Raw genomic sequence first — 57,671 nt, forward strand, 5'->3', positions numbered from 1 at the left:
AAACCGGCGACCGGCAGCAGGGCCTGGCCCGCTTGCGCGACGTGGTGACCGAAGGCAAAAGCGAGTTTCTGAACCGCGCCGTGGGCCGCCTCGCCGACCTGGAGTTCGAAAACAAAAACTACGCCGAGGCCGCCAAATACTACGAGCGCCTGCGCGGCGCCAGCACCAACCGCCGCGAGGTGGCCAACGCCACCCTGGGCCAGATGCGCAGCCTCTACGAAGTGGGCGACTACGCCGGCACCCGCCGCGTGGCCGAAGAGCTACGTGCCCAGGCCGGCGCCACCGCCAACGCGACCAACGCCGCGTTGCTGTACCTGGGCAAGGCCAGCTACCGCGCCGAGAACTACGACCAGGCCGCGACCGAGCTGGCTGCCGCCGTCACGGCCGCGCCCAACGACGTGAACGGGGCCGAAGCCCAGTATTTCCTGGCCCAGACGCTGTTTAAGCAAAAGAAAAACGAGGAGGCCATTGCCGCCGCCCTCAAGGTGAATGCCAACTACAGCAGCTACGCGCTGTGGCAGGGCCGGGCCTTCTTGCTGGTGGCCGATGTGTACGCGGCCGAAGGCGACAACTTCCAGGCCCGCGGCACGCTGAATTCGCTCATTGACAACAATTTCCCGGTGGCCGAAGTGGTGGAGGCGGCCAAGCAGCGCCTCAAAACCCTGGGTGCCGACCAGCCCGAAGAACCCGCCGAGCCCAAAACCACCCCGAAGGCACCTGCCAAGGCTCCGGCCAAAACGCCCGCGCCCACTGGCAAGCCGGCCCCCACGCCGGCCCCCACCAAGGGCAAAGCCGCCGTGCCCCGCACCAACCTGCGCGGCACCACCACCGCCCCGGCCGATACGGCCACCCAGCGCTAACATCGGCGCATTTACTCACTGAATAATTGATTGCTGATGAAGCGTTTGTCAACTAATAATACGTCGTCGAAAGCGCGCCGGGGCGCGGGGCTTGCCTTGGCCGCCGTGCTGGTGGGGGCCGCCGCGCCCGCCGCCATGGCCCAGCCCACCAAGGGCAAAACCACCGGCAAGATTGAAGAGGCCGAGATTGAAATCGTGAAGGAGCGGGTGAACCAGCTGCCCGAAGCAACCCGCAACTTCTCCAAAATCGCGCTACCGGCGCCGCCCCAGACCGAGCGCAAAGTCACCTACACCTTCCCCGACTTTCGCCTGCCAGCCGACCGCCTGAATCCTTCGGTGAAGGTGCTGACCATTCGGGCCGAGGAGCCCACGCCGCTCACCGGCAACCTGGTGAAAGTGGGCATCGGCAACTACGGCACGTTCTACGGCCGGGGCTATTTCCACAGCACCCGCAACACCGACCACGCCTACGGCCTCGACGTGAAGCACGTCAACTCCCTGAACGGCCCCGTGGACGGGAAAAACTCCAGCGTGGCCGAAACCAGTGCCCACCTCATGGGCGAGCTGTACCGCGGCACCGCGGCCTTCGGGGCCAACCTGGACCTGGGCCGGGAGCGCTACAACTTCTATGGCTACGAAAAGGCCGCCAACGGCACGCCCGTGGCCACGCCCGAAGCCGGCGACATCAAGCAGGTGTTCAACCGCTTTGCCGTGAAGGGGTACGCCCACAACCGCGACCCCGAGCAGGTGCTGCAGTACGACGCCAGCCTGGGCTACCGCTACTGGAGCGACATCTTTGCCGCCAACGAAAACGACGTGCGCCTGAACGCCAAGCTGGGCTACGCCCTGGGCGAGTCGAGCCGCATCACGCTGAACGGCGAAGCTTCCTTTATTGCCGAGAAAGACCTGGCCCCGGCCAAGCCGAACGTGGCCGCCGAACAGGTGACCCGCACGCGCACGTTCGTGCAGGCGACGCCGGCCTACGAGTTTATGCGCAACAACATTGCCTTTTCGGTAGGCGCCACACTGGGCTATTCCTCCGACTCGGCCACCAACGTGAGCAAGGCGGTGATTTACCCCGCCGTGCGCCTGGGCTACACCATCGAGCCCGAGAAATTTATGGTGTATGCGGGCCTGGGCGGCTCATTGCAGCGCGTGACCCGCTACGACCTGACCACCGAAAACCCTTGGCTGAACCGCGGCCTGAACGTAGCTGATACGCACCGCGGGCCTACTATCTACGCCGGTTTCACCTCCACGCCGGCCCGCGGGCTTGAGTTCAACGCCCGCGCCACCTACGCCCGCGACCGCAACCTCTATTTCTACCTCAACAACCCCATCGACCCCAGCCGCTTCGACCTCGTGTACGACCAGAACGCCACCGGCGTGCTCAACCTGCACGGCGAGCTGCTGTACAACGCCGCCGAAAAATTCCGCCTCGGCACCCGGATGGATTTCAACAAATACGCCCTCAAAAACCTGCCCCAGCCGTTTCACCGGCCCGAGTACCAGGCCTCCGTTTTTGGCACCTACAACGTGTTCGAGAAGCTGATGGTGGGCGTGGAAGGGTACTTTTTCTCGGCCAGCTACGGCATCAGCTACCGCCCGGCCTCCGTGGCGGGCGCCGCCCGCGTGCCCGATTTTTACCGGGCCACCGACCCCATCATCGACCTAAACCTGCGCGCCGATTACCGCATTACGCCAAAAATATCCATCTTTGTAATGGGTAATAACCTCGCAAACCGCCAATACCAGCGCTTTTACGGCTATCCGGTGAAGGGCATTAACGTCATTGGCGGCGCGAGCTACACTTTCTGAGGTGACAGAAACAGGTCCGCGGTTACGAAGCAAATTGCAGCTAACGCAATGAGCCGTAGCCCGATGACTCGCAGCTGTTAACTCATAACTTTTAATTGATACAATGCATTTAGCCGACCACATCCGTCCTTTGCTCCGCGACCACGACTGCGTGATTATTCCGGATTTTGGAGGATTGGTGGCTGATGCTTCGCCGGCTCGCGTGCAGCCCGGCCGCCAGGCCCTGGGCCCGCCCACCAAGCTGGTGGCCTTCAACCAAGCCCTGACCCGCAACGACGGCTTGCTCGTCGACGCCCTGAGCCAGCACCTGGGCCTGCCCATCGCGCAAGCCCGCGAAGCCGTGCGCGCCGCCGTGGCCGGCCTCAAGCAGGAACTCGACGAAACCAACCGCACCGAACTGCCCGGCATCGGGATTTTCCGTCGGGCCGCCGGCCGCGGCCTGGCTTTCGAATACACTGGTTCCGACAACCTGCTGGCCTCCGCTTATGGGCTGCCCGAGCTGGTTGCGCGCCCCGTGCGGGCCAACGACGCCCGCAGCAAGCGCCCGCAGCCGGCTTTGCGCGGCGCCTCTACGCGGCGCACCCGCGTGGCGCGTCTGCTGCCGGGCGGCATCATTGCCTTGGCGGCGGGGCTGCTTTTTTTGGCCAACTACCAGTTTCTGGTAAACCGCAACATGGTTTCGGCTAAGTGGCAAAGTCAACTGCCCAAGCTGGAATGGGCGCAGCAGCGCACTTCGGGTGCCGCCTCCCTGTCCGAACCCCAGCAGGCCACGTTGGGCCAGCGCACCTTTACCAGCGCCGAAACGGCTGCCGACGGCCTGACGCCGCTCACCGCGCCTGAAGCATCGGCGTCCGTTGCTCCTGTGGCTCAACCCATCCCCACACTGGAGAACCCAACCGCCAAGACAGTAGAGCCGGCAGCTACGGTTGCCGAAACAACGCCGGTGACTGAGCCCAAAGCTTTGGCCAAAACGGTAGAAACCCCGGTTGCGGCTGCCAAGCCCGCCGTTGCTCCGGCACCGGTTGCGCCCGCGCCGCCCAAGGCCAAAGCAACCGCGGCCACCAACTCGGTGACAATTAAAAACCGCACGGGGCGTTACTACGTCATTGCCGGCGCCTACGGCAGCTTGGCCAACGCCGAAAAGGGCCGCAAAATTCTGGCCCGCAACGGTCATAATGCCCGCATCATCCTGCCGCCTTTTGGCAGCCGGCTGTTCCGCCTCACGGCCGGCGACTACGCCGACCTGGCCTCGGCCCAGCGCGAAGCCCAGCGTCTGCGCGTGAGCACGCACTGCGACTACAATACGTTGAAATTTTAATCCTTTTCATGTCCGCATTCTTCCTGCAGGTGGTTCCCACCGCTGCCGATACTGTTACTACCGCTGCGCCCATTGCCAGCACCAGCGTCCCGGTTATCGACCTGCTGCTGCGCGGCGGTTGGATTATGATTCCGCTGGTGGCGCTTTCCATCCTCTCGGTTTACATCATCATCGAGCGCTACTTCACCATTCGCCGCGCCGCCGGCGACCCCGATACCTTCATGAACGGCATCCGCTCGCTCATGGTAAAAGGCGACCTAGCCGGTGCCAAGCTGCTGTGCGCGCAAACCGCTTCGCCGCTGGCCCGCATGGTCGAAAAAGGCCTGCGCCGCATCGGCCTGCCGCTCAAGGAAATTGAAACCAGCGTGGAAAACGTAGGCAAGATTGAAATTGCGCGCCTCGAAAAGAACATCAGCATCCTGGGCATCATTGCCGGTATTGCGCCCATGATTGGCTTCGTGGGCACCATCATTGGGGTTATCAAAATTTTCTATTCCATTGCCGCCACCAAGGAGTTCGGCATTCCGCAGGTGGCCGACGGCCTGTACGTGAAGCTGGTGACCTCGGCCACGGGCCTCATTGTGGGCATCATCGCCCACGTGGGCTACCACTGGCTGAGCATTTTGGTTGAGCGCATGGTGTTCCGGATGGAAAATTCGGCCATTGAGTTCATGGACATCCTCCAGGACAATTAATTGATTTGCTGGTTGTTTAATGTGCTGAGGTGCTGCGGTGGTCGCAGCCTTCAGCACATTTGCACATCAAGCCCTTTGCACATCAGCGCATGAACCTTTCCCGCCGCCACCGCCTTACCTCGCACGTCGAAACCGGGGCCATGAACGACATCATGTTTTTCCTGATGCTGTTCTTTCTGATTGCCTCCACGCTGGTAAACCCCAACGTCATCAAGCTGCTCCTGCCCAATGCCAAGTCGAGCAAGCAGGTGATGAAGCAGCCCATCACCATTTCGGTGGATGCGGCCGGCGTGTACTACGTGAACAAAAAGCCGGTGAACCCCACCGCAGTGGAATCGGAACTGGTGGCCCTGGTGGGCTCGGCGCCCACCCAGGAGCAGCCCACGGTGGTGCTGCGCGTGGATAATTCGTTGAATGTTCAGAAGCTGGTTGACATTCTGGAGATTGGCAACCGGCTCAAGCTGAAAATGGTGATGGCCACCCAGGCCCAGCAGGCGGCCGGCAAATAAGCCGTCATCCGAACGATTAGCGTATCATTCCCATGGCTATCGACTATCAAGAACCGCACCGGCGCGAAGGCCTCATTGGCACCCTGGTTGTGCACGGGGTGCTGCTGCTGTTGTTTATTTTCATGGTGTTCCAGGGCCCCAACCCGCCGCTGCAGCCGCTGGGGGGCGGCGATGGCGTCGAGTTGAACTACGGCCTCGACCCCGCCGGTTCTGGCGACGTGCAAAGCATGGCCACGGCCAACAACTCGCCGAACCGCGAGGACAGCCGCCCGCCCGTGGCCAGTCCCGACCCGCAGCCGCGCCCTGCCGCTGCGGCCACGCCCGACCCCACGCCACCCTCGCAGGAAAAAATCATCACCAGTGAGGCCGAGGAAAGCCCCGTTTCGGAAGCGCCCGTGGAAACGCCCGCACCGCCCAAGGAAGAAGTGAAAGTGGCGCCCAAGCCCAAGCGGCAGGTGGCCGTGACGTTCTCGCCCAAAGGCAACGCTACCGGGGGCGGCAACGGCGTGAACGGCAGCAGCAACACGCCTACCGGCAACAACAACGGCGACCGTCCCGGTACCGTGGGCGACCAAGGCGACCCCAATGGTTCCCTCGACGCCAAGGCCCTGTACGGCGCCCCGGGTCGTGGGGGCAGCGGCAGCAGCCCCGGCAGCGGCGGTCTGGAAATGAGCGGCTGGCGTTTTGAGAGCACGCCGCAGGTAGAGGCTGTGGATGACAATTCCGGCCAAATTCGCTTTAAAATCAAGATTTCTGACGACGGTGAGGTACTTGCTGTTACCAAAGTTTCCGGCAACGTTTCGGCGGCGCAGGAAAAGCTGTGCCGGGACAAGCTTCTGGATGCCAACTTTGTGAAAACCAATGCCGCCGCCGGCGGGGCAACGGGATTTTATACGTTTAAAATCACGGTGCGCTAATCACCAATTTTTCGTCTCCAAGCCCCACAGCCTGTTTGCAAGCTGTGGGGCTTTTTGATGAGTCCTGGCTACGGGCGTTTACTTTGTGCCTCCATTGGCTTCCTAAGGCTTCTCCATTCCCGTGACGTATTCTGAAACGCTGAACTACCTCTACGAGCAGTTGCCCATGTTTCAGCGGGTAGGGGCTGCCGGCATCAAAAAAGGGCTGGGCAACACGCTGGTGTTGGCCGAGGCTCTGGGCAATCCGGAGCGCCGGTTTCGGAGCGTGCACGTGGCCGGTACCAACGGCAAGGGGAGTAGCTCGCACCTGCTGGCGGCGGTGTTGCAGGCGGCTGGCTACAAGGTGGGCTTGTACACTTCACCGCACCTGCGCGAATTCACGGAGCGCATTCGGGTAAACGGCCAGGAGCTGGAACCGGAATATTTGGTGGAGTGGGTGGCCAAGTGGCGGCCGCTGTTTGAGCAGGTGCAGCCTTCTTTTTTTGAGATGTGCGTGGCGCTGGCCTTTGCCTATTTTGCCGAGCAGCGCGTCGACATTGCCATCATCGAAGTAGGCCTGGGCGGGCGGCTGGATTCCACCAACATCATCACCCCGCTGGTTTCGCTCATCACCAACATCAGTTTCGACCACCAAGCCTTGCTGGGCAATACGCTGCCGGAGATTGCGGCCGAAAAAGCGGGCATTATTAAGCAGGGCGTGCCCGTCGTTGTCAGCCAAACGCAGCCCGAGGTAGCGGCGGTGTTTGAACGGGAGGCCGCGGCCAAACTCGCGCACCTGGTAGTGGCCGACCAGATTTACCAGGCCACCTTCGCCGGTGAACCCGCGCCGGAAACCGGCCTGCGCCCCCTCCACGTGACCCAGCACGGCCGGCCTTACCTGCCCAACGCCGAATTGGGCCTGCCCGGCGACTACCAACAATACAACGTGCCCGGCGTGCTGGCCACCCTCGACGAGTTGCGGGCCCTGGGCTTTCGCATCACGGAGGCGGCCGTGCGCACCGGCCTGCGCCAAGTGACGCAGCTCACCGGCCTGCGGGGCCGCTGGAGCATCATCGGCCAACGGCCGCTGGTGGTGTGCGACACGGGCCACAACCCGGCCGGCCTGCGCATGGTGATGGCCCAGCTGCAGCGCGTGCCGCACCGGACGCTGCACCTCGTCATTGGCACCGTAAACGACAAGGACGTGGCCGGCATGCTGGCCCTGCTTCCGCCGAAGGCCACCTATTACTTTTGTGCCGCCAGCATTCCGCGCGCGCTGCTGGCCGCCGAGCTGCGGCAACAAGCCGCGGCGCTGGGCCTGCAGGGCGAAACGTACGAGTCGGTGCGGGAGGCCGTGGGCGCGGCGCGCCGGGCTGCCGAGCCTGACGACGTGGTGTTCATCGGCGGAAGCACCTTTGTGGTGGCGGAAGTGGAAGAGCTGTACGCCGCCTGATTTTATTGTTTACCCGTTAATTCCTACAATTTGCCTCGCGTTAAACTGCAGCGTTTCAACGACAACGCCACCCGTCCGGACATCATTGAGCCGGGCAAGCCGGAATACGAGCAGCTGGGCGGGCGGTGGCGCACCGATTTCTTCCGGGCCCCGCACCCGCTCACGCTCGAAGTGGGCTGTGGCAAGGGCGAATACACGGTGGGCCTGGCGCAGCGCTACCCCGAGCGCAATTTTCTGGGGCTCGACATCAAAGGGGAGCGCATCTGGCGGGGCAGCACCCGCGCCACCGAAATGGGCCTGACCAACGTAGGTTTCGTGCGAATGCGAGCGGAGGCACTGGCGGCCCAGTTTGGCGCCGGCGAGCTGGCCGAAATCTGGATTACGTTTCCGGACCCGCGCCCGCGCGACCGCGACATCAAGCGCCGTCTTACCTCGCCGCGCTTTCTCGACCTCTATCAGCAGCTGTTGGCGCCCAACGGCCTGCTGCACCTCAAAACCGACAACGAGGGCCTGTTTGAGTACACGCTGGAAACCCTGGCGGCCCGGCCGGGTGCGCGCGTGGAGCGTTTCACCCGCGACTTGTATGCCGAGGCCGGTGCGGAATTTATCGAGGCCCAGGCCATTCAAACGAACTTCGAGGGCAAGTACCGGGCCGTGGGCGTGCCCATTAAGTACGTGCAGTTCCGGCTGAGCTAGTCCTGCTCCAAGGCCTCGAACACGGCTTCCAGCTGGTCAAAATCGCGCAGGCCCGGCTTCACTTCGTCGCCGGACGGGAAGCTAAGGCCGGCCAGCGAAAGCTGAGTGGCCAGCTCGTGGGCGAGGGCGGGGTTCAGGCCCGGGCCTAGCCACAAGGGGCGCTGCTGCGCGATTGCGTGCAGGGCAGCGGTGTCTATGGCTGTTGTTTCAGCCCTCAACTCCATAACCCAGCCAACGGGAACCGACGAGAATTCGGGGGCGTGCTGCGTTGACTCAGCCGCCAACTCCACGTACACGGGTGGGGCGATTTCGGCCAGCTCAGCTTCGGGGCGCGGGCGGCGGAGCAGCACGGCGTCGAGGGCGCACTCGGCGGCCACGGCGTTGATTTCGGCCGCGCTGAGCTGGTCAAACTCCCCAATCAGCTCCACGCCGGCCACCCAGCCGGCCAGCTCTTTCACGGTGCGGGTGTCGAGGGCGTCGGGCAGGGCGGGGTCGAGCACGAAGGTGAGCTTGTCGGCGCCCATGCCGGCGCAGTAGCGGGCATCGGAGAGGTTGTTGATGCCGCGAATGAGGAGGGGAACGAGGTGGGGCAAGGGAAACAGCGAAGTGGGTTCGGAACCAGATGGGCGGCCGAAGCGGGTGAGGGGAAGCCAAACGAGCAGCCAGTCGCAAAAGTAGGGGCGGGCCGGCGCTCTGGCGCGCCCGGGGAGTGCCGGGCGGCTGTATCTTCGCCACCATGAACTCAACTCGCCGCGCCCCGCTGCTGGCCCCGTCCTTTCTGGCCGCCGACTTGGCCAACCTGCAAGCCGAAACCGAGCGGCTGGCCTCCAGCGCCGCCGACTGGCTGCACTTCGACGTGATGGACGGCCGCTTCGTGCCCAACATCTCCTTTGGCCTGCCGGTGCTGCAAGCCGTGGCCCGCTACGCAAAGCAGCCCATTGACGTGCATTTGATGATAGAAGAGCCCCAGCACTACCTGGCGGCGTTTCGCGACGCCGGCGCGGCCGGCATTACCGTGCATTACGAGGCCTGCCCGCACCTGCACCGCGTGGTGCAGCAAATCAAGCAGCTGGGCTGCCGCGCCGGCGTGGCCCTGAACCCCCACACGCCGGTGGCCCTGTTGGAAGACATCGCCGCCGACCTGGACGTGGTGCTGGTGATGTCGGTAAATCCCGGCTTTGGTGGCCAGGCCTTCATTCCAAATACCCTGAAAAAAGTGGCCATGCTGAAGGAATTGCTGGTAGACTGCGGTTCGGAAGCCCTCATTGAAGTGGATGGCGGCGTAAGCATCGCCAACGCCGGCCCGCTGGTAGAAGCCGGCGCCGACGTACTGGTGGCCGGCAACTTTGTGTTCAGCGCCCACGAAGGCCCGGTGGCGGCCCTGGCCAACCTGCGCGAGCATTTGAATGGCCTGGTGCTGTCGGACGAGGCCGAAGGCGGGCGTCGCCAACAATAGCGCGTCTTCCCGTGCGTTTCAACTCCAATGCTCCCCATTTCTACTCCCGCCGTTCGTTCATGAGGGAATTTCGACGCGCCTTGTGGGCCCAGGCTTCGGCTTGTGTGGTGATGGTGGTACTGGTGGCTGGCCCCACGGCGCAGGCGCAAACGCCCGCGGCCTTGCCCGCCCAAACCTCCGCTACCACCGCCGTGACGCTGACCGGCACCTTGCGCGACGCCAGCGGCCAGCCGCTGGAGCTGGCAGCGGTGGGAGTGGAGGGCCTGCCGGGCGGTGCCAACACTACCCCGGAGGGCAATTTCACGTTGACCGTGCGCGTACGCGAGGGGGGGCAGAACACTTTTTTGGTGGTGCGGCGCCTGGGCTATCTGCCCCTGCGCATCCCCCTGCGCCTGCCGGCCGACGCCGCCAAGCCCTTCGCGCTGACCATGCGGCTCGACACCAAAGCGCTGAGCGCCGTGAAGGTGACCGCGCGCTCGGAGCAGGCCGACACCCGGGAGCAGGTCAGCATCACGCACATCGACCCGCGCCAGGCCAAGGACATTCCCTCGGCATTCGGCGATTTCAACGCCATTCTGAAAACCCTGCCGGGCGTTGTTTCCAACAGTGAGTTGAGCAGCACTTACAGCGTGCGCGGTGGCAACTACGACGAAAATTTGGTGTACGTCAACGGCTTCGAGATTTACCGGCCGTTTCTGGTGACCTCGGCCCAGCAGGAGGGCCTGAGCTTCATCAACCCCGACCTGGTGAAACAGGTGGAGTTCAGCAGCGGCGGCTGGCAGCCCAAGTACGGCGACAAGCTGGCCTCGGTGCTGAGCGTGGAGTACAAAACGCCGGAGAAGTTTGCCGCCTCGCTCACCGCCAGCCTGGTGGGCGGCGCGGCCCACGCCGAGGCCCGCTCCGCCAACGGCCGCGTGAGCTACCTGGCCGGGGTGCGGTACAAAAACGCGCAGTACGTGCTGCGGTCGCTCAAGCAGTCGCAGGGCGGCTACAACCCCACGTTCTACGACGCGCAGGCGCTGGTTACCATCGGCCTAGGCAAGAAGGATGACATGCAGCGCACCTCGCTGGGACTGCTGGGAGTGGTGGCGCACAACGACTACCGTTTCTCGCCCGAAACCGGGGAGGCCACGTTCTCTACCGGCCCCAACCAGCTCACGCGCGTGTTCATCGCCTACGATGGCCGCGAGCGCATGCAGTTCGACACCTACCAAAGCGGGCTCAACCTGAAGCACGATTTTTCCTCGCGCCTGCAGATGGAACTGCTGGGCTCGGCGCTGGTTTCGCGCGAGTCCGAGCTGCGCGACGTGGAAGCCGCCTACACGTTTGCCGCCATCAACCGCGACCCAAAGTCGCTGGAGTTCAACCAAGCCGTGCGGCAGCGCGACATTGGCTCGCAGTTCAAGCACTCGCGCAATTTTCTCGACGCGCAAATTTTTACCGCCGAAACGCGGGGGCGCTGGACTGCGGCGCCCAATCACACGGTGCGCTGGGGCGCCAAAATCGGCCGCGAAAAAATCAGCGACACCCTGGACGAGTACACCTTCGCCGACTCGGCCGACTACGTGCCCGACGCGCGCCGCCTGCGCCTGCGCTCCGACCTGAGCCTGCTCAGCACCCGCTCGCAGGGCTTCGTGCAGGACACCTGGACCCTCGACACGCTGCGCACGCTCACCTACGGGGCCCGCGTGCACTACTGGACCACCAACGGCCAGCTGGTGGTAAGCCCGCGGGTGCAGTACTCGCAAATCAGCCGCTTGCACCCCAACCGCTCGTTCAAAGCCGCCGTGGGCGTGTACTACCAGCCGCCGTTCTACCGCGAGCTGCGCGACCAGACCACCATTGCCCAGGGCGTGCAGCAAGCCTACCTCAACCCCGAGCTGCGGGCCCAGAAATCCTACCACTTCATCGTGGGCAAGGAAATTTCCTTCCAGCAGTTTGGACGGCCGTTTAAGTTCACCGGGGAGGCCTACTACAAGTACCTCACCGACGTGGTGCCCTACGACATCGACAACGTGCGGCTGCGCTACTTCGCCAAAAACAACGCCCGCGCCTACGCCGCCGGCTTCGACGCTCGCCTGAGCGGAGAGTTTGTGCGGGGCGCCGAGTCGTGGTTTAGCCTCGGCGTGCTCACCACCCGCGAAAACGTGGCCGGCGACTCGGCCAACGTGGTGGATGCCGACGGCAAGAAAGTGGGCCGGGAGGCCAAGGGATTCATCCGCCGCCCTCAGGACCAGCGCCTGAATCTGGGCGTCTTTTTCCAGGACCATTTGCCCAACAACCCCTCGGTGCGCGGCTACGTGAACCTGGTGCTGGGCACGGGCCTGCCGTTCAGCCCGCCCAACCAGCCCGATTTGCGCGGCACCGATGCCCTCACCACCATTTATCGCCGCGTCGATTTGGGCTTCTCCAAAGTCGTAAGCCTGAAAAACACTAACGCCGCCAAAGCGCATTTCTACGAATTCGAAAGCCTCTGGCTCGGGCTGGAAATCCTCAACGTGTTTGCGGCCAATAACGTGGCGGGCTACAACTACCTGCAAGACGTGAATGGTGTGACCTATTCGGTGCCGAGCTACCTCTCGCAGCGCTTAGTGAACCTGCGCGTCGTGGCGCGTTTTTAGCATCCGGCCCGCTTGGGAGCAACCCATTGTTCACTTGGCAACTTTTGAGGCTTGGTAGTACGGAGTTGGCAGGTATAGATGGTTAAAGCTTGCCAGTTTGGCAAATGTGCTTACCTTTGCGGCCACAATGAACGCCACCAACGCCCCTTCCTTTATTTCTTCGTTCGCCGCCGCTGCGGCTGGCGCAGCGGTTGGGGCACACGGCCATCACCACCATCTGTGGGGGGCCGGGCTGTGCGCCGGGTGCTAGCCTAGCACCGGCCGCCCGTGCCTCCGCCACCGCGCACCGGGGCGAGCAAGCGCCGGGCTTTTTCTTCATTTTTCGGGAGGTTCTGCATCCAAACCGGTTGTGCCGGAGTAAGAACCACGACGTGCCCTTGCCGGCACCGCCCGCCCCCTTCCTTCATGCTACGTTTAGCCATTCAAAAGTCCGGTCGCCTGAGCGAGGATTCCCTTGCGCTCATCCGCGAATGCGGCATCAGCTTCATCAGCAGCTCGTATAAACTCAAGACCGAAGCCACCAATTTCCCGCTCGAAATCCTGTTCCTGCGCGACGACGACATACCCGGCTACGTGCAGGACGGCGTGGCCGACCTCGGCATTGTGGGGCAGAATGTGTTGGTCGAAGCCGGTTTCCCCGACCTCGAGGTCGAAGCCCTGGGCTTTAGCAAGTGCCGCCTGAGCCTGGCCGTGCCCCGCGCCGACGCCTACGCCTCGGTGGCCGCCCTGCAGGGCAAGAACATTGCTACTTCGTACCCCAACATTCTGGGCCGCTACCTGGCCGGGCAGGGGGTGCAGGCCAATCTGCACACCATCAGCGGCTCGGTGGAAATCGCGCCCAGCATCGGCCTGGCCGAGGCCATCTGCGACATTGTGAGCAGCGGCTCCACCTTGCTCGGCAACGGCCTGCGTGAGGTCGAAACCGTGTTTCGGTCCGAGGCGGTGCTCATCGCGCAGCCCAACCTCAGCCCGGAGCAAACGGACCTGCTGGAGCAATTGCGCTTCCGCATGCAGGCCGTGCGCCGCGCCAAGCGCAGCAAGTACATCCTGTTGAATGCGCCCCTGAGCGCCCTGGACGAAGTGCGGCGCCTGCTGCCGGGCATCAAGTCGCCCACCGTGACGCCGCTGGCCGAGCCCGGGTGGGTGTCGGTGCAGTCGGTGGTGCAGGAAGACGAGTTCTGGCACATCACCAGCCAGTTGAAGGCCGTGGGGGCCGAAGGCATCCTGGTGCTGCCCATCGAAAAAATGATTGCTTAGCCGCCATGCAAGTCCATTCCTATCCCGACCCCGGCACCTGGGCCGCCCTGCTGCAGCGCCCGGCCGCTGCCGAAGCCCCGCAGGTGGCCGCGCGGGTGCGCGCCATTTTTGCACGCGTGCAAGCCGAAGGCGACGCCGCGCTGCTAGCCCTGGCAAGCGAGCTTGACAGCGCCGCGCTGAGCAGTCTGCTGGTGGCGCCGGCCGAGTTTTCGGCCGCAGCGGCCGCGGTGCCAACCGAGTTGCAGGCCGCCATTCGCCAAGCGAAAGCCAACATCGAAGCCTTTCATGCCGCCCAGCGTGAGCCCGAGCTGCGCGTAGAAACCATGCCCGGGGTGAGCTGCGCGCGGCGCGCGGTGCCCGTGCAGCGGGTAGGCCTGTACGTGCCGGGCGGCTCGGCGCCGCTGTTCAGTACCTTGCTGATGCTGGGCGTGCCGGCCCGGCTGGCGGGTTGCACCGAAATTGTGGTGTGCACGCCGCCTCAGCCCGACGGCTCCGTCAGCCCGGTTATTTTGTACGTGGCGCAGCTGCTCGGCATCAGTACCGTGGTGAAAGCAGGTGGTGCGCAGGCCGTGGCCGCCATGGCCCTTGGCTCCGCTGCCGTGCCCGCGGTGGACAAGATTTTCGGGCCGGGCAACCGCTACGTAACGGCGGCCAAGCAGCTGGCCGCCGCCGAGCACGGCGTGGCCATCGACATGCCGGCCGGCCCCTCGGAGGTGTTGGTGATTGCCGATGGGCATGCCAACCCGGTGTTCGTGGCGGCCGATTTGTTGTCGCAGGCTGAGCACGGGCCCGATTCACAAGTGGTGCTGCTGAGCAGCCGCGCCGAAGTCATCGTGCGCGTGCAGGCCGAAGTAGAGCGCCAGCTGGCCACCTTGCCCCGGCGCGACGTAGCGGCCCAGGCCCTGGCCAACAGCCGCGCCGTGCTGCTGCCCGACGACCAGGCCATGCTGGCATTCTCTAATCAATACGCGCCCGAGCACCTCATCCTGGCCACCGAGAACGCCGACACGCTGGCCAACCAGGTCACCAATGCCGGTTCGGTGTTTTTGGGTCACCTCACGCCCGAGGCGGTGGGCGATTATGCCTCCGGCACCAACCACACGCTGCCCACCAGCGGCTATGCCCGCCAGTACAGCGGCGTGTCGCTCGATTCTTTCGTCAAAAAAATTACGTTTCAGCGGCTTTCGGCCGAGGGATTGCAGGCGCTGGGTCCGGTGGTGGAAACCATGGCCGAAGCTGAAGGACTGGCCGCCCACGCCCGCGCCGTTTCGCTGCGCCTGGCTGCCCTCGCTACGAATGCCTCCACCGAAGCAGCGCCCGTGGCCACCAACCCCTATGCCGGCTTGATTCGGCCCAATGTGGAGCGCATGCAGCCGTATTCCTCGGCCCGCGACGAATTCGAGGGCATGGCGCCCGTGATGCTGGACGCCAACGAAAACAGCTTGGGCTCGGTGGGTCCCGACGAGTTCAACCGCTACCCCGACCCGCACCAGCGCGCCATCAAGGCCGATTTAGCTCGTTTGAAGGGCGTGAAGCCGGACAATATCTTCCTGGGCAATGGCTCCGACGAAGCTATCGACCTGCTGGTGCGCCTCACCTGCACGCCGGGCCAAGACGCCATTGTGGTGTGCCCGCCCACCTACGGCATGTACGAAGTGGCGGCCAACCTCAACGACGTGCGCGTGGAGCGCCTGCCCCTGACGCCCGACTTCCAGCTGCCAGAATCGGCGTTTGATACGCTGGCTCGATCAACGGCAAAAATGGTCTTCCTGTGTTCGCCGAACAATCCTACCGGCAACCTGCTGCACCAAGACGCCCTGGAGCGCATCCTGCGGACATTCCCCGGTCTGGTCATTGTCGATGAGGCCTACGCAGATTTTGCGGCGGCGCCGAGCTGGACCACGCTTTTGGCCGAATTCCCCCGGCTGGTGGTGCTGCAGACTTTCTCCAAAGCGTGGGGCCTCGCCGGCCTGCGGTTGGGCGTAGCCTATGCCGCGCCCGAGCTGATAGCCTACCTCAACAAAATCAAGCCGCCCTACAACATTTCGGCCGCTACCCAGCAGCACGCGCTGGCCGCGCTAGCCGCCGCGCCCCGGTTGGAAGCCATGCAGGCCGAATTGCTGAAGGAGCGAGCCTACCTGGCCGAAGAGCTGCCGCGCTTGTCGATGGTAGAGCACGTTTTTCCATCAGACGCCAACTTCCTCCTGGTTCGCTTCACTTCCGACGCCACGGCTATTTACGACCAGCTGCGCGCCCGCGGCATTGTGGTGCGCAACCGCACCACCCAGCCCGGCTGCGCCAATTGCCTGCGCCTCACCGTAGGAACCGCCAGCGAAAATGCTCGGCTCCTGCAAGCCCTTGCCGAAATAGAGGCTGGCCAACCGGCCACCATGCCCGTGCATTAGCCTTTTCGTAGCCGAGTTTACCTCCCATACTGATATTCTTACCCCAGTGAAAAAGGCCCTGTTCATTGACCGCGACGGCACCATTCTGATTGAGCCGCAACCCAGCCAGCAGGTCGACAGCCTCGAAAAATTTGCCTTCCTTCCCGGCTGCATCAGCGCCCTGGCGCGCATTGCGCGCGAACTGCCCGAGTACGAGCTTGTGCTCGTGACCAACCAGGACGGCCTCGGCACCGACAGCTTTCCGGAAGAAACGTTCTGGCCGCCGCACCGGCTGATGCAGGAAATTCTGGCCGGCGAGGGCATCCATTTTGCGGCCGAGCACGTCGACCGCAGCTTTCCGCACCAGGGCCTGTCCACCCGCAAGCCCGGCACTGCCATGCTGACGGCCTACCTCGACCCCGCAAATGGCTACGACCTGGCCAATTCATTCGTCATCGGCGACCGCCTCACGGATGTGGAGCTCGCGGCAAACCTCGGGAGCCAGGCCATTCTGTTGTCCAATACGCCGGATGCACGGGCTGCGCTCACCACCACCAGTTGGGAAGCCATATACCATTTCCTGCGGTACCCCGCGCGCATTGCCGTCATTGAGCGGAATACCAACGAAACCCAGATTTCAGTGAAGCTTAATTTGGACGGCAGCGGCCAGACCAGCATCAAAACCGGCCTCGGCTTTTTCGACCATATGCTGGAGCAGCTTGGCCGACACAGCGGCGTTGATATGGCCATTAGTGTAAAGGGGGATTTGCACATCGATGAACACCATACCGTGGAGGACACTGCCCTGGCGTTGGGCACTGCTTTTTCGCAGGCCCTGGGCGACAAGCGCGGCCTTGCCCGTTACGGTTTTCTGCTGCCCATGGACGAAGCCCTGGCCCAGGCCGCCATCGACTTCTCGGGTCGTCCGTGGCTGGTGTGGGAAGCCGAATTTCGGCGGGAGCGGGTAGGGGACTTACCCACCGAACTGTTCTTTCACTTCTTTAAGTCATTTACTGATAACGCACGTGCCACTCTCAACATCTCCTGCCAAGGCGACAATGAACACCATAAGATTGAAGCCATCTTCAAGGCTGTTGCCAAGGCCATCAAGATGGCTTTGCAACGCGACGAATCCGTGAGCATTCCCAGCACCAAAGGCATTTTGTAAAAATTACACAAATGTGGCTAATGTAATTATTTGTACAAATGGCGCTAATGTATAGTTATGGAAATTGCGGTAGTTGATTACAAAGGCGGCAACGTGCAATCGGTGCTATTTGCACTGGAGCGACTAGGAGCCGTGCCCACGCTCACCTCCGACCCCGAGGTGCTGCGCAAAGCCGATAAGGTGCTTTTTCCGGGCGAAGGGGAGGCTGCTTCGGCCATGGCGGCCCTGCGGGAAGCCGGTCTCGACCAAGTGTTGCCCAGCTTGCGACAACCCTTTTTGGGCATTTGTCTGGGTATGCAGCTGTTGGGGCAGCACAGCGAAGAAAACGACGCCACGCTGTTGGGCCTGTTGCCGTTCAACGTGCGGCGGTTCGTGCCCGATGCGCAGCACAAAGTGCCACACATGGGCTGGAACAACCTGCAGGCACTGCAAAGCCCGCTTTTTGCCGGGCTCACCGAGCAGGACCACGTGTACTTCGTGCACAGCTACTACGCGCCGGTGGGCGAGTACACCATTGCGCAGGCCGTCCACCCCGCGCCGTTCAGCGCGGCCGTGCAGCACGCTAATTTCTACGGGGTGCAGTTCCACACCGAGAAAAGCGGCACCATTGGCACCCGCATTTTGTCTAATTTTTTGGAGCTCTAGCTCCGTTGCCTTCTTCGCACTGCCTTGGAAATTATCCCCGCCATTGATTTGCTGAACGGCCGCTGCGTTCGCCTCAGCGCTGGTGACTTTGCGCACCAGACCACCTACGACGCCGACCCGGTGACCATGGCCCAGCGTTTTGCCGATGCCGGCCTGCGCCGCCTGCATTTGGTAGACCTCGATGGTGCCCGCGCGGGCCACCCCGTTAACCTGGTCGTACTGGAAGCCATTGCCCGCGCCACCAGTCTCGACATTGACGCCGGCGGGGGCATTCAGACCACTGAGGCTTTAACGCAGGTGCTAGCAGCCGGGGCTGCGCACGTCACGGCAGGGAGTTTAGCCGTGCGCGAGCCGGCCACGGTGAGCGCCTGGCTTCGCCATTACGGCGCCGATACCATCTTTTTAGGGGCCGATTTCAAGGACCAGCACATTATGATAAACGCGTGGGCCGACAAGGCTGCGCTCACGCTCTCCGAATTTATTGCCGGCTATTTAGAGGCTGGTGGCCACACCTTCATCTGTACCGACGTAAGCAAGGACGGCTTGCTTCAGGGGCCGTCGCTGCAACGCTACCAGGGGCTGCTACAGGAATTCCCGCAGGCCCGCTTTATCGCCAGCGGCGGCGTGACCACGGTCGCGGATGTGGAGCAGTTGGCCGAGGCGGGCATGCACGGTGCCATTATTGGCAAAGCCCTGTACGAAGGCACCATTGCATTGGCTGATTTGCGCCGCTTTCTGTAATCACCCGCGCAGCACAGACCGGCTGGCTACTCATTAAGAATACTCCCATGATAAAAAAGCGCCTGATTCCCTGCCTCGACGTGCGCGACGGCCGCACCGTGAAGGGCATCCAGTTTGAGGGCCTGCGCGACGCCGGCGACCCAGTAGCCTTGGCCGCGCGCTATGCCCGCGAGGGCGCCGACGAGCTGGTCTTTCTTGACATCACGGCCACCAACCAGCGGCGGCAGCCTCTGACCGAACTGGTGCGGGAGGTGGCGCGGGTGCTAGACATTCCCTTTACTGTGGGCGGCGGCATCAGCAGTGTGGCCGACGTGGAAGCCCTATTGCTGAGCGGGGCCGATAAGGTGTCCATTAATTCGGCAGCGCTTGCGCGTCCGGCGTTTGTGTCGGAACTGGCGCGCCGGTTTGGCTCGCAGTGCGTGGTGGTGGCCGTTGATGCCCGATTTGTCGACCAGCAGTGGCAGGTGATGACCCGCGCCGGTACCACCGCCACCGGCTGGGAAGCCGTGGCCTGGTGCCGGGAAGCCGCCAATCTGGGTGCAGGCGAACTTCTGCTAACCTCAATGAGCCATGACGGCACTAAAGCCGGATTTGCCCTGGATATCACCCGTGCCGTGAGCGATGCCGTGCCCGTACCCGTAATTGCGTCTGGCGGCGCAGGGCAGGCCAGCGACTTCACGGCGGTGTTCCAAAGCGGTGGGGCCGACGCCGCGCTGGCAGCCAGCATTTTTCACTTCAATGAAACTTCGCTGCCTTCCCTAAAAAGGTATTTGCACCAGGCTGGCATTCCCGTGCGGTTGTAGTGGCAACCCAATAGCAGTGCCTTTCCTCTTTTTGCACTATGCACAAATCTGTAAACATGGATACCCACGAGCTAGCTACTGCCTCCTTGCGTTTTGACCCGTTGACGGGCTTGGCACCCGCCGTTATTCAAGATGCAGATACCGGTCAGGTGCTAATGTTGGGCTACCTGAACCAAGAAGCGTGGGCACGAACCCAGGCTGATGGGCAGGTAACCTTCTTTTCTCGTTCCAAAAACCGCCTTTGGACCAAAGGCGAAACCAGCGGAAACTTCCTTACCGTTGTCAGCAGTCACATCGACTGCGACGCCGACACGGTGCTAATCCGGGTAATTCCCGCTGGGCCTACCTGCCATCGCGGTACAACGAGCTGTTTTGAGCACCCACAGCAACTACAGGCCCCTACAGCGTCCATCGGTTTCCTTGCGGAACTGGAGCGCCTGGTAAGCGAGCGGAAACATTTTCCGGAACGCACCCCGGATTCGTACACAGTGCAGCTTTTCCAGAAAGGTTTAGCCAAAATTGCCCAGAAAGTAGGAGAGGAGGCCGTTGAAACCGTCATTGACGCGGTGGCCGGCAACCGTGAAGGGCTAAAAGGCGAGGTGGCTGACCTGTTGTATCACTTGGTTGTATTGCTAGTTGGCGCGGGCGTGTCTTTCAACGAGGTGCTTGAGGTTTTGCAGCAGCGTCATCGTACCCCCAGTACTCGCCACCTGACGGGAAAGTAAGGTGTCAGATGCAACTAGCAAGTAAGGGGAGCAGCCGTACCGCCAGTTAATCAATGGCCCGGCTGCTCCCTCTTTTTGATTAAGAATTGCGAAGCTGCCGGCGAATTTTTTCCAGCAAGGCGATGGCAATTGTCACGTCTTCTTCCTCCACTATTGAAAGGAGCGTATTAACTCCAGGGCCACTTACCTGCAATTGGTATTCGGTGGTGCCTGTAACAGTTGGAGTGAATACAGGCGTTTTGGGTATGGGCACGTGGGCTGCGACGTCCTCCGTGGGGCCGCTTGCTGTTGCGGGCGGGTTGTTATCCATCGAGTGCGCAGTGCCATTTTCCGGCAGCGTTGGCAGCAGGCCAAAGAGGCTGGCGATGGCATCGCTATGGTTTGCGGCAGGCTCAGTTACGGGGGCGCTTACGGGCGGGGTCGATTGACCTTCGTGTTGAAAAGGCAGTGGTAGAGAAGTCCCTTCTTCCATTGTGCGCGGCCCCTTGCTGATGCCATTTACTTGTTCGTCCTCGGGTTGATTCGTTGGACGGAAAGAATTTGGAATTGGGGAAGGGTTAGACAGTGCACGCCGCGGGGGCTGTTGGGCTGCCAGCGCATCAATGTCCGCCACCATGTTGTGCTCGTCTAGCAATCCTACCATGCGGCATCCTTCCACAAAGGCTTTGGCTACTCCTTGGGCGTTAATCTCTTCTACGCCGAATTCGCGGATAAGCATCACGTCAAGCATTTGTACCGGAAGTTCCCGCGAGCGGAATTTCCGGCACAGTTGTGTGAATAATGGAGGCGTGAGGAATGCCTCTCGATGGAAGAGAAGCTCTTCCTTTTTGTCATACGCATGCTTTATGCGCTTAAACAGCGTTGTGGTGCTCAGTAACTCCCTTTTGCTTGTCATGAGCCCAAACTTCACGGCCGAGCCAATAATGGCTTTAAATGACCCGCTTACCTTACGGTTGAGTTTTTTCGCTGCGGTTTCGATGGCACATTTGCCTCCGGTGTCGTCCACGACTTCAGCTAGTTCCCACGCGCCTGCATAGGAAGTTCTGGGGTAGTCTATAAGTTTAGGCATTTGGTTTTTTTAGAACTTGTACTCAGTATGCAATTAAAATGATTCAAGCACAAAAAAGTTTAAAAAATTGAATGAATTTGTACTTTTTATTACTTCATATTTAAGAATAATATTGCAGCCTGTCCGACAATAGGGGAGACTGACTTTTATGCTAAATATAATTAGGTTATTTCGCTATCCCTTTTACTTTTTTACTTTCACAATATTATTCACAGAAGCATTCGCAACCAATTTTTCATTTGTGCCTCAGTGTCAATTGATTCAGATTTAAAATGCCTCTCGACAAGTATATATAATTATCGGTTGTACACAACTTGATGTGTATAGTATTTAAAAGTACATAAGTGGATAGATTTTTTAAACTTTTTAATACTTTATTATTGGTGAACAGGTGATTTTCATAATGGCCTTAATAGGAGCGACAGCAAAGCCTAGCGTTCTTTATAAAGAACTGTGCACTGACCCGCCAGGTGCAGAGCATGATAAAAACGGACATTACATATGGCTGCGCGGCCGAGCACCGGCTCAGCCGCAACCGTAATTGCCCGTGGATACTGCGACCAGAAAGAAGGGCGGCCACACGCGAGCCATGTAGCGACAGTACTAGCAGGTAAACCATGAAATGATAATAAACATAACCTTGAGAGAAGATTACAAACCAATCTTGGGGCAAGACCAAGGGGATTTCTTAACTCAAATAATCTTTACACGTGCATACCCAAAGCTACTGTTAATGTGATTGTGAGCTTCAACAAGGCCAATAAATATCTTTCGACCGTTCTTTAATTAGGTATACGAGTTCATCATTATACATCGTATTTACAACACCTCGAAATTGTAAAACCTTAAAGATTATGACTACGCTTTATCTACAGTTGCTGTATTGGTTAATTGAACATCCCAGCAAACTTTTTATGTCTTATAATTTATATTATGTTAAATTATTTAAGTAAAACACTACACACTGCCGTTTGAACAATGAAAAAGCCCGGCTACACACGCAGCCGGGCTCCCCTACAACAATCACTTTAAATTATTTCTTAATTGATTGAAGTTTAGCGTTCAGACGCTCAGAGTCAGCGGTTCGACCCAAACGGAAATACACTTTTTGCAACGAAGCAAGAGTGTTACGGTCGTCGGGCTGCAACTGAAGCGCCTTCTCAAAATAAGGTACCGAAGCTTCGAAGTACTTTTTACCTTCTGCTTCCAATTTCTTACCGCTTACCTGATACGACTTCAGGTCCATCTTACTGGCTTTAGTATAAGCATCAGCAGCCTTGTTGTAATTGTAAACACCGAGGTTGAATTGAGCATCGAAGTTGTTGGGGTCAAGCTCAACTGCTTTGCGATAATCAGCCAATGCCAAATCCGACTTCTTTTGCTGGTCATACATCGACCCACGCACAGCATATAGGTTAGAGTTAGACGGGTCAGCGGCAATAGCCTTTGAGATTTTGTCCAGCGCTTCCGGGCCCTTACCCGTGGCAAGCGACAGGTTCAAGTCCTCCAACATGAAGGTTTTGTTGTTCGGATACGCTGCCAGAGCCTGCTGCAATACTTTTGCCGCTTCAGCGTCATCTTTCTGCTGTTTAGCCATTTGCAACAAGCGCGTGTACAACGTGGCCGATTTATAATTCATGCCCAGCAGCTGGTTGTAGCTCGCCTTGGCGCCGGCATAGTCCTGCTTGGCTTCGTAGGCATAGGCCGAATACAATACGGCGGTGGTATCCTGCGGCTTGAGCTGCGACGCCAGTTTATAGCTGGCAATGGCTTTGTCGTAGTCTTTAGCATTATAGCTATTCACCGCATCGTTGAATGCAAACCCGTAGAGATTGTCCATCTTGGTAACTGCCAGCTTACCAAACTCACCGGTCTTGGTGTCAAGCTCAATCGTCTTGTTGTACGATTCAACAGCTTTTTGCAGGCCCTCGCCGGGCTGCAGCTGCTTACCATAAATGGGGCTCTCAAGCATACCCTGATAAATTTCACCGCGCGTATACCAGGTTTTGGCCTTGCCACTCGTTTTCTCATTTGCAATGGCCTTATCGATTTCCACGCGAGCCTTGTCGAGCAATCCGGAACGCTGATTGAGAATCGCATTGGTCACGGCCGAAGTTTGCGCGGAAACCACAACCGGCAAGCCTGCCGACAGCGAAGCACCAATCGCGAAGGTCAAAAAAGTCTTCTTCATAAATATTGGGAATGTGCCCGTAGTGGTGCCGGTATACCCTGTTTGGAAGCGGCCACCACAACCGGAGCGGAAAAAGGAAAAAGGTAAGTGAGTGATAGGTCAGCAACGCAGCCGAAACGAACGTAACCGGCCTTGAGTTCGCCAAAAATAAAGGAGGCGGCCCAAATGGACCGCCTCGCTCCTATTCAGCAATTATGCCAAGTCGGCTTCTTCTGCCGAATCATCTTCCGATTCTTCGGTATCGTCATCTTCGTCGTCGTCCAGTTCGTCGTCGTCCAACTCATCAGCGTCGTCAGCCTCCGGGCCCAAAACGCCAACGCTGGCCTGCGTGCCATCGGCCCCTACGGCGCCCTCGGCTCCCACCAGTAAGGCAGCGCTGGTAGCCTCTTCGTCTTTTTCTTCGGCTTCTACTTTGGCCACGGAAGAAATTTCGTCGTTGGCGCTAATCTTAATGAGACGAACGCCTTGCGTGGCCCGGCCAATGGTGCGCAAGTCGCTCATGCGGAGGCGAATGGTGATGCCCGACTTATTGATAATCATCAGGTCGTCGCCATCGTTCACGTCCTTGATGGCCACCAGGTTGCCCGTCTTTTCGGTGAGCTTCATGGCACGCACGCCCTTGCCTCCGCGCTTAGTCACGCGGTACTCTTCGAGCTGGCTGCGCTTGCCAAAGCCGTTTTCGCTCACCACCAGCAGTTCCTGCGTGGGGTCGGCCACGCACACCATGCCCACCACACGGTTGCCCGGCACGTCTTCGAGGCGAATGCCCCGCACGCCGGCTGCCGAACGGCCCATCGAACGGGCTTCGCTTTCGTTGAAGCGCACAGCGCGGCCTGTCCGCGAAGCCAGAATCACCTCGGCATTGGGCGTGAGCAATTGCACGTCCAGAATCCGGTCGCCTTCGTTGATGGTGATGGCGTTGATGCCCGCCGTCCGCGGACGCGAATACGCTTCCAACGGGGTCTTCTTCACGGTACCCTGCTCCGTGCAGAACATCAGGAAAGTGTTTTCGAGGTAATCAGGGTCTTTAAGGCCGCGCACGTTAAGCACCGAGCGCACCTTGTCTTCACGCGGAATCTCGATGAGGTTCTGAATGGGCAGCCCCTTAGTGGCCTTCCCTCCTTCCGGCACTTCGTACACCTTCAGCCAGAACACGCGGCCAAGCTCGGTGAAGAACAGCAGGTACTCGTGCGTGGTGGCCACGAAGAGGTGCTCGGTGAAATCATCCTTCTTCGAGATGGCACCGCGCGAACCGGCTCCTCCCCGGCCCTGGGCCCGGTACTCGTCCAAGTTGGTGCGCTTGATGTAGCCTTCGCGGCTGATGGTGATGACCATCGACTCGTCGGCAATCATGTCCTCGGTCGAGAAGTCACCGCCCTGGTAGTTGATTTCCGTGCGGCGGGCGTCGCCGTACCGCTCGCGAATGTCTTCGAGCTCGGTTTTAATGATGCCGCGCTGCAACACATCTGACTCCAGCACCGACTTCAGGTAGTCGATGAGTTTCATCAGCTCGTTGTATTCGGCCACAATCTTATCGCGCTCCAGGCCGGTGAGGCGCTGAAGGCGCATGTCGAGAATGGCGCGGGCCTGCACTTCGCTCAGCGCAAACCGCTCGATGAGTTGGCCGCGGGCCACTTCCGGGTCGCGCGAGCCGCGGATGAGGGCAATTACCTCATCCAAATGGTCGAGGGCGATGAGCAGGCCTTCCAGAATGTGGGCGCGCTTTTGGGCTTCAGCCAGCTCATATTTGGTGCGGCGAATGATGATTTCGGCGCGGTGCTCCACGAAGTAGTGGATGAGCTGCTGCAGGTTCAGCGTCATCGGACGGCCCTTCACCAAGCACACGTTGTTGACGCCGAAGGAGCTTTGCAGTTGCGTGTATTTGAACAGATTGTTCAACACCACGCTGGGCATGGCATCACGCTTGAGGTCGTAGACGATGCGCATGCCGTCGCGGTCCGACTCGTCACGCATATCCGAAATGCCCTCAATCTTTTTATCATTAATGAGCGCCGCGGTTTTTTCTATCATCGACGCCTTGTTCACCATGTAGGGAATTTCGGTGACGACGATTTGCTCTTTGCCGGTCTTTGAGGTTTCGAAGGTGGCTTTGGCACGCATCACCACGCGGCCCCGGCCGGTTTCGAACGCCTGCTTGACGCCCTCGTAACCGTAAATGATGCCACCGGTGGGGAAATCCGGGGCCGTAACGTATTGCATCAGTTCGGCCACGGTAATGTCCGGGTTGTCGAGGTAGGCAATGATGCCGTTCACCACTTCCGTGAGGTTGTGGGGAGCCATGTTGGTGGCCATGCCCACGGCAATGCCCGAAGTGCCGTTCACCAGCAGGTTCGGAAATTTGGCGGGCAGCACGCTGGGCTCTTCCAGCGAGTCGTCGAAGTTGGGCTGGAAGTCGACGGTGTCTTTGTCGAGGTCGCCCAGCATTTCGTCGGCAATGCGCTTGAGGCGGGCCTCGGTGTAGCGCATGGCAGCCGGGGAGTCGCCGTCGACGGAGCCAAAGTTGCCCTGGCCGTCTACCAGTGGGTAGCGCAGGCTCCAGTCCTGGGCCATGCGCACCATGGTGTCGTACACGGAGGTATCGCCGTGGGGGTGGTACTTACCGAGCACCTCGCCCACGATACGGGCCGATTTTTTGTAGGATTTGTTGTAGCCCACGCCCAGCTCGCTCATGCCGTAGAGCACGCGCCGGTGCACGGGCTTCAGGCCATCGCGCACGTCGGGCAGAGCCCGAGAGATGATAACCGACATCGAATAGTCGATGTAGGCGCCCCGCATCTCGTCTTCGATGTTAATCGGAATGATTTTTTCGCCTTCCGCCATTGAGGGGGTTGATAGGCGGCCAAATAAATACCTCTAAAAGGGACTTTTTAGCCGCAGGGTGAATGGTTCTTTATACGCACGCGAAGATACGACAAAAAGGCCACAACGACAAGCGCTGTGGCCTTTTTTGGGGCATTGAGTAGGACTATTTCAACGTCCTGCTTTTGTCCTGGGGATTCTTCCCTGCTTTGGGGTTGTAAGTTTTAATTTTCTGCCCAATGGCCGGGTTTTGCATCTTCCAAAAAGGTTGCCCATGGTACTTGACGCCGCTGTGCAGGTGCACCTTGCGGGTGTGGCAGGACTCGATGGGGCACGTGCGGCAGCCCACGGCCAACAGCAACAGCAAACACGGAAACAAACGGAGCAGCAACTTCATGGCGCAAAGGTAGCAGTTGTGGCGAGCGACGGTCTCAGAATAAGCAGGCCGCACCGCACTCATCAAGCTTTTCCGTCCCATTCGGCCAAAAACTGGGCCACGAACCTTTCCATGTAGGCGTGGCGCTGCTCCGCCACGGCTTTGCCGGCAGCGGTGTGCATGCGGTCCTTGAGGTGCAGGAGCTTTTCGTAGAAGTGGTTGAGTGTGGGCGCAGTGTTTTGCTGATAGCTGGCAAAGCTGTCGTGCGCCACGGGAGCCACGGCGGGGTCGTGCAGGGCACGGCCTTTGTGACCGCCGTACGCAAACGCCCGCGCAATGCCCACGGCGCCGATGGCATCGAGCCGGTCGGCGTCCTGCACCAACGCGGCCTCAACCGACGAAACCGGCGTGGCCACTCCCAGCCCTTTGAAAGACACCTCCCGGATGATGGTTTCGACGCGTGCAATCAGCGCTTCGGCAGCGCCCTGGCTTTGCAGCCACTCCCGAGCAGCGCGAGGCCCGGCTTCGTAGTCGCCGCCGTGGAATTTCCAGTCGGCGATGTCGTGCAGCAACGCGGCGAGTTCCGTGACTTCGGCATCGGCCGCCGGCGACTCCTGGGCCAGGTGGCGCGCCATCAGCCAGACGCGGCGAATGTGTGCCCAGTCGTGGCCACTGCCTTCGCCGGTAAATTTCTCCTCCACGAAAGCGGCGGTTTTCGTAATTAAATCCACTAGAAAAATCAATCAGGGTGAGCGCGGCTGCGCTTCGGCGCGCAAGCCGCGTGCTGCGTAAGACGGCCTGGCAAAAGTACTGGAACAGCCTTGCCCGCGCTTCTCCCCGCTCCTGCCCCATCGAAAAACCAGACCGCAGCGCCGTCGCCTGCTTACTTCGCGCCAAGAAACCATCTCTGCTATGACCCCTCTCATCCGAAAGCTCCTGGCTGTGGCTTTCTTCCTGCCCTTGGGCGCAATGCCCGAACAAGCCAATGCCCAAACGCCCCAACCGGCCCTAGCCGACACCACCCACAAGTACGAAAACCCCGGCGGCGTTTCGCCGGGCAAAAAGTCCTTCCTGAAAAGCAAGGGATTTCGGGCGGCCATTGTGCCGGCGGTGCTCATTGGCTATGGCACGAGCACCATCAACGGCCACGGCTTCTACAGCTCCTACGATGCCCACAATGACATCCGCCGCGTGTTTGGCAGCTACCGCACCCACGTCGACGACTACCTGCAATGGGCTCCTTACCTCGAAATTGGGGGCGTACTGCTGGCTGGCGTCGACTCCCGCGACGACCGGGTGAACCTGGCGCTTATCGTACTCAAAAGCGAGGCCATCATGCTGTCTACCGTGTACGTGATAAAAACCCTGACCGCAATAGAACGCCCCGACCAATCCAACAACCTGTCGTTTCCGTCGGGGCACACGGCGCAAGCGTTTCTGGCGGCCAGCATCGTGCACACCGAGTTTCGCGACAAAAGCCAGTGGTACGGCATCGGCGCTTACACCATTGCCACGAGCGTGGCCGCCCTACGGATGATAAACGACAAGCATTGGCAGAGCGACGTAGTGGCCGGCGCCGGCGTGGGCATCCTTTCCGCACACCTAGCCTACCTCTCCCACCGCAACCGCTGGGGCCGCAAGCCCATCGGGCGCGACGTGAGCGCCATGCCCCTCTGGAGCCCCTCGGGCGGCATGGGCATGAGCCTGACGTGGCACCCAAAATAACGCCCTCATCAAGAGAAAGAAAGCCCGGCAAACGCTCTTCCAGGAGAAAATGTTTACCGGGCTTTTGCCTGTGAGCCGCCTGTCGGACTCGAACCAACGACCCTCTGATTACAAGTCAGAAGCTCTACCAACTGAGCTAAGGCGGCTTATTGCTGGCACAAAAGTACGCCGGGTACCACACTTATGCCAGCCAAAACCCGACTATTTCCCAAAAAAAGGCCCGCCGAATATCTCGACGGGCCTTTCTGGTTTGCTGGGGCGTGATGCGGGCCTTAGCTGCGAATCATCTTCAGCTGCTTTTTGAGGGCCTCAATGCGCTTCTGACCTTCGGCGATGCGACCCTGGTACTCCTCGCGGAGCTGGTTCGCATTTTTCGAGCGAGCGAAGAAATCAAGGTTGGTTTGCAGGGTGGCCGCATCGTTTTCCAGCTCGTTGATTTCCTTGCGAAGGGCCATTTCCTTGCGGGTCAGCTGCTGTTGCGCGTGCGGACGGGCTTTAAGGCGGGCCACTTCGGTCTGGAACAACAGGTTGGTGCGGTCGTCGTAGCTCAGGCCGGGCACGTGGTCGAGGTACTTGCCCAGCAGGCTGAGCAATTGCTCCTCGCTGCGGTCGGCGGTGCCGCGGGTGGGCTGCTCGTCGGTGGGGTCAAACTCGGTGGCCCAGCCGGCCAGAATTTCGCGGAAGCCTTCCAGCGAACCGGGATTGTCGGCCGTGAGGGCATTCACCTGCTCGGCAATCTTGTCGAGGTGAGCCGATTGCTCCACCGAGGCCTGCTGCACTTTCTCTTCCCGCTGGCGAGCTTCCTGTTTGGGACGCTCAAACACGGCGTCGCAGGCGGCGCGGAAGCGGTGCCAGAGCTTGTCGGCCAGCTTGTCGGGCACGCGGCCCACTTCTTTCCACTCCTTCTGCACCCGAATGATAACCTGGCGGGCCGCGTCGTGGTCGGGGTTGTTCTGGGCTTCTTCGGCCTGGTCGATAAGCGCCTGCTTGGCTTTCACGTTGGCTGATTTCTCGTTGTCCAGCGACTTAAAGAATTCGTTTTTGCGGTTGAAAAACGCCTTGTAGGCGGCCCAGTACTGCTTATTCAATGCGTCGGCCTGGGCTCGCGGCACGAGGCCGGCGGCCTCCCACTCGGCTTTGATTTCCTGCAGCTCGTCGGTTTTCGAGCGCCACAGGTTCACCCGGTCGGTTTCAAAGGTGGCGAAAGGCAGCACGCGCTCCAGCAGGGCTTGCTTCACCACCAGATTGGCTTTCTCTTGGGTGGAGCGCTGGTCCACAAACTCCTTGCGGCGCTGGTGGAGCACGTCGGAGGCGGCAATGAAGCGCTGCCACAACGGCTCGCGCTGGTCGTTAGGCACGGGGCCGATGTTCTTCCAGTCTTCGTGCAGTTTGGTCAGCTCATCCAGCGCCTTGTTGATGCCAGGAGCTTGGGCCAGGGCCTCGGCGCGCTTAATGAGGGCTTCCTTGGCCTCTAGGTTGCGGCGGCGGTCGAGGTCCTTCATCTGCAGGAACTGGCCCTGCTTGCTGTAGTAGATGTCGAGCAAACCGTGGTAGGTGTCCCAGATGCTCTGGCTGTCGGACTGCGGCACGGCGCCGGTGGCCTTCCACTCGGCCTGCAAAGCCTTCAGCTTGGCCGAGCTGTCCTTGGTTTCAGCCGCTTCTACCAAGCCGCGCAGCTGGTCGAGCAGTTGGCGCTTCTTGATGAGGTTATCGGCGCGGCTGGCGTCTTCGGCCTTGGCGTCTTTCGCGCGGTTTTCGCGGAACTCCTGCAAGGCCTTGTTCAGCTCCTGGTGGCCTTCGGGCTGCTGGAAGGCGAAAGCTTCGGCGCCTTCGCCACCTTCGGCAAACTTCTGGCGGGCGGCGCTGCGGGCCAGGCCCACGTTGGCTTCGTACTGGCGCGTGAGGTCCTGAATCTGCTTGCGGTGCCGGCGGGCATCGGGCCGCCGAATCAGGTCAACCAAATATGCCGCCTGCGCCGGCAGGTCGAGGGAAGTGAAATCAGGCACTGCCAGTTCGGTGGCTTCCGGCTCCGCACTGTCGGCGCTGCTGGCTTCGCCCGTGGGCTCCTGACCCGCGTCGATGGCGGCCACGTCGGCCGGGGCGGCGTTCAGCGGAGTTTCTTCCGACGTCGTGAGGTGAGCCACGCCCTCGGGAGCAGTTTCAAGGTCCTCGGCTGCGTGCAGGGCCACGGTGGGCGCCGGGGCCGTGTCTTCTACCGTCGCCGCGTCACCGGTGCCGATAAAGCTGGTTTCGGGGTCGGCAATGGGCGCCGGCGCGGCGCTGGCAATCTGCTCCTGGGCAGGCAGCGCTTCGGGCGAAGGCGTGCCGGCTAGCTCTTCGGCCGGCACGGCCATGTCGGCGCCGTAGTGGGCCACGGCACGCGCCTGCGGGGCCGACATGTCGTGGCCATCCGTCGTCACCGAATCGGGCACGTGGGCGGCGGTTTCGGCGGCGGCGGCGGCTTCGGGAGTACCGGGGGCCGGGGCGCTAGCAGGCGCGGGGGCCGCCGGCGCATCGGGCGCGGGTTCGGCAGTGCCGGCACCGGCGGGCTCGCTCGCGGGCAGGGCGGGCGAGCCTTGCGCGGGAAGCTCGGTCTGGCTAGCGCCAGACGCCGGGGTTTCCGTGCCGGAAGCGCGGCCCTGAATCTCGGCCAGGCGGCGTTGCAAAATGGTCATCCGGTCTTCCGCCGACGCATCGGCGCCGCCGGCTTGCGGGGCAGTGGGGTTTTCTTCAGCAGCCATAGAACTTCGTAAAAGCCAGCCTCACCGTGGAGGCCAGAGCAGCGCGCAAAAAAAGAGTGGAATAAAACAAATTTAGGGCTTCATCAACCCATTAGTTCAGGCGAGGGTCGACGGGATAGTTGGACAGCACCTTGAAGCGGCCGCCTTTTTCCCGCAAAATGTCCCGCCAAAAGGCATCAGATGCCAAAGTAAACACTTTCCCGGCGCTTGCGGGGTGCCGTATCCAACTATCGCCCTGCATTTCGGCGGCCAACTGACCCGCCGACCAGCCCGAATACCCCGCGAACAGGCGCACCTCGTCGCCGGATACCACGCCGCTGCCCAGCAGGCCCAGCAGCAGCTCAAAGTCGCCGCTCCAGTACACGTCCTGCCCCAGGTCCACGGCCCCGGGCAGGTCGGCGCGCCGGTGCAGGTAGTGCAGCGTGTTGGGCTCAACGGGGCCGCCCACGTAGATGGGCAAGGCGCCCGCGGCCTCGGCCACTTCCGCGGGCAGGTCGAGTACATCGCCCAGGGTCAGGTTGGTCTGGCGGTTGAGGACGAGGCCAAACGTGCCTTCAGCGGGCTCGTCGCGGCAGAGCAGCACCACGCTGCGCTCAAAATTGGGGTCGCCCAGAAAGGGCTGAGAGATGAGGAGGGTACCGGGACGCATAATCGTTCGAAGGAGAAGGATGAGGCACAGGCCACTGCTGGCTCATTGTATCGCTAAGGGCAATGAGGCCGCAAGCAGCGCGGCGGCGCGCCGGCCTTTGGAGTCGGTCGTAACTTGCACCGCCTTGCTCCGGCCACGTGGGTAAGGTAAGACTGAAGCCTGGCCAAAAATGTTCCTTTTTGGCTTGTACGTAACGCCCACGGCAGCTGTCCAATCCGGAACGGCTTAGCACACAAAACGCCATGATTGAACCACAATTAGCAGACCTGCGCAAAACCTATGCGCAACGCACATTGTCCGAAGCCGATGTGCTGCCCGATGCGGTGGCCCAGTTTCGGGTATGGCTCGACGAGGCCCTGGCGGCGCAGGTGGACGAGCCCACGGCGCTGACGCTAAGCACCGTGGGGGCTACCGGACAGCCCTCCTCGCGGGTGGTGCTGCTGAAAGGCCTGCCCGATAACGCCGGCTTTTTGTTTTACACCAATTACGACTCGCGCAAGGGCCAGGAGTTGGAAACCCATCCCCTGGCGGCCATTAACTTTTTCTGGCCCGGGTTGGAGCGCCAGGTGCGCGTGGAAGGCCGCATCGAAAAGGCGCCCGAGGTGCTGTCGACTGAATATTTTCAGAGCCGCCCGCGCAGCAGCCAGGTGGGCGCCTGGGCGTCGCCCCAAAGCCAGGTCATTGGCAGCCGCGAAGAGCTGGAAGCCCGCGAAGCCGAGGTAGCCGACCGCTTTCACGACCAGGACCCGCTGCCTCGCCCCCCGCACTGGGGCGGCTACATTCTGCGCCCCCAGCGCATCGAGTTCTGGCAAGGCCGCCCGAGCCGTCTGCACGACCGCATCGTGTACGAGCTGGCCGGTGGCGGCTGGCAGCGCAGCCGCCTGGCCCCGTAAATTAAGCCGCCAATGGAACTTGAGGACTTCGCCCCGCGCAGGTTCTCATCCTTCTTCTTTCATGCCTCACTGCACCCCCTTGGCCGAAATTCAACCCCTGCGCGGCTGGCGCTACAACCCAACGCTGAGCGCCCACATCGATGACTTTGTTTCGCCGCTGTTCGACGTGGTGTCGCCGAAGCAGCGCGAGGCCTTGTACCGCAACCCGCTGAACTCAATTCACCTGTCGGTGCCGCGCGGCGACGATGCCGCCGCCGCCGCCGCGCAGCGCCTGCAGGAATGGAAAGCCACGGGCGTGCTGCGGCAGGACCAGTTGCCGGGCATTTATGCCTACTATCAGTATTTCCGGCTGCCGGGCAGCACGCGGGAATATTGCCGCAAAGGCTTCATGTGCCACATTCGGGCCTACGACTGGGACGAGGGCGTGGTGCTGCGGCACGAGAACACGCTGCCGGCCTCGGTGAACGACCGCGCCGAGCTGCTGGCCCGCACCGAGTTTCAAACCAGCGCCACGCACGGCCTGTACCGCGACGACGACTTCGAACTGGAAAGCTACCTTGACGAGGCCATGCGCTCGCCGCTCTACGAAACCGAAGAAGACTACCAAGGCGCGCGCGACGTGCTGGCGGTGATTCAGGACGCGGCCATCATCCGGCGCTTTCAGCAGGTGCTGGCCAGCCGGCAAGTCATTCTGGCCGATGGGCACCACCGCTACGAGGGCTCCTTGGCCTATCGGCAGGCCCGCGAGCTGGCCGCGGACGGCGAAGCCACCGGCCGCGAGCCCTGGAACTACCACCTGATGTACCTCACCAACGCGGCGGCCGATGACCTGCGCATTCTCCCCACGCACCGGCTGCTGCTGGAAGTGCCCACGGGCCAACCCATGGCGGCCCTGCTGCCCCAGCTGGAGCAGTACTTCGTGGTGACGCCCAAAGAAGACGCCAACGACCTGCCCGAAATCATTGCCGGCAAGCCATGGGCCTTTGGGCTCTACACCGGCGGGCAGGCTTACAAGCTCCGCCTGAAGCCCGAGGCCCACGCCCAGCTGAGCTGGCCGACCACCGACGAGGTAAAAGCCCTCGACTTGACGGTGCTTCATTATTTTGTTTTCGAGCGGGTGTTGGGCATTGTGGGGGCCGATGCCCAGCGGGCGTGGCCGGGCGTGGCCTACGTGCGCAGCTTTGCCGAATGCCTGCAGCGCGTGGACCGGGGCGAAGCCCAGGCAGCGTTCATTGTGAACGAAGTGAGCATGGCCGAGGTGGAAGCCGTATGCCACTCCGGCGCCGTGATGCCGCCTAAATCGACGTTTTTTTACCCCAAAACCCTCGGCGGCTTCTTGTTCAGCAGCATCGCCGACGACGAAGCCGGCAACGAGTTTGCCGACTATTTCCACACCCCGCTCCTGCCCTCGTGAAACTGATACTAGCGTCCAACTCGCCCCGCCGCCGCCAACTCCTCACCGACCTGGGCCTGCCCTACGAAGTGCGGCTGGTGGACGTGGACGAGGACTTCCCGCCGCACCTCCGGCGCGCCGAAGTGGCCGAATACCTGGCCGCCCGCAAAGCCGCGGCCTATGTGGCCGGCCTGGCGCCCGACGAAGTGGTGCTCACCGCCGATACCATTGTCTGCCTCGACGACGACGTGCTGAACAAGCCCGCCGACGTGGCCGAAGCCACAGCCATGCTCACCCGGCTGCAAGGGCGCGCCCACGACGTGTTCACGGGCGTGTGCCTGCGCTGCGGCGACGGCCGCGAAACCGTGTTTTCGGACCAGACCACGGTGCACTTTCGCCCGCTGAGCCCGGCCGAAATTGCCCACTACATCGCCACTGCTCGGCCCTTCGACAAAGCCGGGGCCTACGGTGCGCAGGACTGGATAGGCATGGTGGGCGTGACGCGCCTGGAGGGCTCGTATTTCAACGTAATGGGCCTGCCCGTGCACCGCGTGTGGGCGGAGCTGGAAGCGCTGGGCGCACTGCCCACGCTGCAGCCCGCCCAACATTAATCCTGCCGCCGCATGCGCCTGATTCTGCTGGTGGCCGCGCTGGGTGCATTGGTCATAAGTGCTTTGCTGGCGCTGGTATTTGGCTTTGGCGCCCAGGCGGCAGTGGCGCATCTCGGGCAGGTCGCCTATTTTGAGTATTATCCCGATGGGCCTCAGCTCCTTGCCCTGTCGGCTGCGCATGGTGAGCTGGCATTGCTCCGAGGAGGTATCTGGGCCGTGGCAGGCGGTAGCGCGCTAGTCAGCGTGGCCTTGCTTCGGATGGACGCGTTTCGGGGCGAGTTTCGCCTTTTGGGCCAGGAAATGGCTCAGGTGCGACTAGCGTTGAAACGCACTCTGGTTAGACTGACAAAGCGGGAAAGGGCACTGGGCGCAACGGTGCTGGTGAGCTTGCTGGCCCTGCAGCTGGGCTGGCTGCTGACCGACTCGCTGAGCCCCGACGAGTTGGTTTCCTACGACGCCTTTGTGCACCAAGGGCCCGTGGCCATCACCAGCTTCTACCCCATCCCCAACAACCACGTGCTGTACAACCTGCTGTGCTGGCCGCTGAAGCTGCTGCTGCCGGGCCAGGTGCGGCTCATTATGCGGCTGCCTTCGTTGCTCACGGCTACGCTTGGTGTGGGCCTGGGCTACCTGCTGCTCACGCATTTTCGCGGGTTTCGGGTGGCCACGCTGGCCACGGCTCTGTTTGGGCTCAGCACCGTTAGCCTCACCTATGCGGCGTCGGGGCGGGGCTATTTTCTGCAGCTCACCTGCCTGCTGGCGGCATTCTTTGCGGTGTTCTGCCTGGTTACCCATCGCCCTTGCCGACGGCTGGCTTGGGCAACTTTCATCCTAAGCTGCACCGCTGGCTTGTACGCCGTGCCCACGTTTGCCGTGCCGCTGCTGGCGCTGGCGGCCGGGTTGCTGGTAGCCGGCGCGCGTTCCGGTGCTTCGCGCAGGGCGTTGCTTGCGCAGACCGGCGCGGCACTCGCGGCCATTGGCCTGCTCACGGCGCTGCTCTACTACCCGGTAGGCTGCATCTCGGGTTGGCAGCGGTTGCTGGCCAACCGCTACCTGGAAGCGCACTCACTGGCGGCCTTCCTGGCTTCCGGCAAGGCCTACCTGTATGAGACGGCGGGGCTGCTGTACGGGCCACCCCGTGGCGCATTGCTGCTGTGGGCGGCAGTGGCACTGGGTACACCGGCACTCCTGGCCCGGCCCGGCGTCGGGCCCGACACCCGTTGGCTGGCGGGTCTGTGCTGGGCCTTGCTCGTGCTGCCAGCGCCCGTCATGCTGGCCAGGCAGTTTTACATCCCGGCCCGCGTCCTGCTGTTCACCACTTACTTTCTGTACGTGCTGCTGGCCCTGGCCGCCGATTGGGCCTGGCGGCACCAGTCGCCGCGCGGGCTCAAGCCGGTGGTTGGTGGGTTGCTGCTCGGAATTTTTGTAGTAAAGCTTGCCGCAATCAAGGCGCAAGTGCCGGTATTGCTCCGCAGCCGGGCCCGGGCGCAAGAAGTCACGCGGGCGTACAACTGGCTCAGCCATCAGCCGGGCGGACCGGTATTTGTGGGGACGTCATATCACGGCCTGTTGTTCTACCACCTGAGCTTGCTAGCCCACCGCCCCTTGCCCCTGCTTTATACGCCAACTGGCCCAATACGCTATGTGGTATGGGGCAAAGAGCAGGCGGCCAACAGGCCCATATGGGCCAAAAACCTGCCTTTGCAGCCTGGCTACGCAGACGAGATGGTCATCATTTATCGCCTGCCAGCTGCAATTCAAGCCCCGCGCCCCGTACGCGCGCACCTCCCCAACTAACATGCCGCCCGCTTCACTTACTCCTACCGAGTCGTTTTTACCCACCCCACCGCAGGCTGAGCCGGCGCCGCTCGCGTGGTCCTTTTTCGTGCTTTGCGGACTCGCGCTGCTGGGCTTATGTGCCGGGTACGCGGCCTTCATTCTGCACCACACCACCTGGCAGGAGGCGCGGCAATTGGATGCCATCTTCCCTTTCTACACCTGGCGTACCCGGCCTTTTACGGCTCAGGAATTAACGCGCACCTGGCAGCTCCTGGCCGGGCTGGCGGCCGGGTGCGGCGCGGCAGCCACCTTACTGGCCGCCCTGCCGACCGGCCGCCAGGAGCTTCGCGCCCTGGGGCTGAGTTTGTGGGCCGCCGCTGGTTCGCAGTGGCACACGGTACAATCGTTGAGCCCACGCCAGAAACGCTGGGCGGCGTGGGGGCTGGCTGTTCTCACGGGGCTGCGCGCCTACCTCAGCCTGGCTTCCGTGACGCCCGAATACGACGATGCGGCGTCGTATTCGCTCTTCGTTAGTCAGGGCTTGTTCGTTACGGCCAGCTACTACCCCTTGCCCAACAACCACGTGCTATCGAACGTGCTGAGCTGGGCGTTTTACCACGTTAATCCAAGCTTTTGGTGGACCATGCGGCTACCAGTACTGCTCACTACCACGGCCGTCACGGTACTGCAGCTGGTGGGGCTGCTGCACCGTCGGCTGGCATTTCGGCCGGCCGCGGTGGCGGTGCTGCTCTTCAGCCTCTCCAAGCTTAGCGTGTATCATTCGTCCGTGGGACGGGGCTACTGGCTGCTGACGGGCTGCGCCGGGGTCATGTTTATCGTCACGCTGGCGCTGGCCGGCAAAACCCGGACACCCCGCGCCGCGTGGGCGCTGCTGGTGCTCAGCGGCGTAGCTGGGGCGTATGCCGTACCCACCTTCGCCGTGGTCATTGCCTCGGCCTATTCCTGGCTGGGCCTGAGCTTTCTGCGCCAAAAAGCCCAGATTGACCTGCTGAGGCTTATGGTTTCGGGGGGCCTGACGGTGGCCGCTACCCTCCTGCTCTATTCGCCGGTGCTGTTTGTTTCGGGGCCGGCCATTTTTTTCGGCAACGGCTTCGTGGCCCCGCGGCCCTTTGCCGAGTTTGTGGCGGGCCTGCCGGCTTATCTGTGGGAAACGGAAGGGTTCCTAGTGGGCCAGATTAAGGCCGGGGCTCTGCTCACCCTCGTGGGCGGCGTGACTGCCGTGCTGCTGCTGCAACGCGCCCGGAAAGGGCAACTGCCAGCTGCCCATGCCGCTTGGTGGCTGAGCTTGGCGCCCGCCGCGTTCTGGTTTTGCGCAGTTCCCTATGTGCTGCTCATTGCCCAGCGCGTGTTTGCGCCGGGCCGCACGCTGCTCTACAAAGCCTTGTTTTTCTTTGTAATTCTGGCCATGGTACTGGAGTGGCTGCTGCAGCAACGCCGGTTGCGGCAATGGAAGGCCTTCCGGCCCGCGCTGGTCGTGGTGGCCGTGGCCTGGTTGGGCTACCAGTTTGTGAGCCTGTGGCGCGACAACCGCATCCCGCAGCAGCACAATGCCGACTACCACGCGGCCTATGCCTGGCTTTCGCAGCAGCCACACGGCCCCGTGCTGGTGCCCGAGCCCACGCACAGCATCTTTTTGCGCCTCTATTTTCGGTCGGAACTGCCCGGCCAGCCCTGGCAGCTCGATGGCCGCCCCGTGCCCGGCCGGGCCTACACCTACGTGGTGGCGTTTCCGCAGAAGCGCGGGTACTTTCAGCCCACTTTCACGCAGGCGCCTGCTTTTCGCAACGCCGAAGTCGAGATATTTCGGGTGCCGGCCTCGGAATCGGTCTCCCGCGGACTGCCCTCGTACTGGTACCTGAATGAAGATATGTAGGGGTGCAAAGAACCGGCTCGAAATGTCAGACCCCAGAAGCACCCGGTACTTCCAGCGCAACACAAGGTTTCATGCCTGCCTGCTCATGCCAGCATCGCCCCGGTTTTTAGTCATGTTGCTTGCCGCACTGCTGGCAGGCTGCGCCGGCTACGCGGCCGCGGTGTTGTACGCGACGGGAGTGGACGAAATTCGGACGGTGTACCAGGTTTTCCCATTCAATGGCTGGCGCATGAGCCCCCACATGGCCAAGCATTTGACGAACCTTCGGCAGGGGTTGGCAACCGGCGCCCTAATGCTTGCGGCGCTGTGTGCGGGCCTGGCAGCACCGGCGGCCGGCCGCCACGCGTTGCAGGTCCTGAGGCAGGAAATTAACGCCGCCACATCCGGCCTGTTGCGGGGCTGGCACCACTTGAGCATCCGGCAAAAACGACAAGCGGGGGCGTTGCTGGCCTGGCTTACGGTCGTGCGGGTGTACTTCAGCATCGCCAATCCCGAATACGACGACGCCGTGTCGTACGAGTTGTTCGTGAGCAAAGGGTTGCTGGCCACCAGCGCATACTACCCTTTGCCCAACAACCACATTCTCTCGAATACCATTAGCCTGCTGTTTTATCAGCTGAGCCCCGGTTTTTGGTGGAGCATGCGAATGCCGGTGCTGCTGCAGAGCACGCTGGCGACGGCGCTACTACTGATTGGGCTGGTGCGCCGCACCCGCTTTCGGGTGGCGCTGATAGCTGTGGGCTTGTTCGGCGGGCTGCAGCTGAGCCTGTACCACGCGGGCGTGGGTCGGGGCTACTGGCTGTTTATTTTGCTGGCAACAGTCGTCTTTTTCGGCACGCAGGAGCTGAGCCGCCCGCATGGCCGGCACCGGGCCGCCTGGCTGTCCCTGTCCCTGGCCGGCGTGCTGGGCATGTACACCGTGCCCCCGTTTGTGTACGTGCTGGCGTCGGCGTATTCCTGGTTAGGGGTGGGCCTGCTGCGTCGGCGAGCCTGGGCCGAATTGGCACCCCTGATTGGCACCGGCCTTGGCATCGCAGCTGGCGCCGTTTTGCTGTACGCCCCGCTCCTGCTGGTTTCGGGCGGCTCGGCACTGGTGGCCCCCAGCAACGTGGGCCCAATGGCACCCGGCGCGTTTTGGTCGGGCCTGCCGGGCTATTTGTGGCATAACGAAGGCTTCCTGGCAGGCCAGCGCACCTTGGGCGCCCTGCTCACCCTTTCGGTGCTGACGCTGCTGGCCTGCATAGGGCGCCACTCCTACACCAACCGACTAGCCCCCAACCGCGCGCACGCGCTGAGGCAGTTGGGGGCGCCCGCGCTGTGGTTTATGCTTTTCCCCTACGCGGTGGTTGTGGTGCAGCGGGTATTCCCGCCCGAGCGCGTCATGCTCTACAAAGCGGCTTTTTTCTTTCTGCTCACGGGCCTGGCCGTGGATTGGGTGCTGGCCCGCTGGCCGGCGCAAGCGAGGCCTTGGTTGCGACCGGCCCTGGCCACGCTGGCCGTCGGCTTCGGCGTCTACGAAACCTACAGCGTGGTGCGCGTCAATCCGGTGGCTTATGGCACCGATGCGGCCTACCGCGCGGGCGTGCACTGGCTGGCCGCGCAGCCGCCCGCAGCCGTGCTGGCGCCCGAAGTCACCCACAACCTGTTCTTTCGCTTCTACGCCCACACCGAGGCCCTGACGCGAACCTGGCAATTCGACTACGACCAACAACGCGGCACCCGCTACGGCTACGTAGTAGCATTTCCTGGCCGGCGCGGCTTTTTCCAACCGCAGTTCCCTTTTCCGCCTGCCTTTCAAAACGGCGAGGTCGCAATCTATCGCCTGCCCGCCGGCTACCTGCTCAATTCCAAGCCGTGGCGGCACAACTGAGTGGAGGATGGACTTCACCGCCCGGCTAGTGCCCGCGCGCCAGCAACACAATGCCCACTACTATCAGCCCCAGGCCACCCGCCTGGGGCAGCGTCAGCGTTTCGCGCAGCACCGCCAGCCCCAGCAGGGCCGTGAGCAGCACCGAGCCGCCCACAATGACGGGCGTCCCTACCGACGACGGCACGCCCCGCTGAAACACCACAAACGTCAGGATTTCGGCCAAACCCACGCCCAGGCCCGCCAGCGTCGCCAGCGCCAGCCCTTTGCCCGATACGTTCAGCGGCTGCCCGGCCAGCTTCAGTTTCAGCAGCCACGCGGCACCCAATGCGGCGGCCACCAGCTGCAGCACCACCGCGCCCACGGCCGGCGGCAGGTGATTGGCGGCCAGCTTGATGAAGAAGTTATAGAGCGCCAGGCACAAGGCCGTGAGCAGCGCGAGCGGAAGCCAATTCATCATGGGCGAGTGACGTGGTGGCGAAAGGACGTTTTAGCGCAGCTTCTCCTTCAAAATCTCCAGCTCCACGGCCGGCGCAATTCGTTCGTAGAGGATATTAAACGCCGCTTCGGTAATGGGCATGTTGACTTTGAGCTTCTTATTAAGCTCGTGGATGGACTTCACGGCGTAGTAACCCTCGGCTACCATGTTCATTTCCAGCTGGGCCGATTTCACGGAGTAGCCGCGGCCCACCATGCTGCCAAAGGTGCGGTTGCGCGAAAACTGCGAGTACGCCGTCACCAGCAAATCGCCGAGGTAGGCCGAGGCCGAAAGGTCGCGCGGCTGCGGGTTGATGGCCTGCAGAAACCGGCGGATTTCCTGCACCGCGTTGCTCACCAGCACGGCCAGAAAGTTGTCGCCGTAGCCCAGGCCATGGGCGATGCCCCCGGTGAGGGCAATGATGTTTTTCATCACGGCGCAGTATTCGATGCCGTCGAGGTCGGCGGCCGGGTGGGCGCTCACGAAGCGGTTGCGCAGCAGCTCGCAAAACTCCAGCGCCAAGCCCGCATCGGGCGAGCCGATGGTGAGGTAGCTCTGCTTTTCCAGCGCCACTTCTTCGGCGTGGCAAGGCCCGGCTATCACGCCCAGCTGGTGCCGGCCCAGCCGAAACCGCTCGGCCACGTAGTCGGTCACGAGCTGGTTCTTGCCTGGAATCATGCCCTTGATGGCCGACACCACGCGCTTGTGTTTCAGCGCGTCGCGGTCCAGCTTATCCAGAACCGGTTGCACAAAGGCAGCCGGCACGGCCAACACCAGCCAGTCGGCCTCCTCAATGGCATCTTCGAGGTCGGTGGTGGGGTACACGCGGTTCAGGTCGAACTGCACGGCCGAGAGGTAGCGCGGGTTGTGGCGGGTGCGCAGCAGGTGCTGCACGTCGTCTTTCGAGCGCAGCCACCAGTCGAGCCGGGCGCCGTTTTCGCTGAGGATTTTGGTGAGGGCGGTGGCCCAGGAGCCGCCGCCGAGCATGGCGATTTTTTCCAAGTGGGTGGGAATTGAGGGCAATGTGAAAAAAGCAAAACGTCATGCTGAGCGTGCCGAAGCATCTCTACCGCTTTGCCAAGCGAGGCTTGGTTTGGCCGTAAAGATGCTTCGACTTCGCGAAGCATGACGCTGCAGGAGGCGAAACAGGGCTTACTTGTCCTCGTTCGACTCGTCTTTCAAGGCTTCTTTGTTGAGAGACTTTTCGTCTTTAATGTCAACCGTTGCCTTGTCTTTGAGGGTTTTGGCCACCGCGCGGAACGGGCCGCTCACCACCTGGTCGCCGGCTTTCACGCCGCGCAGGATTTCGATGTTCTGGAAGTCGCTGATGCCGGTTTTCACGGGCGTCATCACGGCTTTGCCGTCGCGCACCACAAACACCACCTCCTGAATTTCGGGCTTGGGGCCACCTTTTTCGTCAGCAGCCACCACCGCGCCCCTCACGCGTTCGGCGTTCTTCTCGTTCTTTTTCAGCGCCGAGGAATCCGACCGAGTGGTCACGGCGGCCAGGGGCACGCTCAGCACGTTGCTTTTGCGGTCGGTGATGATGTCGACCGAGGCCGTCATGCCCGGGCGGAAGGGCACAATGGTTTGGCCCCGCACGGTGCGCAACAAGTGCTTGTAGCTTTCGGGCAGCAGGCGAATGCGCACCTCAAATTCGGTCACGGCTTCGGCCGTGAGGGCGTCTTTGGCGGTGTTGGCAATGTTGGTGACCAGGCCGCGGAATTTCTCGTCCTGGTTGCTGTACGCGTCTACTTCCACTTCCACCGAGTCGCCGAGGTTCACGTTGTTCACGTCGTTCTCGTTCACGTTCACGCGCACCTCCATGTTGTTGAGGTTGGCAATGCGCATGATTTCGGTGCCGGCCATCTGGGTGGTGCCCACCACGCGCTCGCCTTTTTTCACGTTGAGCTTGCTCACCGTGCCGCTCACCGGGGCGTAGATGGTGGTTTTGTTGAGGTTTTTACGGGCTTCTTCCAGCGAAGCCGAGGCCGCGCTCACTGTGCTCTGCGACGCCCGGATTTGCTGGCGGGCGCTGTTAATTTCCTCCTGCGAGGCGTTGTAGGCGGCCTGGCTGGCTTCGTAGTCGGCCTGCGAAATCACCTTTTGCTTGTACAGCGAGGCGTTGCGGCGGTAGGTCAGCTCGGTTTGCTTGGCCGAGGCCAGCAGCTGCTGCAGGCGGGCCTGGGCCTGGCCCACGTTGGCGCGCTGGGTGCCCACCTGGGCGCTCTGCATGTTTACCTGGGCCTGGTAATTGTCGGGGCGAATGCGGAGCAGCAGCTGGCCCTTGCGCACGGAGTCGCCCTCCTGCACGTAGAGCTCAATGATTTCGCCCGATACGTCGGGCGAGATTTTCACTTCGGTTTCGGGCTGCACCTTGCCCGAGGCGCTCACCTTCTCAACGATGGTGGTGGGGCCGGCCTTGGCCACCAGCACTTCCACGCCGCTGGGCTTGCCCACCCAGCCTTTTTTCTTGGCCATGGTGTAGCCCACCAGGCCCACCACGATGAGGCCGAGCAGAATGAAGAGTAAACGGTTATTTTTCATGAAAGCGTAATCTGTTCAGTAAGTAGGTATTCAGTTTGCAGAAAGTGTGAGGGAAGTGGGCCCGCGCCCGGGCCGCTTACAGCGCCAGCGGCTTGCCCTGATAGAAATCGAGCACCTTGCGCCGGAAAATGTAGCTGTACTTGGCCTGAATGCGGTTCGACTCGGCGTAGTTGAGGTTGTTTTTGGCGATGTTGAACTCGGTGCCGTTCAGCAGCCCGTTGTTGAAGCGGATTTCCGAATTGCGCTGCGTGAGGGTGAGGGCCGCCACCTGGCGCTTGGCGGCGGCGTATTGCAGCTGAGCGGCGCGGGCATCGGCGTAGGCCTGCTCAATGCTCTGGCGCAGGGTGAGGCGGGCCTGCTCGGCGCGCACGGTCTGCGCCTTTTCGTTGATGATGGCGCGCTGCACGCCGGTGCGCACCTGCAAACCGTTCAGGATGGGAATGTTGAGCTGAAACTGGATTTGCTGGCCCAGGTTCTGGTTCAGCTGGTCCCAGAACCCCTGCGGCAGGCTCAGGATATTGCGCTGGTAGGTGGTCACGGTGAGCGGGGTCTGCACGCCGCCGTTGTTCACGTAAAACGTGGTGCGGCGGGCCGTCGAGTCGTTGCCAACCGAGGTGACCGTGCGCACCGACGAATACCCCGAAAACACCTGCCCTGTGAGGGCCAGGCGCGGGTAATAGCCGCCGCGGGCCAGGTCGGTGCCCCGGCGGGCGCTTTGCACCCGCAGCTCCGCCGCCCGGATTTCGGGCAGCCGGCCGGCCGCCGTCTGGTAAGTGGCGTTCAAATCCAGCGCCAGGGCGCCTTCCTCGTCGGGGTCGGGCAGTTGGGGCACCTCAATGGCAAACCCCGCCGCGTTAGCCGGATCGATGTTCATAAGCTGGAGCAACGACAGGCGGGCCAAATCGGCCTGATTCTGGGCCGTCACCACGTTCAGCTCGTCGGTGGCCAGCTGCGACTGGCTGTCGAGCAAGGTGCTTTCGGGAATGCTGCCGGCTTTGAGCAAAATTCTGGTGCGGGCAATCTGGGCCTGGTCGCTTTCCACGCGCGTCTGGTTGGCGCGCACCAGCTCCTGGGCCAGCACCAGCTGCAAAAACGCCGACGCCACGTTCAGGCTCAGGTCGTTGCGGGCCTTCTCAATGTCGGCCAAGCTGGCCTGGTAATCCAGGTCGTTGCGCCGAATGGTATTGCGCAGCTGGAAGCCCTGAAAGAGCGTGAGCTGCGCAATGCCAGCAAAGTTGTTGGCCCGCACGGTGTTGCTCTGAAACTCGTAAGTGAGCGGGTTCACGCTGGTGCCGTACTGCCACGACTGCGAGCCGCTCAGGTTGGCCGAGGGCAGCAGCGCGGCGCGGCTCTGGCGCAGCACCTGCTGGTTGTTTTGCGCCTGCAGCTCGCTCAAGCGCACGTTGAGGTTGTGGGCCAGGGCATAATCCACGGCGCTTTGCAGCGACCAGGGGCCGGTGGGCAGGGCCTGCGCCGTGCCGCTGGGGGCCGCCGCGGGCGGCGCCCCCGGCACGGCCGGCGTTTGTTGGGCCCGGGCCGCCGGCGCCAGCGCCAATGCGCCGGCCAAGCCGGCCAGGAGCCCGTGCTTCATCGAAGCGGGAATAGTCCGTCGTTTCATTTTGCAGAAAAGTGTTTTATGCGGAAGTAGCAGGGTTGTAATCGGCAATTCGTCATTTTTATTACCCACCTCCTATTCCAGCGTGGGAATGTAGGTGATGCGTTGCACCCAGCTTAGCTGGCGCAGGTACTGCAGGGTTATTTCTTTGATGGGGCTATCCATCTCAATAAATTGTCGGGCCGCATCATTGCGGCCCTTGCGGCTCACAAACATGGTGGCGATGTTGCACTGGTCGTGGGCAATGACGGAAGCAATGAAGGCAATGGAGCCCGGCACGTCGTGGGCATCGATGATGAGCGTGTGCAGCGCGCCCGAAAAATCGGCCGGAAAGCCGTCGACCTCCACCACGCGGATGACCCCGCCCCCGCGGCTCTGGCCCACCACCTCCACGCGGTGGCCGGTGGCGCCGTCCAGCAAGTTCAGCTTGATGGTGTTGGGGTGCATGGTAGAGGCATTGCCCACGCTCTGGAAGGTGTAGCGCAGGCCGGCCGCCGCGGCGTGGTCGAAGGCCGTGCGGATGCGGGTGTCGTCGGGCGCGTAGCCCAGCAGGCCCGCCACGATGGCGCGGTCGGAGCCGTGGCCTTCGTAAGTGCGGGCAAACGAGTTGTAGAAGGTGATGACCGCCTCGGTGGGCACGGCGCCCAGAATGCGAATGGCGGCGCGCGCAATGCGCACCACGCCAGCCGTGTGCGACGAGCTGGGCCCAATCATCACGGGACCAATCATATCAAAAATGCTGGATTTTTCGGCCATGGACTTGCGCCGCGCTCTACGGTTGGGGGCTTAAAAGTAGCGGACGGCCCCCAAATCTACCGCCGCGCGGCCCTTCCAACGCCCGGCGCCGGCCCGCGGCCGAACCAAAACCAGCCGCCAAAATGCCGCTTAACCGCTACCGTGGCCAAATGTTCGGCACGCCGCCTAAATCCGTGGCTTGCAAGCTCAGGTTTTTGTCGATATTTGCCCTGCCTCCACCCAGGCATTTCCCTCCCACCATTACCCCTTTTTCTTATGTCCGACCTTCCCACCCCGGACGAGTTTTCCCCTGCCGTACTGGCCCAACTCCGACGGCTGCAGGAAAAATACGTTCCCGACGGCCAGGACCTGGCCGCCTACCTCGAAGGACTCTACCACGCCAAGTACATCAATTACTGGGATTATATCGAGCTAGACACTTTACTTTCCCTTCAACGCCCGCTCACCAACCTACCCGACGAGCGGATTTTCATCATGTACCACCAGATTTCGGAGCTGTATTTCAAGCTCTGCCTCTGCGAGTACGAGCAAATCGGCGACCTTCAACAGCCCACGCTGGGCGAGGTCGTACTGCGCCTGGGCCGCATCAACCGCTATTTCGAGAACCTCATCGACTCGTTCGACGTGATGGTCGACGGCATGGACAAGCAGCAGTTTCTGGATTTTCGCATGGCCCTCATGCCGGCCTCGGGCTTCCAGAGCGTGCAGTACCGCATGATTGAGATTGCCAGCACCGCCCTCGAAAACCTGACCGACCAAGTGAAGCGCCAGACCCTGGGCGAGGCTTCGGCCCACGATTTCGACCAGTTGCTGGGCTGCATCTACTGGAAAGCCGGCGCCACTATCGAGGCCAGCGGCGCCAAGGCCCTGACGCTGATTGAGTTCGAGCGAAAATACACCGCCGACCTCGTGCGCCACGCCGAAGCTTACCACGACCGCAACGTGTGGGCCGTAGTGCAGCGTCTGCCCGAAGAAGACCGCCACCACCCGCGCCTGCTGCGCGCCATGCGCCAGCTCGACGTGAGCGTGAACGTGAATTGGCCGCTCATGCACTTCAAATCGGCGGTGCGGTACCTGCACCGCAACCCCACCGACGTGGCCGCCACCGGTGGCACCAACTGGCGCAACTACCTGCCCCCCAAGTTTCAGCGCCGCATCTTCTACCCCCAGCTCTGGAGTGCCCAGGAGCTCGAAGACTGGGGCAAAGGCTGGGTAGAGAGCGTGCTCGAAGAAGGCGTGGGCGCACACTAGCAGCCCGGGCTCCATTTGCCGCATGGCCGGCAGCGCACCACCGAGCTTCGGCTTGGCGCGCTGCCGGCCATTGCTGCGTTATGGCGCCTGCCTGTCCCGGCTGTCCCAACCCGCAGCGGAACCGGCCGTACCTAAGGGCATCCACTGCGCACCGCGCACCGCCCCATGACCGAAACTGACCAGAAAATCATCGACACCTCCCTCGAGCAGGCGCGCGCCCTGCACGACAACTTGCGCGGCATGTGGGACGGCGACGCCCTCGCCGCGTTTTACTACAGCGTCATCTCGGGCACCATGGCGCGCAGTGGGCCGGAAGTGGCCAAAGCGCTGTCGGGCATGCTCACCGAAGTGTACACCAACACCGCCCGGTCGCACGTCGACCTGGGCAAGCTGGCCAACGGCTTTGCCGGCACACCGCCGACGCCCGCTGAGTCAAAATAACGCGTGCTCTGGCCGCGCCTAATCCACCAGGTGGCCTTTTTCGGCCTGGGTTTCGCTCATGCGCCAGTACACCACCAGCGACAGCAGCGCGCAGGCCGTGACGTACCAGTAAAACCACTCCTCCACCCCGCGCTGCTTGGCAAACAGGGCCACGTACTCGGCTGTGCCGCCAAAAATGGCCACGGTGAGCGCAAACGGTAACCCCACGCCCAGGGCCCGGATTTCGGTCGGAAACAGCTCGGCTTTGACAACGGCGCTGATGGACGTGTAGCCACTCACCACGAATAACGCCGCAATGAGCAGGCCCGCCGCCACCCAGGCGTCGTGCGTGCTGGCCAGCAGGCGTAGCAGCGGCACCGTGCCCAGCGTGGCCCCGACGCCGAACATGAGCAGCACAGGCCGGCGCCCCACCTTATCGGAAATGGCGCCCAGCAGTGGCTGGAACAGCAGCGCTACGGCCATCACGCCAAACGAAATCAGCGTGGCCGCTTCCTTGCTGAAGCCCGAGGTATTCACGAGGAATTTCTGCGCGTAAGTAGTGTAAGTGTAAAAAGCCAGGGTGCCCCCGAGCGTGAGGCCCACCACCGTGAGCACGGCCTTGGGGTGTTGCGCCAGCACCCGAAGTTGGCTGGGCACCGAGGCCCGAGCGCCCGGCACCGCGCTGGCATCCGCGGCCTGCCGGTGTTGCACAAAAGCGGCCGTTTCGCTCATGTGCGTGCGCAGGTACAAGGCGCCCAGCGCCGCCAAAGCCCCAATCACGAACGGCACGCGCCAGCCCCACTCGCTCATCTGGGCCGGACTCAGCACCTGCTGCAGGCCCAACTGCACGAGCAGCGCCAACAGCTGCCCTCCCATGAGCGTGAGGTACTGAAAGCTGGACCAAAAACCGCGGTGCCGAACCCCGGCCATCTCGCTTAAGTACGTGGCCGACGTACCATATTCGCCGCCCACGCTGATGCCCTGCACCAAGCGGGCCAGCAGCAGCAAGGCAGGGGCCGCCACCCCAATGCGCGCATGGCCCGGCGTGGCCGCAATCAGCAGCGAGCCACCGGCCATGAGCCGGACCGACAGCAGCAAGGCAGCCCGCCGCCCGTGTCGGTCGGCATAAGCCCCCAGCAGCCACGCGCCAATGGGCCGCATCAGGAAACCCACGGCAAAAATGGCCGCGGTATTCAGAAGCTTGGCAGTGGCATCGCCGTTGGGAAAGAATATGGGCGCGAAGTAGAGGGCAAATGCCGAATAGGCATACCAGTCGTACCACTCGACCAGGTTGCCAATGGAACCGCTAATAATGGAACGAAAGCGCGACGCCGGGGAAGCAGTTGAAATATCAGCCATGCGGCAAACTAACGAAAGCGCGAAGCATAGGATGCTTTCGGGCAGGGTATAGGCACGACACAGTGAACAGACAGCAGTGAATCTTACGGGGGCTCACGCTGGTTCTGGGTTGTCTCTAAGGAAGTGCAGGGTTCGGTATGTTCGTACCTTTGCTTTGGTTTATTTGAACCACTTATTTCTCAAAAGGATAAATACCTTTCTTACACATATGTTTAAAAAAGAAGTTGAGCTTTTACTTAGCCCTGAAGTGGCCTTTGATGAGTTTGCTCGCTACGAAGCCATCCTCAAATACGCTGGTCTAAGAGCTGGCGAAGCTGACTTTGTGCATTTAAAAAAGCGTTCTATTGACGCAAGGGGCCGGCAAGCGCAAGTTAGATTGCGGGCCGATGTTTACACAAATACACCGCCGTCCGACTTATTTGGCCCTTGGTTTGTTTATCCAAATGTTAAATCAACTACACCTAAGGTTTTGATAGTTGGCGCCGGGCCGGCTGGTTTGTTTGCCGCGCTACGCTGCCTGGAACTGGGTTTGAAACCCATTGTGCTGGAGCGTGGCCGCGACGTGCGCACGCGGCGGCGCGACCTAGCGGCCATCAACAAGGAACAGTTGGTAAATCCCGATTCCAACTACTGTTTTGGCGAAGGCGGCGCCGGCACTTATTCAGACGGCAAGCTCTACACCCGCGCCACCAAGCGCGGCGACGTGGGCCGCGTGTTGCGCCGACTGGTGCAGCACGGCGCCACCCCCGATATTCTGGTGGACGCCCACCCGCACATCGGCACCAACAAACTGCCCGCCGTGGTGCAGGCCCTGCGCGAAGCCATCATAGAGGCCGGCGGCGAAGTGCGCTTCGAAACGCGGGTGACGGACCTGTTGCTCGACCGCAACCGGCTGCGCGGCGTCGTGACGGCCGCGGGCGAAACGCTGGAAGCCCAGGCCACCATTCTCGCCACGGGCCACTCGGCGCGCGACATCTACGAACTGCTGCACCAGCGGGGCGTGCTCATCGAAGCCAAGCCCTTTGCCATGGGCGTGCGCGTGGAGCACCCCCAGGCGCTGATTGACCAGGCCCAGTACCGCCGCACCGACCGCGGCCTGCTGCCGGCCGCCTCCTACTCGCTGGTGCACCAAACCGAGGTGAAGGGCGAGCAGCGCGGCGTGTTTTCGTTTTGCATGTGCCCGGGTGGGTTCATCGTGCCGGCGGCCACGGCCCAGGGCGAGGTGGTGGTAAACGGCATGTCGCCGAGCCGCCGCGACTCCCGCTTTGCCAATTCCGGCATTGTGGCCGCCGTGGAGCTGGCCGACCTCGACCTGCGCCAGCACGGCCCGCTGGCGGGCCTGCGGTTTCAGCAGGCGCTGGAGCAACGGGCCTGCGCGGCGGCCGGCAACACCCAGCAGGCGCCGGCCCAGCTGCTAGGCGACTTCCTCAAGCGAAAAACATCGGCCAGCCTGCTCGAAACCTCCTACCAGCCCGGCCTCGTGTCTGTGCGCATGGACGACGTGCTGGGCCCCAACCTGGCCGAGCGCCTGCGCCAGGGCTTTCAGGACTTCGGCCGCAAAATTCCCGGCTACGCCACCAACGCCGCGCAAATTGTGGGCGTGGAAAGTCGAACCTCCGCCCCCATTCGCATTCCGCGCGACCCGGCCACGCTGCAGCACCCGGAGGTGGCGGGGCTGTTTCCGTGCGGCGAGGGCGCGGGCTACGCGGGCGGCATTGTGTCGGCGGCCATGGACGGCGAGCGGTGCGCCGAAGCGGTTTCCGCGATTTTGTCGTAAAAGGCAAGAACCGCCGCTCAGGCCACCACATCCCCGGCTTGAGCAGCGGCCCTTCACCGGGCTTGGCGGCCTTAGTCGCGCCAAACGGCCCGGTGGCATCTCCTCATTTAGCATCGCATCATCCATGAAAAAAACCCTCGTTCTTGGCGCCTCCGACAATCCTGACCGGTATTCATTCCGGGCCGCCCACATGCTGAAGCGGCACGGGCATGAAGTGGTGCCGGTGGGCATTCGCAAAGGCGAAGTGGCCGGCCTGCCCATTCGCACCGACCGCCCTCAGGAAAAAGACATCGACACCGTAACGCTCTACGTGGGACCGCAAAACCAGCCCGCCTGGTACGACTACATCCTCGACCTGCAGCCCAAGCGCATCCTTTTCAACCCCGGCACCGAAAACCCGGAGCTGGAACGCCTGGCCCAGCAGCGCGGCATCCAAACGGAAGAAGCCTGCACGCTGGTGCTGCTGTCCATCGGACAGTATTAAGCAGCAAGCACCGGGCATCGCCCACTGCACACGTAACAAAGCACCGGCACCACGTGGGGCCGGTGCTTTGCTTTTGGTAGAAGTCGGGGCCTGATTTAGTTGATGGGCCAGCCACTACCGCTGGCCAGCCTGAGGCTGACCGCATCGCCGGGCGCAACCTCGGCTCGGCCCTGGCGCACGCGCACCGTTTCCTCAGCCAGCGCCACTTCCACTTCGTAGTAGCTGCCGTAAAACCGCACCGCCCTTACCACACCGGGCAGGCCCACGCCGGCCTCATGGGCAAGAACAAAGCTTTCGGGCCGCACCAGCAGCGCACCGCCTGCCGGGCCCCGGCGCGACTTCGGAACCGGGCCCAGTGCCTGGCGCGCGGCGCCGCGCAGCAGGTTATAATCGCCAAAAAGCGCCGCCGTGTATTCATTTACGGGCCGATGATACACCTCTGCCGGCGTGCCGCGCTGCACTATTTCGCCGCGCTGCAGCACCAAAATTTCATCGGCCCAGGGCAAAGTATCGGCCGCGTCGTGCGACACCAGCAGGCAGGTAATGCCCAGGCGCGGTCCCAATTCCTCGATGATGCCCTGCAGCGTGCGCTTGTGCACGCGGTCGAGGTTGGAGAAGGGCTCATCGAGCAGCAGCAGCCGCGGCGCACCCAGCAGCAGCCGGGCCAGGGCCACGCGCTGCTGCTCGCCGCCCGAGAGCTGGTCGGTACGGCGCAAGAGCAGATGGTCGATGCGGCACAGGGCAAACAGGGCCTGCGCTTCGGCGGTCGGCTGTTTGTTGGCGTAGCGCAACACCTGCTCCACGCGCAGCGAATGCGGCAGGTCCGACTTTTGCGACAAATATGCCACGCCGGGGTGGCCCGGCACCAGCGTTTCGACCGGCCCGCGCACCCGCTCGCCCTGCACGCGCACCTCGCCGGTGCTGGGCTGCGTGAGGCCGGCAATGATTTGCAGCAAAGTGCTTTTGCCGGTGCCTGATTCGCCGGCCAGGGCCAGCTTGCGGTGAGCAGAAAGTGAAAACGTGATGTTGCGCAACACTTCATTCCCCTGTTCCGTCAGGCTGATGTTGGTGACCGTGAGCAGTTCCATAAAAAAAGGGAATGGGCAAAAGGGCAATGGCCCGGCAAATAACCGACGCGCGGCCCGGAACTGACGCTTCAGCGGCCCAAAACCGGCCTTGCGCTATATTTGCCACCCCTGCCAACGGTGATGGATTTCCACCGCGAACCGCCGGAGCTACCACGCTCCGCGCTGATGATTCCTACCGAACGGACGGCCCCGCAGGCCGGGCCAACCAGCTCATCTTACGTTCGCGCCGTGCCGCCTCGCATTTCTTTTTCCGATTTTTTCTTTCCCCGCTTTCACACATGGGGCACCGCTTCCGCGGCGCTGTATCTGCTGCGCTGGCTGTTGATTAGCGCCGTGGTGGGTGCGCTGGCGGGCACGGCCTCGGCCGGCTTTCTGGTGGCGCTGGACTGGGTGACGCACTGGCGCGAAGCCCACGCCTGGGCGCTGACCCTGCTGCCCGTGGCCGGACTCGTTATCGGCCTGGCCTACCATTACTACGGCGAGCGGGCCGGCCGCGGCAACAATCTGATTCTGGACGAAATCCATCGGCCCAGCCAGACGCTGCCGCTGCGCATGGTGCCGCTGGTGCTGGGCGGCACGCTGCTCACGCACCTGGCGGGCGGCTCGGCGGGCCGCGAGGGCACGGCGGTGCAAATGGGTGGCGCCCTGGCCGACCAACTGCGCCGCTGGCTGCGGCCCCGCGACCGGCGCCTGCTGCTGGTGGCGGGCATGAGCGCGGGCTTCGCCTCGGTGTTTGGCACGCCGCTGGCGGGCGCGGTATTTGGACTGGAAGTTTTTTTGCTGGGCTCCATTCGGTACGAGGCGCTGGTGCCCAGCTTCCTGGCCGCCGTGGTGGCCGATGCCGTGACCCGGGCCTGGGGCGTGGGCCACACGCCATACCCCGAGCTGCCAGCGCTGGCGCTCACGCCGCTAGGGCTGGGGTGCACGCTGCTGGTGGGGGTCCTGTGTGGGTTGGTGGCGCGGCTGTTTGGCGGCATTACGCACGCTCTGGGGCGCTGGTTTGCGGTCATTGCTTACCCGCCGCTGCGGCCGGTGGTGGGCGGCGTGGTGCTGGCGCTGCTGCTGTGGGGCCTGGGCACCAACCGGTTTAGCGGGCTGGGCATTCCGGTGATAGTTGAGGCTTTCCGGCACCCGCTCCCGCCCACCGACTGGGCCTTGAAGCTGGCCCTGACGGCACTCACGCTGGGCTGCGGCTTCAAGGGCGGCGAGGTGACGCCGCTGTTTTTCATTGGTGCGGCGCTGGGCAGCGCGCTGGCGGTGGTGCTGCCGCTGCCGGTGGCGCTGCTGGCGGCCATGGGCTTTGTGGGCGTGTTTGCAGGGGCGGCCAATACCCCGCTGGCCTGCACCCTCATGGGGATGGAGCTGTTCGGGGCGAAGGCCGGCGTGTACCTAGGGCTGACGTGCGTGGTGGCTTACCTGCTTTCGGGCCACCACGGCATCTACACCGCGCAGGTGGTGGGCCAGGCCAAGCACCCGCGCCTGGGCCGCCAGCAGGGTCGGCGCCTGGGCGACTTATAGCGGCGCGACGAAGCGGGCATAATATTTTTACCAGGCCAGGCAACCCTGGCCTCGCTTTCGGCATCTGCCGCGCTAACTCACCATCCTTTCTGCGTTTTGCCCACCCTTACCGTGAACGAAGCCGAACTCATCGCTGCCTGCGTGCGCGGCGAGCACCGGGCCCAGCGCCAGCTCTACGACCGGCTGGCCGGCCTCATGCTCACCGTGTGCCGCCGCTACCTCAAGCGCCGCGAAGACGCCGAGGAAGCCCTCATCCTGGGGTTTGCCAAGATGTTCCGGGCCCTGCCCACCTACCGGTTCGAGGGCAGCTTCGAGGGCTGGGTGCGCCGCATCATGGCAAACGAGGCGCTGATGCAGCTGCGCCAGCGCGAGATGATGACGGTGTCGTTTGAAGACTTTGCCCAACCCGAAAACCTGGCCACTACCGCCGCCACCGCCGACACCCAACTGCAGGCCGAAGACCTGATGGAGCTGCTCACCACCCTGCCCACGGGCTACCGCACCGTCTTCAACCTCTACGCCCTGGAAGGCTACGGCCACCAGGAAATTGCCGAGCTGCTGGGTATCAGCGAAGGCACCAGCAAATCGCAGCTGAGCAAGGCCCGCGCCATGCTGCAGCGGCGGGTTCAGTTTTCTGCCATCGCCAGCAACTAATAGACCTATGTTTCCCGAAGATATTGACGACTTATTCCGCGAGAAGCTCGACGGCCACGCCACGCCGCCGGCCGACGACCTGTGGGCCCGCCTGCAGGCCGCTGCCCCCGCCGAGCCCGCCGCCCCGGCGCCCGACGCTCGCCTCGACGAGCTGTTTCGGCAGCGGCTGAGCGCCCACGCCACCCCGCCCCGGCGCGAGCTGTGGGAGCGCCTCGAGGACGAGCACCTGCGGCCCCGCAATCGCCGCGCCGCCGCGTGGTGGCCCATGGCCCTGGCAGCCGCTGTGGCGCTGCTCTTGGTGGTGGGTGGCACAAAGCTGTGGTTGGGCTCTCCCGCCGGCACCCCGGCCACCGGCACCGTTGCGTCGCAGAATTCGGCCGGGCCGGCTGCTTCCCAGCAAGCCCAGACCACTGCTTCGAGCTTGCCACAGGGCGCGGGCGTGGCGGAACGAGCCGAAAAAACGGCCTCCATCGCGGCCACGACACCGGTTGAGCAGTCGGAAAATATTCTGGCTGAATCTGTGCAAAAAAATGCAACCCTCCGGGCAACCCGCTCTTCCCACATCGCATCTACCGCACCAAAGGCCGGACAGGCAGCTTCCGAGCAGTCGCCCCGCCACTTGACAGGACCCGCCCGGCGGCTGGACGCAGCCCCCGAACAAGCCCCCCTCGTGGCCCACGCAGCTACTCGCCCCACTGCCCAGCCGGCCCCGGCCATCGCTGCTGACGAGCGGCGGCAGGCCCCGGACCCGGCCCCGGTAGTGGCCGCCCAAACCTTGCCCGCCACCACGCCGGAAATCGTCCCCGTGGGAACCCACGAGCTGATAACGGTGGACGTGCGCACCGGCGATGCCTCAACGGCCCGGCTGGCCCAAACCAGCACCTCGGCCGTGGCATCGAGCGAGGCGCCCGCCGCCCGCCGCCGCCTCGGCGGCCGCCTGCTCCAACAAGCCGGCAACCTGGTGCGGGGCGAGCGGGTGAGCCTGGCCGAAGTGGCCGGCCTGCCCGAAAACCTGACCGTGCGGGCCACGGTGGCGGGCCGCACCGTCAGCAAATCCATTCAATTGTAATTCACCCTTCTTCATTTAAAAATCATGCAACGCGCTTTTCTCCCCTTTTTTCTGCTGCTTTCCGGACTCACCGCGGGCCTGAACGAGGCCCGCGCCACCCGCCTGGCCGTGCCCGCCACGGTGCAAGACACCATTGTGATGCGCCTGCCCAACCGCGCCACCCTCACCCTCACGGTGCGCGACGCGGCCCAGCTGCGCCAGCTCAAAAACTACCACCTCGACTCGCTCACCACCCGCCTGGCCACCTACATCACGCAGGCCGAGGCCGCCGCCAAGGCCGGCACCACCAACCAAGTGACGATGCGCTTCTACCCCGACAAAGACCAGCCCGGCCAGAACCTGCCCGAGGAAATCCGCATCACGGCCCACAAGCCCGGCACCGACGGCACCAAAGGCCCCACCAAAACGCAGGTGTACCTCAACAAGAAGTTCGGCATCACCACCTACAACGACGGCGACGGCAAAAACTCCATCAGCATCGGCACCAACGGCTCATCGAGCGTGAAGACCAAAGCCGATTCGGCCAAGCGCGGCGACCGCCGCGACCGCCACACGGTGGATTTGCGCTTCGACATCGGGCTCAACAGCTTCGTTAATTCCTCGGCCAATAGCGTGAGCTCCGGGGCTCCTTCGCTCAGCCGCTGGGGCTGGGGCATGGGCTACACCTCCATTGGCCTCGACTACGTGCAGCCCATTGCCTACAGCAAGCGCGCCAAGCTGGCGCTCACCCTCGGCCCCGAATTCACGACCAACCGCTTCCTGCTGCGCGGCAACGACCAGTGGGTAAAAACCAACACCGCCACCTTCACCGAGCGCGCCCCCGACGCCAAGCAAATCGACGAGTCGCGGCTCACCATCAATACCCTGAGCCTGCCCGTGATGCTGCGCCTGAAGCTGCGCAACAAAGACGACCGGCGCACGCTTTCGGCCGGCATCGGCGGCTTTGCCGGCTACCGCGTTGGTGGCAATATCACCACCGAATACAAGCTGGCCGGCAGCGACAACAAGCACGAAGACAAGCTGCGCGGCGACCTGAACCTGAACGAATGGCAATACGGCCTGCAGGGCGAAATCGGCTTCCACGCCCTGCGCCTTTTCGCCCGCTACAACCTCAACGAGGTGTTTGAGGACGCCAAAGGCCCCCAGACCCACGCCCTCAGCTTTGGCCTGCGCGTGCTGGGCTTCTAGGCAGCTTTACCCAGCCAAAGCAACGCGCCCCCGGAATTGCTCCGGGGGCGCGTTGCTTTGGGGCTTGATGGGAAACCTGGCAATGCACGCCCGGCCTACTGGCCCCGGAAAAAATTATCCAAGAGAATGGCCGCCGAAATGGCCACGTTGAGGCTTTCGGCCTGGCCGCCGGGGCCGCGCGGGATGTGCAGCCGCCGCGTAAGGGCCGCCGCCACGTCCGGCGTGAGGCCGTGCGACTCGCTCCCCATCACGAGCACGCCGGCGGGCCGCAGCGCGAGACGGTGCACGTTGTCGCCGGTCAGGTCGGCGCCGAAAATGCCCACTTCGGGCGGCAGCGTGGGCAGCCAGGCGCCTAGGTCGCGCTCCCACACCGGCACGCGGGCAAAGGCGCCCATGGTGGCGGCCACGGTTTTGGGAGCGTAGGCGTCGGCGCAGCCGGGGCTGAGCACCACGCCGGGCAGGCCGTACCAGTCGGCCAGGCGCAGCAGCGTGCCAAGGTTGCCGGGGTCGCGCACTTCGTCGAGGGCCAGCAACAAAGCCCCCGCCGGCAGCGTTGGAGGCAGCGGCGGCTCGGTGGGCAGGCGGGCCACGGCCAGGGCGGTGGTGTTGTTGGCCAGGGTGCCTAGCTGGGTAAGCTCGTGCTCGGACACCACGGTGAGCAGCCGGGCCGGCAGCAGGGCACGGTTTTGGGAAGCAAATTCGGCGGTGGCCAGCAGGTGTTCGGTTTCCAGGCCAGAACTTAGCAGTTCCAACACGCTTTTGCCTCCCTCCACCAGAAACGCGCCGTGGCGTTGCCGGTACTTTTTTTGGTGCAGCGACTGCACGTATTTGCCTAGTGCTTTTGAAACCATTGTTGTCGACCTATTCTTCAAAGCTACGGGCCGGGCGCCGACTGGGGCCGCTGCTGCTGGCCCTGCTGGTGGCCTGTTCGCCGTTTAAACTGCTGCGGCCGGGCCAGCGCCTGCTGAGCCGCGTCGAGATAAAAGGCGTGGAGCAGGCCGACAAAGAACGGCTCAAGTCCCTGGCCCAGCAAAAGCCCAACACCCGGTTTCCGCCCAAGCTGGCCATCTACCAGCTGGGTTACAACTTCTACGACTCGGTGCGCATCAAAAACAAGCTGCACGAGATTCAAACCACCTACGCCGCGCGCATGAAGGCCGCCGGCACCGACTCGGCCGAGCTGGGCAAGCTGCTGGCCCGCCGCGAGCGCAAGGTGAACCGCAAGCAGCTGGCGCTCGACAAAGGCAACGCCATCATGCGCCTGGGCGAGGCGCCCGTGGTCTACGACACGGCCCTCACCCGCCGCAGCGTGGAGCAGATGACCACTTTTTTGCACTCGCAGGGCTTCTTCCGGGCCAAAGTCTCGGCCACCGACACGGCCCGCTACCGGCGCGGCATTTTGCTGCGCGCCTTG

49 protein-coding genes, 1 tRNA gene and 1 riboswitch (2 of these 51 cut by a window edge) are annotated in these 57,671 nt (G+C 62.5%); of the genes, 33 read left to right on the forward strand and 17 right to left on the reverse strand.

The features are described 5' to 3' along the window. The 8 genes from JAO73_RS19300 to trmB form a co-directional block, all read left to right on the forward strand. Positions 1 to 860, forward strand: partial view of a tetratricopeptide repeat protein gene (locus JAO73_RS19300; RefSeq protein ID WP_198978923.1) — the 3' end only. 2,377 nt of this gene lie to the left of the window's left edge; the window shows 860 of its 3,237 coding nt (coding positions 2,378-3,237); the start codon falls outside the window, past its left edge; it ends in the stop codon at positions 858 to 860. Between the two features lie 36 nt (positions 861 to 896). After that, on the forward strand, positions 897 to 2,678 hold the full coding sequence (locus JAO73_RS19305; protein WP_198978924.1) for a TonB-dependent receptor: 1,782 nt from the start codon (positions 897 to 899) through the stop codon (positions 2,676 to 2,678). 103 nt (positions 2,679 to 2,781) lie between these two features. Next, a complete protein-coding gene (locus JAO73_RS19310) occupies positions 2,782 to 3,996 on the forward strand; it encodes an HU domain-containing protein (RefSeq protein ID WP_198978925.1) in 1,215 nt (404 codons plus the stop codon). An 8-nt stretch (positions 3,997 to 4,004) separates the two neighbouring features. Beyond that, positions 4,005 to 4,691, forward strand: a complete 687-nt coding sequence (locus JAO73_RS19315) for a MotA/TolQ/ExbB proton channel family protein (protein WP_190922548.1) — start codon at positions 4,005 to 4,007, stop codon at positions 4,689 to 4,691. Between the two features lie 89 nt (positions 4,692 to 4,780). Further along, positions 4,781 to 5,200, forward strand: coding sequence for an ExbD/TolR family protein (locus tag JAO73_RS19320; protein ID WP_190922547.1), 420 nt, complete (start codon positions 4,781 to 4,783; stop codon positions 5,198 to 5,200). Positions 5,201 to 5,232: 32 nt separating this feature from the next. Next, positions 5,233 to 6,117: a hypothetical protein gene (locus JAO73_RS19325; RefSeq protein ID WP_198978926.1), complete on the forward strand. Its 885-nt coding sequence runs from the start codon at positions 5,233 to 5,235 to the stop codon at positions 6,115 to 6,117. Positions 6,118 to 6,238: 121 nt separating this feature from the next. Beyond that, the gene (locus tag JAO73_RS19330) at positions 6,239 to 7,549 is read left to right on the forward strand and encodes a bifunctional folylpolyglutamate synthase/dihydrofolate synthase (protein WP_317191247.1); all 1,311 of its coding nucleotides are present in this window, start codon (positions 6,239 to 6,241) and stop codon (positions 7,547 to 7,549) included. Between the two features lie 30 nt (positions 7,550 to 7,579). Beyond that, positions 7,580 to 8,245: a tRNA (guanosine(46)-N7)-methyltransferase TrmB gene (trmB, locus tag JAO73_RS19335; protein WP_198978927.1), complete on the forward strand. Its 666-nt coding sequence runs from the start codon at positions 7,580 to 7,582 to the stop codon at positions 8,243 to 8,245. Here the strand turns inward: trmB and JAO73_RS19340 are convergent. Then, on the reverse strand, positions 8,242 to 8,838 hold the full coding sequence (locus JAO73_RS19340) for a hypothetical protein (RefSeq protein ID WP_198978928.1): 597 nt from the start codon (positions 8,836 to 8,838) through the stop codon (positions 8,242 to 8,244). The two genes, trmB and JAO73_RS19340, sit on opposite strands and share 4 nt — an antisense overlap. A 143-nt stretch (positions 8,839 to 8,981) precedes the next feature. Here JAO73_RS19340 and rpe point away from each other — a divergent pair, with 143 nt between their 5' ends. From rpe to hisIE, 9 genes are all read left to right on the forward strand, one after another. After that, positions 8,982 to 9,701 (forward strand): ribulose-phosphate 3-epimerase, encoded by a 720-nt coding sequence (rpe, locus tag JAO73_RS19345; protein ID WP_198978929.1) that lies wholly within the window; start codon positions 8,982 to 8,984, stop codon positions 9,699 to 9,701. A 59-nt stretch (positions 9,702 to 9,760) separates the two neighbouring features. Continuing rightward, positions 9,761 to 12,322, forward strand: coding sequence for a TonB-dependent receptor (locus tag JAO73_RS19350; RefSeq protein WP_198978930.1), 2,562 nt, complete (start codon positions 9,761 to 9,763; stop codon positions 12,320 to 12,322). Positions 12,323 to 12,727: 405 nt separating this feature from the next. Continuing rightward, positions 12,728 to 13,579, forward strand: coding sequence for an ATP phosphoribosyltransferase (gene hisG, locus JAO73_RS19355; RefSeq protein ID WP_190922540.1), 852 nt, complete (start codon positions 12,728 to 12,730; stop codon positions 13,577 to 13,579). Between the two features lie 5 nt (positions 13,580 to 13,584). Next, positions 13,585 to 15,984 carry a histidinol dehydrogenase gene (gene hisD, locus JAO73_RS23425; protein ID WP_317191248.1) on the forward strand — a complete coding sequence of 800 codons (2,400 nt, stop codon included), beginning with the start codon at positions 13,585 to 13,587 and terminating at the stop codon, positions 15,982 to 15,984. 46 nt (positions 15,985 to 16,030) lie between these two features. Further along, a complete protein-coding gene (gene hisB, locus JAO73_RS19365) occupies positions 16,031 to 17,131 on the forward strand; it encodes a bifunctional histidinol-phosphatase/imidazoleglycerol-phosphate dehydratase HisB (protein WP_198978931.1) in 1,101 nt (366 codons plus the stop codon). 57 nt (positions 17,132 to 17,188) lie between these two features. Beyond that, complete coding sequence (gene hisH / locus JAO73_RS19370; protein ID WP_198978932.1) at positions 17,189 to 17,776, forward strand: imidazole glycerol phosphate synthase subunit HisH; 588 nt, start codon at positions 17,189 to 17,191, stop codon at positions 17,774 to 17,776. Between the two features lie 24 nt (positions 17,777 to 17,800). Continuing rightward, complete coding sequence (locus JAO73_RS19375) at positions 17,801 to 18,517, forward strand: 1-(5-phosphoribosyl)-5-[(5-phosphoribosylamino)methylideneamino]imidazole-4-carboxamide isomerase (RefSeq protein ID WP_198978933.1); 717 nt, start codon at positions 17,801 to 17,803, stop codon at positions 18,515 to 18,517. Positions 18,518 to 18,564: 47 nt separating this feature from the next. Then, on the forward strand, positions 18,565 to 19,320 hold the full coding sequence (hisF, locus tag JAO73_RS19380) for an imidazole glycerol phosphate synthase subunit HisF (RefSeq protein WP_198978934.1): 756 nt from the start codon (positions 18,565 to 18,567) through the stop codon (positions 19,318 to 19,320). A 38-nt stretch (positions 19,321 to 19,358) separates the two neighbouring features. After that, complete coding sequence (gene hisIE, locus JAO73_RS19385; protein ID WP_233169295.1) at positions 19,359 to 20,045, forward strand: bifunctional phosphoribosyl-AMP cyclohydrolase/phosphoribosyl-ATP diphosphatase HisIE; 687 nt, start codon at positions 19,359 to 19,361, stop codon at positions 20,043 to 20,045. A gap of 79 nt (positions 20,046 to 20,124) precedes the next feature. Here hisIE and JAO73_RS19390 read toward each other — a convergent pair whose 3' ends face one another. The 5 genes from JAO73_RS19390 to JAO73_RS19410 all read right to left on the reverse strand — a co-directional run bounded on the left by JAO73_RS19390 (position 20,125) and on the right by JAO73_RS19410 (position 27,232). Then, a complete protein-coding gene (locus tag JAO73_RS19390) occupies positions 20,125 to 21,114 on the reverse strand; it encodes a hypothetical protein (protein ID WP_198978935.1) in 990 nt (329 codons plus the stop codon). Positions 21,115 to 22,147: 1,033 nt separating this feature from the next. Then, the gene (locus JAO73_RS19395; RefSeq protein WP_198978936.1) at positions 22,148 to 23,305 is read right to left on the reverse strand and encodes a tetratricopeptide repeat protein; all 1,158 of its coding nucleotides are present in this window, start codon (positions 23,303 to 23,305) and stop codon (positions 22,148 to 22,150) included. Positions 23,306 to 23,497: 192 nt separating this feature from the next. Continuing rightward, complete coding sequence (gene gyrA / locus JAO73_RS19400) at positions 23,498 to 26,146, reverse strand: DNA gyrase subunit A (protein WP_198978937.1); 2,649 nt, start codon at positions 26,144 to 26,146, stop codon at positions 23,498 to 23,500. A 145-nt stretch (positions 26,147 to 26,291) separates the two neighbouring features. Further along, complete coding sequence (locus JAO73_RS19405) at positions 26,292 to 26,522, reverse strand: hypothetical protein (RefSeq protein WP_198978938.1); 231 nt, start codon at positions 26,520 to 26,522, stop codon at positions 26,292 to 26,294. 62 nt (positions 26,523 to 26,584) lie between these two features. Continuing rightward, the gene (locus JAO73_RS19410) at positions 26,585 to 27,232 is read right to left on the reverse strand and encodes an HD domain-containing protein (protein WP_317191249.1); all 648 of its coding nucleotides are present in this window, start codon (positions 27,230 to 27,232) and stop codon (positions 26,585 to 26,587) included. 181 nt (positions 27,233 to 27,413) lie between these two features. Between JAO73_RS19410 and JAO73_RS19415 the strand changes: the two genes are divergently transcribed. Further along, positions 27,414 to 28,226 carry a phosphatase PAP2 family protein gene (locus JAO73_RS19415; protein ID WP_198978939.1) on the forward strand — a complete coding sequence of 271 codons (813 nt, stop codon included), beginning with the start codon at positions 27,414 to 27,416 and terminating at the stop codon, positions 28,224 to 28,226. Positions 28,227 to 28,299: 73 nt separating this feature from the next. On the opposite strand, the gene JAO73_RS19420 is transcribed toward JAO73_RS19415, so the two are convergent. From JAO73_RS19420 to JAO73_RS19430, 3 genes are all read right to left on the reverse strand, one after another. Continuing rightward, a tRNA-Thr gene (locus tag JAO73_RS19420) sits at positions 28,300 to 28,372 on the reverse strand. A 126-nt stretch (positions 28,373 to 28,498) separates the two neighbouring features. Next, positions 28,499 to 30,967, reverse strand: coding sequence for a DUF349 domain-containing protein (locus JAO73_RS19425; protein WP_198978940.1), 2,469 nt, complete (start codon positions 30,965 to 30,967; stop codon positions 28,499 to 28,501). Positions 30,968 to 31,058: 91 nt separating this feature from the next. Continuing rightward, on the reverse strand, positions 31,059 to 31,616 hold the full coding sequence (locus JAO73_RS19430) for a YqgE/AlgH family protein (protein WP_198978941.1): 558 nt from the start codon (positions 31,614 to 31,616) through the stop codon (positions 31,059 to 31,061). A 245-nt stretch (positions 31,617 to 31,861) separates the two neighbouring features. On the opposite strand from JAO73_RS19430, the gene pdxH reads away from it, so the two are divergent. The 6 genes from pdxH (at position 31,862) to JAO73_RS19460 (ending at position 40,056) form a co-directional block, all read left to right on the forward strand. After that, positions 31,862 to 32,509, forward strand: a complete 648-nt coding sequence (pdxH, locus tag JAO73_RS19435) for a pyridoxamine 5'-phosphate oxidase (RefSeq protein WP_410505001.1) — start codon at positions 31,862 to 31,864, stop codon at positions 32,507 to 32,509. A gap of 61 nt (positions 32,510 to 32,570) precedes the next feature. After that, positions 32,571 to 33,923, forward strand: a complete 1,353-nt coding sequence (locus JAO73_RS19440) for a DUF1015 domain-containing protein (RefSeq protein WP_317191250.1) — start codon at positions 32,571 to 32,573, stop codon at positions 33,921 to 33,923. Continuing rightward, complete coding sequence (locus JAO73_RS19445; RefSeq protein WP_198978943.1) at positions 33,920 to 34,513, forward strand: Maf family protein; 594 nt, start codon at positions 33,920 to 33,922, stop codon at positions 34,511 to 34,513. Before JAO73_RS19440 ends, JAO73_RS19445 begins: the two co-directional genes overlap by 4 nt. Before the next feature lie 12 nt (positions 34,514 to 34,525). Next, positions 34,526 to 36,310: a hypothetical protein gene (locus JAO73_RS19450; RefSeq protein WP_198978944.1), complete on the forward strand. Its 1,785-nt coding sequence runs from the start codon at positions 34,526 to 34,528 to the stop codon at positions 36,308 to 36,310. A gap of 88 nt (positions 36,311 to 36,398) precedes the next feature. Further along, positions 36,399 to 38,186: a hypothetical protein gene (locus JAO73_RS19455; RefSeq protein WP_198978945.1), complete on the forward strand. Its 1,788-nt coding sequence runs from the start codon at positions 36,399 to 36,401 to the stop codon at positions 38,184 to 38,186. A gap of 112 nt (positions 38,187 to 38,298) precedes the next feature. Beyond that, a complete protein-coding gene (locus tag JAO73_RS19460) occupies positions 38,299 to 40,056 on the forward strand; it encodes a hypothetical protein (protein WP_198978946.1) in 1,758 nt (585 codons plus the stop codon). Between the two features lie 25 nt (positions 40,057 to 40,081). On the opposite strand, the gene JAO73_RS19465 is transcribed toward JAO73_RS19460, so the two are convergent. The 5 genes from JAO73_RS19465 to sdaAB form a co-directional block, all read right to left on the reverse strand. Then, positions 40,082 to 40,513, reverse strand: coding sequence for an EamA family transporter (locus tag JAO73_RS19465; protein ID WP_198978947.1), 432 nt, complete (start codon positions 40,511 to 40,513; stop codon positions 40,082 to 40,084). Positions 40,514 to 40,543: 30 nt separating this feature from the next. Continuing rightward, on the reverse strand, positions 40,544 to 41,533 hold the full coding sequence (locus JAO73_RS19470) for an NAD(P)H-dependent glycerol-3-phosphate dehydrogenase (RefSeq protein ID WP_223827448.1): 990 nt from the start codon (positions 41,531 to 41,533) through the stop codon (positions 40,544 to 40,546). 150 nt (positions 41,534 to 41,683) lie between these two features. Continuing rightward, positions 41,684 to 43,078 carry an efflux RND transporter periplasmic adaptor subunit gene (locus tag JAO73_RS19475; protein ID WP_190922523.1) on the reverse strand — a complete coding sequence of 465 codons (1,395 nt, stop codon included), beginning with the start codon at positions 43,076 to 43,078 and terminating at the stop codon, positions 41,684 to 41,686. 76 nt (positions 43,079 to 43,154) lie between these two features. Next, on the reverse strand, positions 43,155 to 44,696 hold the full coding sequence (locus JAO73_RS19480) for a TolC family protein (protein ID WP_198978948.1): 1,542 nt from the start codon (positions 44,694 to 44,696) through the stop codon (positions 43,155 to 43,157). A gap of 72 nt (positions 44,697 to 44,768) precedes the next feature. Continuing rightward, on the reverse strand, positions 44,769 to 45,449 hold the full coding sequence (gene sdaAB / locus JAO73_RS19485) for an L-serine ammonia-lyase, iron-sulfur-dependent subunit beta (RefSeq protein ID WP_190922521.1): 681 nt from the start codon (positions 45,447 to 45,449) through the stop codon (positions 44,769 to 44,771). Between the two features lie 255 nt (positions 45,450 to 45,704). On the opposite strand from sdaAB, the gene JAO73_RS19490 reads away from it, so the two are divergent. Then, positions 45,705 to 46,700, forward strand: coding sequence for a tryptophan 2,3-dioxygenase family protein (locus JAO73_RS19490; protein WP_190922520.1), 996 nt, complete (start codon positions 45,705 to 45,707; stop codon positions 46,698 to 46,700). Between the two features lie 165 nt (positions 46,701 to 46,865). Then, the gene (locus JAO73_RS19495) at positions 46,866 to 47,141 is read left to right on the forward strand and encodes a hypothetical protein (RefSeq protein ID WP_198978949.1); all 276 of its coding nucleotides are present in this window, start codon (positions 46,866 to 46,868) and stop codon (positions 47,139 to 47,141) included. 18 nt (positions 47,142 to 47,159) lie between these two features. Here JAO73_RS19495 and JAO73_RS19500 read toward each other — a convergent pair whose 3' ends face one another. Continuing rightward, the gene (locus tag JAO73_RS19500) at positions 47,160 to 48,479 is read right to left on the reverse strand and encodes an MFS transporter (protein WP_198978950.1); all 1,320 of its coding nucleotides are present in this window, start codon (positions 48,477 to 48,479) and stop codon (positions 47,160 to 47,162) included. 208 nt (positions 48,480 to 48,687) lie between these two features. Between JAO73_RS19500 and JAO73_RS19505 the strand changes: the two genes are divergently transcribed. Both JAO73_RS19505 and JAO73_RS19510 read left to right on the forward strand, forming a co-directional pair. Further along, complete coding sequence (locus JAO73_RS19505; RefSeq protein WP_198978951.1) at positions 48,688 to 50,256, forward strand: NAD(P)/FAD-dependent oxidoreductase; 1,569 nt, start codon at positions 48,688 to 48,690, stop codon at positions 50,254 to 50,256. 124 nt (positions 50,257 to 50,380) lie between these two features. Next, a complete protein-coding gene (locus JAO73_RS19510) occupies positions 50,381 to 50,740 on the forward strand; it encodes a CoA-binding protein (protein ID WP_190922516.1) in 360 nt (119 codons plus the stop codon). 95 nt (positions 50,741 to 50,835) lie between these two features. On the opposite strand, the gene JAO73_RS19515 is transcribed toward JAO73_RS19510, so the two are convergent. Further along, positions 50,836 to 51,828 (reverse strand): ABC transporter ATP-binding protein, encoded by a 993-nt coding sequence (locus JAO73_RS19515; protein WP_198978952.1) that lies wholly within the window; start codon positions 51,826 to 51,828, stop codon positions 50,836 to 50,838. A gap of 107 nt (positions 51,829 to 51,935) precedes the next feature. Beyond that, positions 51,936 to 52,010, forward strand: a riboswitch (Fluoride riboswitch). A gap of 46 nt (positions 52,011 to 52,056) precedes the next feature. Between JAO73_RS19515 and JAO73_RS19520 the strand changes: the two genes are divergently transcribed. The 4 genes from JAO73_RS19520 (at position 52,057) to JAO73_RS19535 (ending at position 56,257) form a co-directional block, all read left to right on the forward strand. After that, positions 52,057 to 53,346 carry a chloride channel protein gene (locus JAO73_RS19520; RefSeq protein ID WP_317191251.1) on the forward strand — a complete coding sequence of 430 codons (1,290 nt, stop codon included), beginning with the start codon at positions 52,057 to 52,059 and terminating at the stop codon, positions 53,344 to 53,346. A 96-nt stretch (positions 53,347 to 53,442) separates the two neighbouring features. Further along, complete coding sequence (locus tag JAO73_RS19525; protein WP_233169296.1) at positions 53,443 to 54,000, forward strand: RNA polymerase sigma factor; 558 nt, start codon at positions 53,443 to 53,445, stop codon at positions 53,998 to 54,000. A 7-nt stretch (positions 54,001 to 54,007) separates the two neighbouring features. Next, positions 54,008 to 55,069: a hypothetical protein gene (locus JAO73_RS19530; RefSeq protein WP_198978954.1), complete on the forward strand. Its 1,062-nt coding sequence runs from the start codon at positions 54,008 to 54,010 to the stop codon at positions 55,067 to 55,069. A 24-nt stretch (positions 55,070 to 55,093) separates the two neighbouring features. Further along, positions 55,094 to 56,257, forward strand: a complete 1,164-nt coding sequence (locus tag JAO73_RS19535; RefSeq protein WP_198978955.1) for a porin family protein — start codon at positions 55,094 to 55,096, stop codon at positions 56,255 to 56,257. 95 nt (positions 56,258 to 56,352) lie between these two features. On the opposite strand, the gene JAO73_RS19540 is transcribed toward JAO73_RS19535, so the two are convergent. Next, on the reverse strand, positions 56,353 to 57,108 hold the full coding sequence (locus tag JAO73_RS19540; protein ID WP_198978956.1) for an RNA methyltransferase: 756 nt from the start codon (positions 57,106 to 57,108) through the stop codon (positions 56,353 to 56,355). Here JAO73_RS19540 and tamL point away from each other — a divergent pair. Then, positions 57,099 to 57,671, forward strand: the 5' end (the start) of a protein-coding gene (gene tamL / locus JAO73_RS19545; RefSeq protein WP_198978957.1) for a translocation and assembly module lipoprotein TamL. It continues 2,061 nt past the right edge of the window; only the first 573 of its 2,634 coding nucleotides appear in the window; it begins with the start codon at positions 57,099 to 57,101; the stop codon falls past the right edge of the window. The two genes, JAO73_RS19540 and tamL, sit on opposite strands and share 10 nt — an antisense overlap.

The sequence above is a fragment of the Hymenobacter miniatus genome, from assembly GCF_016427455.1.
Lineage (GTDB): Bacteria > Bacteroidota > Bacteroidia > Cytophagales > Hymenobacteraceae > Hymenobacter > Hymenobacter armeniacus.

Bases quoted from the DNA above. Each gene is read 5' to 3' on its own strand.
- JAO73_RS19305 (WP_198978924.1), top strand. From the start codon at position 897: ATGAAGCGTTTGTCAACTAATAATACGTCGTCGAAAGCGCGCCGGGGC.
- JAO73_RS19310 (WP_198978925.1), top strand. From the start codon at position 2,782: ATGCATTTAGCCGACCACATCCGTCCTTTGCTCCGCGACCACGACTGC.
- JAO73_RS19315 (WP_190922548.1), top strand. From the start codon at position 4,005: ATGTCCGCATTCTTCCTGCAGGTGGTTCCCACCGCTGCCGATACTGTT.
- JAO73_RS19320 (WP_190922547.1), top strand. From the start codon at position 4,781: ATGAACCTTTCCCGCCGCCACCGCCTTACCTCGCACGTCGAAACCGGG.
- JAO73_RS19325 (WP_198978926.1), top strand. From the start codon at position 5,233: ATGGCTATCGACTATCAAGAACCGCACCGGCGCGAAGGCCTCATTGGC.
- rpe (WP_198978929.1), top strand. From the start codon at position 8,982: ATGAACTCAACTCGCCGCGCCCCGCTGCTGGCCCCGTCCTTTCTGGCC.
- JAO73_RS19350 (WP_198978930.1), top strand. From the start codon at position 9,761: ATGAGGGAATTTCGACGCGCCTTGTGGGCCCAGGCTTCGGCTTGTGTG.
- hisG (WP_190922540.1), top strand. From the start codon at position 12,728: ATGCTACGTTTAGCCATTCAAAAGTCCGGTCGCCTGAGCGAGGATTCC.
- hisD (WP_317191248.1), top strand. From the start codon at position 13,585: ATGCAAGTCCATTCCTATCCCGACCCCGGCACCTGGGCCGCCCTGCTG.
- hisH (WP_198978932.1), top strand. From the start codon at position 17,189: ATGGAAATTGCGGTAGTTGATTACAAAGGCGGCAACGTGCAATCGGTG.
- hisF (WP_198978934.1), top strand. From the start codon at position 18,565: ATGATAAAAAAGCGCCTGATTCCCTGCCTCGACGTGCGCGACGGCCGC.
- hisIE (WP_233169295.1), top strand. From the start codon at position 19,359: ATGCACAAATCTGTAAACATGGATACCCACGAGCTAGCTACTGCCTCC.
- JAO73_RS19390 (WP_198978935.1), bottom strand. From the start codon at position 21,114: ATGCCTAAACTTATAGACTACCCCAGAACTTCCTATGCAGGCGCGTGG.
- JAO73_RS19395 (WP_198978936.1), bottom strand. From the start codon at position 23,305: ATGAAGAAGACTTTTTTGACCTTCGCGATTGGTGCTTCGCTGTCGGCA.
- gyrA (WP_198978937.1), bottom strand. From the start codon at position 26,146: ATGGCGGAAGGCGAAAAAATCATTCCGATTAACATCGAAGACGAGATG.
- JAO73_RS19405 (WP_198978938.1), bottom strand. From the start codon at position 26,522: ATGAAGTTGCTGCTCCGTTTGTTTCCGTGTTTGCTGTTGCTGTTGGCC.
- JAO73_RS19415 (WP_198978939.1), top strand. From the start codon at position 27,414: ATGACCCCTCTCATCCGAAAGCTCCTGGCTGTGGCTTTCTTCCTGCCC.
- JAO73_RS19425 (WP_198978940.1), bottom strand. From the start codon at position 30,967: ATGGCTGCTGAAGAAAACCCCACTGCCCCGCAAGCCGGCGGCGCCGAT.
- JAO73_RS19430 (WP_198978941.1), bottom strand. From the start codon at position 31,616: ATGCGTCCCGGTACCCTCCTCATCTCTCAGCCCTTTCTGGGCGACCCC.
- JAO73_RS19440 (WP_317191250.1), top strand. From the start codon at position 32,571: ATGCCTCACTGCACCCCCTTGGCCGAAATTCAACCCCTGCGCGGCTGG.
- JAO73_RS19450 (WP_198978944.1), top strand. From the start codon at position 34,526: ATGCGCCTGATTCTGCTGGTGGCCGCGCTGGGTGCATTGGTCATAAGT.
- JAO73_RS19460 (WP_198978946.1), top strand. From the start codon at position 38,299: ATGTTGCTTGCCGCACTGCTGGCAGGCTGCGCCGGCTACGCGGCCGCG.
- JAO73_RS19465 (WP_198978947.1), bottom strand. From the start codon at position 40,513: ATGATGAATTGGCTTCCGCTCGCGCTGCTCACGGCCTTGTGCCTGGCG.
- JAO73_RS19475 (WP_190922523.1), bottom strand. From the start codon at position 43,078: ATGAAAAATAACCGTTTACTCTTCATTCTGCTCGGCCTCATCGTGGTG.
- JAO73_RS19480 (WP_198978948.1), bottom strand. From the start codon at position 44,696: ATGAAACGACGGACTATTCCCGCTTCGATGAAGCACGGGCTCCTGGCC.
- sdaAB (WP_190922521.1), bottom strand. From the start codon at position 45,449: ATGGCCGAAAAATCCAGCATTTTTGATATGATTGGTCCCGTGATGATT.
- JAO73_RS19490 (WP_190922520.1), top strand. From the start codon at position 45,705: ATGTCCGACCTTCCCACCCCGGACGAGTTTTCCCCTGCCGTACTGGCC.
- JAO73_RS19495 (WP_198978949.1), top strand. From the start codon at position 46,866: ATGACCGAAACTGACCAGAAAATCATCGACACCTCCCTCGAGCAGGCG.
- JAO73_RS19500 (WP_198978950.1), bottom strand. From the start codon at position 48,479: ATGGCTGATATTTCAACTGCTTCCCCGGCGTCGCGCTTTCGTTCCATT.
- JAO73_RS19505 (WP_198978951.1), top strand. From the start codon at position 48,688: ATGTTTAAAAAAGAAGTTGAGCTTTTACTTAGCCCTGAAGTGGCCTTT.
- JAO73_RS19510 (WP_190922516.1), top strand. From the start codon at position 50,381: ATGAAAAAAACCCTCGTTCTTGGCGCCTCCGACAATCCTGACCGGTAT.
- JAO73_RS19515 (WP_198978952.1), bottom strand. From the start codon at position 51,828: ATGGAACTGCTCACGGTCACCAACATCAGCCTGACGGAACAGGGGAAT.
- JAO73_RS19530 (WP_198978954.1), top strand. From the start codon at position 54,008: ATGTTTCCCGAAGATATTGACGACTTATTCCGCGAGAAGCTCGACGGC.
- JAO73_RS19535 (WP_198978955.1), top strand. From the start codon at position 55,094: ATGCAACGCGCTTTTCTCCCCTTTTTTCTGCTGCTTTCCGGACTCACC.
- JAO73_RS19540 (WP_198978956.1), bottom strand. From the start codon at position 57,108: ATGGTTTCAAAAGCACTAGGCAAATACGTGCAGTCGCTGCACCAAAAA.